At 70.9% G+C, this 57,318-nt stretch carries 45 protein-coding genes (2 of these 45 only partly in view); 28 read left to right on the top strand and 17 right to left on the bottom strand.

The window, feature by feature from the left end:
• From aroB to WFQ05_RS11070, 3 genes are all read right to left on the bottom strand, one after another.
• Positions 1–29: the 5' portion of a 3-dehydroquinate synthase gene (gene aroB / locus WFQ05_RS11080; protein WP_337053860.1), read on the bottom strand. 1,084 nt of this gene lie to the left of the window's left edge; 29 of the gene's 1,113 nt are visible here — the first part of the coding sequence; it begins with the start codon at positions 27–29; its stop codon lies off the left edge, out of view.
• Positions 26–571, bottom strand: coding sequence for a shikimate kinase (locus tag WFQ05_RS11075; RefSeq protein WP_337053859.1), 546 nt, complete (start codon positions 569–571; stop codon positions 26–28). Before WFQ05_RS11075 ends, aroB begins: the two co-directional genes overlap by 4 nt.
• Positions 572–635: 64 nt before the next feature.
• A complete protein-coding gene (locus tag WFQ05_RS11070; protein WP_337053858.1) occupies positions 636–1,445 on the bottom strand; it encodes a kinase in 810 nt (269 codons plus the stop codon).
• A gap of 48 nt (positions 1,446–1,493) precedes the next feature.
• Between WFQ05_RS11070 and pdxH the strand changes: the two genes are divergently transcribed.
• Genes pdxH through WFQ05_RS11055 form a run of 3 tightly spaced genes read left to right on the top strand, consistent with a single transcriptional unit; the run spans position 1,494 to position 3,425 of the window.
• Complete coding sequence (pdxH, locus tag WFQ05_RS11065) at positions 1,494–2,108, top strand: pyridoxamine 5'-phosphate oxidase (protein ID WP_130561537.1); 615 nt, start codon at positions 1,494–1,496, stop codon at positions 2,106–2,108.
• 55 nt (positions 2,109–2,163) lie between these two features.
• Complete coding sequence (gene aac(6') / locus WFQ05_RS11060; protein ID WP_337053857.1) at positions 2,164–2,625, top strand: aminoglycoside 6'-N-acetyltransferase; 462 nt, start codon at positions 2,164–2,166, stop codon at positions 2,623–2,625.
• Between the two features lie 5 nt (positions 2,626–2,630).
• Positions 2,631–3,425 (top strand): ABC transporter substrate-binding protein, encoded by a 795-nt coding sequence (locus WFQ05_RS11055; protein WP_337053953.1) that lies wholly within the window; start codon positions 2,631–2,633, stop codon positions 3,423–3,425.
• 3 nt (positions 3,426–3,428) lie between these two features.
• On the opposite strand, the gene WFQ05_RS11050 is transcribed toward WFQ05_RS11055, so the two are convergent.
• Positions 3,429–4,799, bottom strand: coding sequence for an MFS transporter (locus WFQ05_RS11050; RefSeq protein WP_337053856.1), 1,371 nt, complete (start codon positions 4,797–4,799; stop codon positions 3,429–3,431).
• A gap of 94 nt (positions 4,800–4,893) precedes the next feature.
• Here WFQ05_RS11050 and soxR point away from each other — a divergent pair, with 94 nt between their 5' ends.
• Positions 4,894–5,328 carry a redox-sensitive transcriptional activator SoxR gene (gene soxR, locus WFQ05_RS11045; protein ID WP_337053855.1) on the top strand — a complete coding sequence of 145 codons (435 nt, stop codon included), beginning with the start codon at positions 4,894–4,896 and terminating at the stop codon, positions 5,326–5,328.
• A 19-nt stretch (positions 5,329–5,347) separates the two neighbouring features.
• Here the strand turns inward: soxR and WFQ05_RS11040 are convergent, their stop codons facing one another.
• From WFQ05_RS11040 to WFQ05_RS11030, 3 genes are all read right to left on the bottom strand, one after another.
• Positions 5,348–5,818, bottom strand: a complete 471-nt coding sequence (locus WFQ05_RS11040) for a DUF4426 domain-containing protein (RefSeq protein WP_337053854.1) — start codon at positions 5,816–5,818, stop codon at positions 5,348–5,350.
• 5 nt (positions 5,819–5,823) lie between these two features.
• On the bottom strand, positions 5,824–6,675 hold the full coding sequence (gene proC, locus WFQ05_RS11035; RefSeq protein ID WP_337053853.1) for a pyrroline-5-carboxylate reductase: 852 nt from the start codon (positions 6,673–6,675) through the stop codon (positions 5,824–5,826).
• Positions 6,676–6,908: 233 nt separating this feature from the next.
• Entirely contained in the window at positions 6,909–7,562 is a 654-nt protein-coding gene (locus WFQ05_RS11030) for a YggS family pyridoxal phosphate-dependent enzyme (RefSeq protein ID WP_337053952.1), read from the bottom strand.
• Between the two features lie 128 nt (positions 7,563–7,690).
• Between WFQ05_RS11030 and WFQ05_RS11025 the strand changes: the two genes are divergently transcribed.
• The 4 genes from WFQ05_RS11025 (at position 7,691) to WFQ05_RS11010 (ending at position 11,451) form a co-directional block, all read left to right on the top strand.
• Positions 7,691–8,728 (top strand): type IV pilus twitching motility protein PilT, encoded by a 1,038-nt coding sequence (locus WFQ05_RS11025; RefSeq protein ID WP_130517185.1) that lies wholly within the window; start codon positions 7,691–7,693, stop codon positions 8,726–8,728.
• A 127-nt stretch (positions 8,729–8,855) separates the two neighbouring features.
• Positions 8,856–9,986, top strand: a complete 1,131-nt coding sequence (locus tag WFQ05_RS11020; protein ID WP_130517187.1) for a PilT/PilU family type 4a pilus ATPase — start codon at positions 8,856–8,858, stop codon at positions 9,984–9,986.
• A 62-nt stretch (positions 9,987–10,048) separates the two neighbouring features.
• The gene (locus WFQ05_RS11015) at positions 10,049–10,618 is read left to right on the top strand and encodes a hypothetical protein (RefSeq protein WP_286575161.1); all 570 of its coding nucleotides are present in this window, start codon (positions 10,049–10,051) and stop codon (positions 10,616–10,618) included.
• Between the two features lie 137 nt (positions 10,619–10,755).
• On the top strand, positions 10,756–11,451 hold the full coding sequence (locus WFQ05_RS11010) for a YitT family protein (protein WP_337053951.1): 696 nt from the start codon (positions 10,756–10,758) through the stop codon (positions 11,449–11,451).
• A 554-nt stretch (positions 11,452–12,005) separates the two neighbouring features.
• Here WFQ05_RS11010 and WFQ05_RS11005 read toward each other — a convergent pair.
• The 3 genes from WFQ05_RS11005 to WFQ05_RS10995 all read right to left on the bottom strand — a co-directional run bounded on the left by WFQ05_RS11005 (position 12,006) and on the right by WFQ05_RS10995 (position 15,227).
• Positions 12,006–12,575, bottom strand: coding sequence for a DNA-3-methyladenine glycosylase I (locus WFQ05_RS11005; protein WP_337053852.1), 570 nt, complete (start codon positions 12,573–12,575; stop codon positions 12,006–12,008).
• A 36-nt stretch (positions 12,576–12,611) separates the two neighbouring features.
• Positions 12,612–14,411 (bottom strand): DNA helicase RecQ, encoded by a 1,800-nt coding sequence (gene recQ, locus WFQ05_RS11000; protein ID WP_337053851.1) that lies wholly within the window; start codon positions 14,409–14,411, stop codon positions 12,612–12,614.
• A gap of 267 nt (positions 14,412–14,678) precedes the next feature.
• Positions 14,679–15,227 carry a Dps family protein gene (locus tag WFQ05_RS10995; protein WP_130517195.1) on the bottom strand — a complete coding sequence of 183 codons (549 nt, stop codon included), beginning with the start codon at positions 15,225–15,227 and terminating at the stop codon, positions 14,679–14,681.
• Between the two features lie 84 nt (positions 15,228–15,311).
• On the opposite strand from WFQ05_RS10995, the gene hrpA reads away from it, so the two are divergent.
• A complete protein-coding gene (hrpA, locus tag WFQ05_RS10990; protein ID WP_337053850.1) occupies positions 15,312–19,496 on the top strand; it encodes an ATP-dependent RNA helicase HrpA in 4,185 nt (1,394 codons plus the stop codon).
• 155 nt (positions 19,497–19,651) lie between these two features.
• Here hrpA and WFQ05_RS10985 read toward each other — a convergent pair whose 3' ends face one another.
• A complete protein-coding gene (locus WFQ05_RS10985) occupies positions 19,652–21,451 on the bottom strand; it encodes a chloride channel protein (RefSeq protein WP_337053849.1) in 1,800 nt (599 codons plus the stop codon).
• Between the two features lie 180 nt (positions 21,452–21,631).
• On the opposite strand from WFQ05_RS10985, the gene WFQ05_RS10980 reads away from it, so the two are divergent.
• The 3 genes from WFQ05_RS10980 to WFQ05_RS10970 all read left to right on the top strand — a co-directional run bounded on the left by WFQ05_RS10980 (position 21,632) and on the right by WFQ05_RS10970 (position 26,672).
• On the top strand, positions 21,632–23,803 hold the full coding sequence (locus WFQ05_RS10980; RefSeq protein WP_337053848.1) for a bifunctional (p)ppGpp synthetase/guanosine-3',5'-bis(diphosphate) 3'-pyrophosphohydrolase: 2,172 nt from the start codon (positions 21,632–21,634) through the stop codon (positions 23,801–23,803).
• Positions 23,804–24,234: 431 nt separating this feature from the next.
• Positions 24,235–25,809, top strand: coding sequence for a hypothetical protein (locus WFQ05_RS10975; RefSeq protein ID WP_337053847.1), 1,575 nt, complete (start codon positions 24,235–24,237; stop codon positions 25,807–25,809).
• A gap of 2 nt (positions 25,810–25,811) precedes the next feature.
• Complete coding sequence (locus WFQ05_RS10970) at positions 25,812–26,672, top strand: EcsC family protein (RefSeq protein WP_337053846.1); 861 nt, start codon at positions 25,812–25,814, stop codon at positions 26,670–26,672.
• A gap of 67 nt (positions 26,673–26,739) precedes the next feature.
• On the opposite strand, the gene WFQ05_RS10965 is transcribed toward WFQ05_RS10970, so the two are convergent.
• Entirely contained in the window at positions 26,740–28,845 is a 2,106-nt protein-coding gene (locus tag WFQ05_RS10965; RefSeq protein ID WP_337053845.1) for a glycosyltransferase, read from the bottom strand.
• A 97-nt stretch (positions 28,846–28,942) separates the two neighbouring features.
• Between WFQ05_RS10965 and mrcB the strand changes: the two genes are divergently transcribed.
• The 4 genes from mrcB to WFQ05_RS10945 all read left to right on the top strand — a co-directional run bounded on the left by mrcB (position 28,943) and on the right by WFQ05_RS10945 (position 35,924).
• Positions 28,943–31,372 (top strand): penicillin-binding protein 1B, encoded by a 2,430-nt coding sequence (gene mrcB / locus WFQ05_RS10960; RefSeq protein ID WP_337053844.1) that lies wholly within the window; start codon positions 28,943–28,945, stop codon positions 31,370–31,372.
• Positions 31,369–31,896, top strand: coding sequence for a tetratricopeptide repeat protein (locus tag WFQ05_RS10955; protein ID WP_130517209.1), 528 nt, complete (start codon positions 31,369–31,371; stop codon positions 31,894–31,896). Before mrcB ends, WFQ05_RS10955 begins: the two co-directional genes overlap by 4 nt.
• Before the next feature lie 31 nt (positions 31,897–31,927).
• The gene (locus WFQ05_RS10950; RefSeq protein WP_286575153.1) at positions 31,928–33,940 is read left to right on the top strand and encodes an ATP-dependent DNA helicase; all 2,013 of its coding nucleotides are present in this window, start codon (positions 31,928–31,930) and stop codon (positions 33,938–33,940) included.
• 346 nt (positions 33,941–34,286) lie between these two features.
• Positions 34,287–35,924: an NAD+ synthase gene (locus tag WFQ05_RS10945; RefSeq protein ID WP_286575152.1), complete on the top strand. Its 1,638-nt coding sequence runs from the start codon at positions 34,287–34,289 to the stop codon at positions 35,922–35,924.
• Here WFQ05_RS10945 and WFQ05_RS10940 read toward each other — a convergent pair.
• From WFQ05_RS10940 to WFQ05_RS10930, 3 genes are all read right to left on the bottom strand, one after another.
• Complete coding sequence (locus WFQ05_RS10940; RefSeq protein WP_337053840.1) at positions 35,912–36,772, bottom strand: PhzF family phenazine biosynthesis isomerase; 861 nt, start codon at positions 36,770–36,772, stop codon at positions 35,912–35,914. The genes WFQ05_RS10945 and WFQ05_RS10940 overlap by 13 nt on opposite strands.
• A gap of 236 nt (positions 36,773–37,008) precedes the next feature.
• A complete protein-coding gene (locus WFQ05_RS10935) occupies positions 37,009–38,583 on the bottom strand; it encodes a DUF4034 domain-containing protein (RefSeq protein ID WP_337053839.1) in 1,575 nt (524 codons plus the stop codon).
• A gap of 67 nt (positions 38,584–38,650) precedes the next feature.
• Positions 38,651–39,529, bottom strand: coding sequence for an outer membrane protein assembly factor BamD (locus WFQ05_RS10930; protein WP_337053838.1), 879 nt, complete (start codon positions 39,527–39,529; stop codon positions 38,651–38,653).
• A 106-nt stretch (positions 39,530–39,635) separates the two neighbouring features.
• Here WFQ05_RS10930 and rluD point away from each other — a divergent pair, with 106 nt between their 5' ends.
• From rluD to WFQ05_RS10910, 4 genes are all read left to right on the top strand, one after another.
• A complete protein-coding gene (rluD, locus tag WFQ05_RS10925; protein ID WP_337053837.1) occupies positions 39,636–40,640 on the top strand; it encodes a 23S rRNA pseudouridine(1911/1915/1917) synthase RluD in 1,005 nt (334 codons plus the stop codon).
• A 10-nt stretch (positions 40,641–40,650) separates the two neighbouring features.
• The gene (gene pgeF, locus WFQ05_RS10920) at positions 40,651–41,421 is read left to right on the top strand and encodes a peptidoglycan editing factor PgeF (protein WP_337053836.1); all 771 of its coding nucleotides are present in this window, start codon (positions 40,651–40,653) and stop codon (positions 41,419–41,421) included.
• Positions 41,418–41,858 (top strand): thiol-disulfide oxidoreductase DCC family protein, encoded by a 441-nt coding sequence (locus WFQ05_RS10915; RefSeq protein WP_337053835.1) that lies wholly within the window; start codon positions 41,418–41,420, stop codon positions 41,856–41,858. Before pgeF ends, WFQ05_RS10915 begins: the two co-directional genes overlap by 4 nt.
• A gap of 144 nt (positions 41,859–42,002) precedes the next feature.
• Positions 42,003–42,659: a hypothetical protein gene (locus WFQ05_RS10910; RefSeq protein ID WP_337053834.1), complete on the top strand. Its 657-nt coding sequence runs from the start codon at positions 42,003–42,005 to the stop codon at positions 42,657–42,659.
• 71 nt (positions 42,660–42,730) lie between these two features.
• On the opposite strand, the gene WFQ05_RS10905 is transcribed toward WFQ05_RS10910, so the two are convergent.
• Complete coding sequence (locus WFQ05_RS10905) at positions 42,731–45,166, bottom strand: TonB-dependent receptor (RefSeq protein WP_337053833.1); 2,436 nt, start codon at positions 45,164–45,166, stop codon at positions 42,731–42,733.
• Between the two features lie 249 nt (positions 45,167–45,415).
• Between WFQ05_RS10905 and WFQ05_RS10900 the strand changes: the two genes are divergently transcribed.
• Positions 45,416–45,892: a DUF3574 domain-containing protein gene (locus WFQ05_RS10900; protein WP_130517227.1), complete on the top strand. Its 477-nt coding sequence runs from the start codon at positions 45,416–45,418 to the stop codon at positions 45,890–45,892.
• Entirely contained in the window at positions 45,859–46,359 is a 501-nt protein-coding gene (locus WFQ05_RS10895) for a GNAT family N-acetyltransferase (RefSeq protein ID WP_337053832.1), read from the top strand. Before WFQ05_RS10900 ends, WFQ05_RS10895 begins: the two co-directional genes overlap by 34 nt.
• Positions 46,360–46,410: 51 nt before the next feature.
• On the opposite strand, the gene WFQ05_RS10890 is transcribed toward WFQ05_RS10895, so the two are convergent.
• Positions 46,411–49,434 (bottom strand): TonB-dependent receptor, encoded by a 3,024-nt coding sequence (locus tag WFQ05_RS10890; protein ID WP_337053831.1) that lies wholly within the window; start codon positions 49,432–49,434, stop codon positions 46,411–46,413.
• 680 nt (positions 49,435–50,114) lie between these two features.
• Between WFQ05_RS10890 and WFQ05_RS10885 the strand changes: the two genes are divergently transcribed.
• The 6 genes from WFQ05_RS10885 to WFQ05_RS10860 form a co-directional block, all read left to right on the top strand.
• Positions 50,115–51,836, top strand: a complete 1,722-nt coding sequence (locus tag WFQ05_RS10885) for a thiamine pyrophosphate-dependent enzyme (RefSeq protein WP_337053830.1) — start codon at positions 50,115–50,117, stop codon at positions 51,834–51,836.
• Positions 51,837–52,086: 250 nt separating this feature from the next.
• Positions 52,087–53,679: a hypothetical protein gene (locus WFQ05_RS10880; protein ID WP_306990843.1), complete on the top strand. Its 1,593-nt coding sequence runs from the start codon at positions 52,087–52,089 to the stop codon at positions 53,677–53,679.
• An 85-nt stretch (positions 53,680–53,764) separates the two neighbouring features.
• The gene (locus WFQ05_RS10875) at positions 53,765–54,709 is read left to right on the top strand and encodes an alpha/beta hydrolase (protein ID WP_337053829.1); all 945 of its coding nucleotides are present in this window, start codon (positions 53,765–53,767) and stop codon (positions 54,707–54,709) included.
• Between the two features lie 158 nt (positions 54,710–54,867).
• A complete protein-coding gene (locus tag WFQ05_RS10870; protein WP_337053828.1) occupies positions 54,868–56,199 on the top strand; it encodes a cytochrome c in 1,332 nt (443 codons plus the stop codon).
• Position 56,200: 1 nt separating this feature from the next.
• A complete protein-coding gene (locus WFQ05_RS10865; protein WP_337053826.1) occupies positions 56,201–56,701 on the top strand; it encodes a (2Fe-2S)-binding protein in 501 nt (166 codons plus the stop codon).
• Positions 56,694–57,318, top strand: the beginning of a protein-coding gene (locus WFQ05_RS10860; RefSeq protein WP_337053825.1) for a molybdopterin cofactor-binding domain-containing protein. Its footprint extends 1,673 nt past the window's final position; only the first 625 of its 2,298 coding nucleotides appear in the window; the start codon lies at positions 56,694–56,696; its stop codon lies beyond the right edge, outside the window. The genes WFQ05_RS10865 and WFQ05_RS10860 overlap by 8 nt, the downstream gene beginning before the upstream one ends.

Genomic DNA, 57,318 nt, shown 5'->3' with positions numbered 1-57,318 from the left:
ACGTGGACGGTCTGGGTGGCGGGGGTCATGCGGTGGAAGCTCCGGTGGGTTGCCAGTCGCGCGCCAGCCGCCCGACCAGGGCGGCGGTGGCTTCGCCCGGCGTGAGGCGGTCTGCGTCGAGCACCAGATCGGCGACCTGGCGGTAGAGGGGATCGCGCACGGCGATCAGGTCGGTGAGCACCTGGCGGCGGTCGACGTTCTGCAGCAGCGGGCGGTTGCGGTCGCGGGCCACGCGCCGCAGCTGGGTCTCCACGTCGACGCGCAGGTAGATGACGAAGCCGCGCGCCTGCATCAGCGCGCGGTTGTCCGCATCGAGCACCGCGCCGCCGCCGCTGGCCACGACCTGGCCTTCGCCGGCCAGCAGCTGCGCCAGCGCCGCGCGTTCGCGGGCGCGGAAGCCGGCCTCGCCCTCGCGCTCGAAGATCTCCGGGATGCTCGACCCGGCGGCCTCGACCACGGCGTGGTCGGCATCGACGAAGCGCAGGCCGAAGCGTTCGGCGATGCGGCGGCCGATCGAGGTCTTGCCGGCGCCCATCGGGCCGACCATCACGAGGTTGGGGGCGGGATTCATCGCTCCGGATGATACTGGCGCCTCGCGCGCGCCGGCCACGGCCGTTGCAGGCGAAACTGCGGCCTCAGCCGGCGATCACCCGCCGCTGCGCGTCCACGCGGACCACGTGGTCGGCCAGCGCCGGCAGGGTGCGCAGCGCCTGGCGGCTAACGCGCTCGTAGTGCTGGACGAAGCGCTCCAGCTGCGGGCGGGTCATGGCGGCGCGCTCGGGATGCTCGGCCTGCAGGCCTTCTTCGGCCTGCCAGCGCCAGTTCACGACATGCTCAAAGCCCGGCGGTTGCAGGAACCACAGCGTGTCGCAGGTGCGCCACAGCGCCGGGTAGTCGCGCGCCAGCGCGGCGTTGCAGTGGCTGCGCCAGGTGGCGTCGCGGTCCTCGTCGCGCTCCAGCGCGTTGATCGGCGCCACCAGGGCGGCCTGCGCCTGGGCCGGCGTGCCCAGGCACCAGCCCTCGAAGATCACCAGATCCACCGGCCCGTCCAGCCGCGGCCAGGTCGATTCGGCCGCGCGGTCGTCGGCCAGCTTGTCGAAGCGCGGCAGCGCCACCGGGCGGCCTTCGCGCAGGGCCTGCAGCGTGTGCAAGGCCAGCGGCAGGTCGTGGGTGCCGGGCGGGCCGCGGGTGACCAGCAGCGGGTGCACCTGGCGCGCCAGGGCCTGGCGCGCGGCGCGGGTCAGGTAGAAGTCGTCCAGCGACAGCACCGCGCTGCGCAGGCCTTCGCGCCGCGCCGCCTGCGCCAATTGCGCGGCGAGCGTGGACTTGCCGGTGCCCTGCAGCGCCGACAGGCCCCAGACCGGCACCGCCTGCGGCAGCGCACGCGCGCTGCGCAGCGCCGCGGACACCAGCGAATCGGGGAAGCCGTGCGTGGGATGCGTCATCGGGCGACAATAGCGCACCGCCCGCGGGCCGCTGCCGTATCCAACCAGATGAGCGAAGTGCAAGTCGATCTGTACGCCGAAGCCCTGAATACCTTTTCGGCCCTGTACGAAGAAGCCCGCCAGAGCGGCACCGAGCCCGAGTACAACGCCATGAGCGTGGCCACCGCCACGCTGGACGGCCAGCCCTCGCTGCGCACCGTGCTGCTCAAGGCGCACGACGCGCGCGGCCTGGTGTTCTACAGCCATCTGGACAGCCAGAAGGGCCGCGAGTTGCAGGCCAATCCGCGCGCGGCGCTGCTGCTGCTGTGGCGCACGCTGCGCGAGGCCGGCATCCAGGTGCGCATCGAAGGCGCCGTGCAGCTGGTCACCGACGCCGAGGCCGACGCCTACTTCGCCACGCGTCCGCGCGAGAGCCAGCTCGGCGCCTGGGCCTCGGCGCAGTCGCACACGCTGAAGGACGCGGCCGAATTCCACGATCGCCTGGCCCAGGTCGAGGCTGAGTTCGACGGCGGCCCGGTGCCGCGTCCGGATGGCTGGACCGGGTTTCGCGTGGTGCCGGACAGCTTCGAGTTCTGGTACGGGGCCAGGTTCCGCCTGCACGAGCGCTGGCGCTACGAGCGCGCGCCGGACGGCCACTGGTCCAAGCGGATGCTGTTTCCTTGATCGGCCGCCTGCGGCGCCTGCCGGTGCGTCGGCCGACCGTCCTGTCGCCGCTGTCTTGAGCGCCGCGTTCTCGATCCGCGCGGCCAGCGCGCAGGACCTGCGCGCCTGGGCCAGCCTGCAGGGCGAGCTGTGGCCCGACCAGGACCTGGACGCCCGCGCGCACGTGGCCGAGGCGCTGCAGCGCGCCGATGCCGGCAACTTCCTCGCCTTCGCCGCGGACGGCACGGCGGTCGGCTTTGCCGAGGCCGCGCTGCGCAACGACTACGTCAACGGCACCGACAGCTCGCCGGTGGCCTTCCTGGAGGGCTGGTACGTCAATGCGGGCTGGCGCGGCCAGGGCGTCGGACGCGCGCTGCTGTCGGCGGTGCGGCACTGGGCGCAGGCACAGGGCTGTACCGAGCTGGCCTCCGACACCGCGCTGGACAATGTGGCCGCGCAGCGCGCGCATGCAGCGTGCGGCTTCGCCGAGACCGAGCGCGTGGTGTACTTCCGCATGGCGCTGGACGACGAGGCCTGATGGCGATCGGCCCGCGCCGCATCGTCTGCCTCACCGAGGAGCCCTGCGAGACGCTGTACGCGCTGGGCGAATCGGCGCGCATCGTCGGCATCAGCGGCTTCACCGTGCGCCCCCCGCAGGCGCGGCGCGAGAAGCCCAAGGTCGCCGCCTTCACCAGCGCCAACATCGACAAGATCCTGGCGCTCAAGCCGGACCTGGCGATCGGTTTCTCCGACATCCAGGCCGAGATCGCCGCCGCCCTGGTCAAGGCCGGCGTGGAGGTGTGGATCGCCAATCACCGCAGCGTGGCGGGCATCGTCGATTACGTGCGCCGCCTGGGCGCGCTGGTCGGCTGCGCGGCGCGGGCCGAGGCGTATGCCGACGCGCTCGAGCGCGGCCTCGATGCCATCCAAGCGCAGGCCGCGTCGCTGCCGCGGCGGCCGACGGTGTACTTCGAGGAATGGGACCAGCCCCTGATCACCGGCATCCAGTGGGTGGCCGAGCTGATCGAGATCGCCGGCGGCCGCGACGCCTTCCCCGCGCTGTCGCGCGAGCCGCTGGCCAAGGGCCGCATCCTGGCCGATGGCGCGCCGGTGATCGCCGCGGCGCCGGACATCATCCTGGGCTCTTGGTGCGGCAAGCGCTTCCGCCCCGAGCAGGTGGCCGCGCGGCCGGGCTGGGAGGCGATCCCGGCGGTGCGCGAGGGCCAGCTGCACGAGATCAAGTCGCCGCTGATCCTGCAGCCCGGCCCGGCCGCGCTGACCGACGGCGTGCAGGCGATCGCCGCGATCATCCAGGCCTGGAGCCGCCGAACGCGCTGATGCTCAGGCGGCGCCGGTGCGGCGCGCCAGCCACAGCGCCACGCCCGCGCAGCCCAGCGACAGCGCGAACGGCGCCGCATGCGCCAGCAGCGGCGCGCGCGCCAGCAGGGCGGCGAACACCGCCCCCCCGATGGTCAGCATGGTGGCCACCGTCACCGCTTCGCACAGCTGCAGCGCGGCGCTGTTGCGGCCCTGCTCGGCCGGCGGCGACAGCGCCAGGGTCAGCACCGACAGGCTGGCATAGAGCAGGCCCATGCCCAGTCCGGTGCAGGCCCAGCCGAGGATCGGCACCAGGACCGGCAGCGTCGGCCAGGCCACGGCGAAGGTGGTGGCCACGCCGATCGCCAGCAGCGCGCAGCCAGCGCGCACCAGGGTCTGGCGACGCAGGCGCGTCTGGTGGCCCTGGAACCACGAGCCGCAGAACCAGCCCAGCGCGCCCACGCTCAGCGCGATGCCGGCCCGGCTGGGCGACAGGCCGCGGGCCTGGCCCAGCACCAGCGGCAGGAAGGCCTCGCTACCGAAGAACGCCGCCGCGGCCACGCCGCGCAGGCCGACCACGCTGGCCAGCCCGCGCGCCCCGCGCAGCGTCCCGCGCGGCAGCAGCCGCCAGACGCTGACCAGCAGCAGCGCCAAGGCAGGCAGCAGCGCCAGCGCGGCGCGTGCGCCCGGCAGGTGGGCGGCCACGGACAGCGCGCATACGCCGATCGCCGCGCCGACGGCCCAGCCGATCGCATGTCCGGGCGCGCACGCCTGCGTCGGCGCGGGCAGGGCGGCCAGCGCGGGCCGCAGCAGCCAGGCCGCCGGAAGCGCCAGCACCGGCACCGCCAGGAACACCCAGCGCCAGCCCAGGTGCTCGACCACCAGCCCGCTCAAGGCCGGACCGATCAGCGAGGGCACCACCCAGCCCGCGGAGAACGCCGCGAAGATCTTCGGCCGCAGCGCCTGCGGATACTGCCGGCCGACCAGCACGTACAGCGATACCGACAGCGCGCCGGCGCCCAGGCCCTGCACCAGGCGCCCGGCGATCAGCATCGGCATGCCGATCGCCAACCCGGCCAGCAGCAGGCCCACGACGAAGCAGGCCAGCCCGCCCCACAGCGCACCGGCCGGGCCGCGCCGGTCGCACCAGCGCCCGGCCACGGTCATGCCGACCACGCTGGTGGCCAGCGTGCTGCCGAAGGCGAAGGCATACAGCGGCAGGCCGTTCAGCGCCGTGGCCACCGTCGGCATCGCCGCGGCGATGGCCAGGGCCTCGAAGGCGCTGAGCGAGACCAGCGCGACCATGCCCAGCGTGGTGGCCCGATAGCGCGGCGCCAGGACCGAAGTGACGGCGATGCCCTGCTCGGGCGTGGAAGTCGAAACGGAAGCATTCATGCGAACTTTGCTCTTCAGGCGCCGCGGCGGACACGCTTGCCTGGCGGCGGCGGGGACGGCAGCATGCAACCTCAACTTTGCTTGAGGTCAAGCCATGCAGGAACTGGCGGTTGGCGAGGTGGCCCAGCGCAGCGGCATGGCGGTGTCGGCGCTGCACTTCTACGAGAAGAAGGGATTGATCCGCAGCCTGCGCACCGCCGGCAACCAGCGGCGCTACCGGCGCGATGTGCTGCGGCGTCTGGCGGTGATCCGCGTGGCCCAGCGCGTGGGCGTGCCGCTGGAGGCGGTGCGGCGCGCCTTCGACGCGTTGCCCGAATCGCGCACGCCGACCCGGGCCGAGTGGGCGCGCATGTCGGCCGCCTGGAAGCACGAGCTGGATCAGCGCATCCTCGCCCTGCACCAGCTGCGCGACCAGCTCACCGACTGCATCGGCTGCGGCTGCCTGTCCCTGCGCCGCTGCCGGCTGAGCAATCCGGGCGATGCGCTGGGCGCCCAGGGCGATGGCCCGCAGCGGTGGCAGGTGGAGTAGGCGCGCTTTCGAGGGCGCATCAGAAACTGCGTTCGAAGCGCAGCGGGCCGCCGCCGATGTCGCTGGCCACGTCCAGCTCGAAGCGCAGCGTGTCGCGCGGGCTGATCTCCACGCTGCCGACCTGGTCCACGGCATCGCCGGTCCGCACCGGCTTGAAGGTGATCTGCTGGCGACGGCCGGACAGATCCACCGCCACACCGCGCACGCTGCCCTGGACCGGCACCTCGTCGTCGCCCTGCAGCTGCCGCAGCGCCACGATCACCAGCGCCCGGCCGGCGCCGCGGTCCAGTCCGTAGGCCTGGGCCGCCGATTCGGGCAGCGCCAGGCTGGGCAGCGCGTTGTAGCGCACCTGCAGCGCGCCCAGCGTGCGCACGCTGTCCACCGGCGCCACCGGCTGCACGCGCTGCGGCGCCTGCCCGCCCGAACACGCCGCCAGCGCCAGCAGGCTCGCCAGCGGCAGGACGAAGCGCGAGCGCGGACGCGCGGACACGGCGATCAGTCGTTGGCCGCCGACAGCTCGCCGCCGCGCCGTGCGGCCGCGGCGATGGCCTGCGCGGTCAGCGCCTCGAAGCCACCGGCCTGGAAGGTCTCGATCGCGGCCTGGGTGGTGCCGTTGGGCGAGGTCACGCGCCGACGCAGTTCGGCCGGCGGTTCGCCCGCCTCGGTCAGCATGCGCGCCGCGCCGAGCACGGTCTGCAGCGTCAGCGCACGCGCCGCTTCGGCGGGCAGGCCCTGGGCGATGCCGGCCGCCTCCATCGCCTCGGCCAGCAGGAAGACATAGGCCGGCCCGCTGCCGGACACGGCGGTGACCGCATCCATCTGCGCCTCGGTGTCGATCCACACGGTCGGGCCGGCGCTGGAGAGCAGGGCATCGGTGCGCGCACGTCCGGCGTCGTCGACCTGCGGCGTGGCGAACAGACCGGTCACGCCCGCCCCCAGCATCGCCGGCGTGTTGGGCATGGCGCGCACCACCGCGACCTCGCCACCCAGCCAGCGCGAGAGCTGCGCGGCGGTGATGCCGGCGGCGATCGAGACCACCAGCGGCCTGGCCGACTGCGCCGCAGCGGCCAGGCCTTCGCACACCCCGCGCATCACCTGCGGCTTGACCGCGAACAGCCACAGCGAGGCGCCCTGCACGGCCTCGCCGGCCTCCGCGAACACCTGCACGCCGAACTGCCGGGCCAGGCCCTCGCGCAGCTCGGTCACCGGCTCGGCCACGCGGATGCTGGCCGGCGGCGCCCCGCGCGCGATCAGCCCGCCGATCAGACTGCGCGCCATGTTGCCGCCGCCGATGAAGGCGACCGTGTCGACGGCCGGCGCTGCGGATTCGGAACTCGATACGGTCATGGCGGCCTGATGCCCGGTGCGGTAAAGGATCGCCCGGATTATCGCCGTTCCCGGCGCACCGATGTGGAAGCTTCCTTCAGGAGTCTCTTTCCTCTTTGAAGCCTCTTCCCACCTGTAGAGCGGAGCTTGCTCCGCTGCTCTTCGTTGGGTTCGTGGCAAAGCCCCAGCGGAGCAAGCTCCGCTCTACAGGCAGGCGGCTGCGAGATTTGAGAGACAGTGGCTCCCACCAAGCTTCAAGCCTTGACCGGCCGCGCGCCGAACAGGGCGGTGCCCACCCGCACCATCGTCGCGCCCTCGGCCACGGCCAGCGCACAGTCCTCGCTCATCCCCATCGACAGCGTATCCACGCCGGCATGGCGCGCCGCCAGCGCATCGAACAGCTGCTTCATGCGCACGAACGCGGCCCTGCGCAGCGTCGGATCCTCGTGCGGCGCCGGGATCGCCATCAGCCCGCGCAGCGCCAGCCGCGGCTGCGCGGCGATCGCCTCGGCCAGCGCCTGGACCGCTTCGGGCGCACAGCCATGCTTGCTGGATTCATCGTCGATGTTGACCTGGATCAGCACGTTGAGCGGCCCGCGCTGCGGCGACCGCGCCGCCGCCAGGGCCGCGACCAGCTTGGGCCGGTCCACCGTCTGCACCCAGTCGAACAGCTCGGCCGCCAGGGCCGCCTTGTTGGACTGCAGATGGCCGATCAGATGCCACTCCAGCGCCAGCGCGGACAGCTCGGCCCGCTTGGCCTGCGCCTCCTGCACATAGTTCTCGCCGAACACGCGCTGGCCCGCGGCGGCCAACTCGGCCACCGCCTGCGCCGGATGAAACTTGGACACGGCCACCAGCGTGGGCATGGGCCGCTTGGCCGCGTCGGCTGCGTCCCGCAGCCTGTTCAGGGTGTCGCTCAGACGCTCGGAAAGCACGGTAAACAGGCCCGTTGGCAGTGTCGGGAAGGGCGCTATACTGCCTTTCGGGGATGTAGGGTTCCAGTTCGCAACACTTTCCACAGGGGCAAACCAGACGCATGGATATCGCCGAACTACTGGCCTTCTCGGTCAAGAACAAGGCCTCGGACCTGCATCTGTCCGCCGGGCTGCCGCCGATGATCCGCGTGGATGGCGACGTGCGCCGCATCAACATCCCCGCCCTGGATCACAAGCAGGTCCACGCGCTGGTCTACGACATCATGTCGGACAAGCAGCGCCGCGATTACGAGGAATTCCTCGAGGTCGACTTCTCCTTCGAGATCCCCTCGCTGGCGCGCTTCCGGGTCAACGCCTTCAACCAGAACCGCGGCGCCGGCGCCGTGTTCCGCACCATCCCGTCCGAGGTGCTGACCCTGGAGGACCTGGCCTGCCCGCCGCTGTTCCGTGAGATGGTGCAGCAGCCGCAGGGCCTGATCCTGGTGACCGGGCCGACCGGCTCGGGCAAGTCGACCACGCTGGCGGCGATGATCGACTACATCAACAAGAGCGAATACGGCCACATCCTCACCGTCGAGGACCCGATCGAATTCGTCCACACCTCGCAGAAGTGCCTGATCAACCAGCGCGAGGTGCACCGCGACACGCACGGCTTCAACGAAGCGCTGCGCTCGGCGCTGCGCGAGGACCCCGACTACATCCTGGTCGGCGAGTTGCGCGACCTGGAAACCATCCGCCTGGCGCTGACCGCCGCGGAAACCGGCCACCTGGTGTTCGGCACCCTGCACACCAGCTCGGCGGCCAAGACCATCGACCGCATCATCGACGTGTTCCCCGCCGGCGAAAAGCCGATGGTGCGCTCGATGCTGTCCGAATCGCTGCGCGCGGTGATCAGCCAGGCGCTGCTGAAGAAGGTCGGCGGCGGCCGCACCGCCGCCTGGGAAATCATGGTCGGCACCCCGGCCATCCGCAACCTGATCCGCGAGGACAAGGTCGCGCAGATGTATTCGGCCATCCAGACCGGCCAGCAGTACGGCATGATGACCCTGGACCAGCACCTGCAGGACCTGGTCAAGCGCAGCCAGATCACGCGCCATCAAGCCAAGGAATACGCCAAGGACAAGCGGTTGTTCGAGTAAGGCCGGGAATCGGGAGTAGGGAATCGGGAATGGGGCAGGCCGCCATCCCGCGCTTTCCGCTCCCGAGGTGCCCGCTGCCGCGATTCCCGATTCTCCATTCCCGATTCCCAGCTCCGAAGGAGCACGCATGAGCGCCATCGACTTCACCTCGTTCCTCAAGCTGATGGCGCATCAGAAGGCGTCGGATCTGTTCATCACCTCGGGCATGCCGCCGTCGATCAAGGTGCATGGCAAGCTCACCCCGATCACGCAGACGCCGCTGACGCCGCAGCAGTCGCGCGACCTGGTGCTCAACGTCATGACCCCCGCCCAGCGCGAGGAGTTCGAGAAGACCCACGAGTGCAACTTCGCCATCGGCGTGGCCGGCGTGGGCCGCTTCCGCGTGAGCTGCTTCTACCAGCGCAACCAGGTAGGCATGGTGCTGCGCCGGATCGAGACCAAGATCCCCAGCGTCGATGAGCTCAACCTGCCGCCGGTCATCAAGACCCTGGCGATGACCAAGCGCGGCATCATCATCTTCGTCGGCGCCACCGGCACCGGCAAGTCGACCTCGCTGGCGGCGATGATCGGCTACCGCAATCAGAACTCGACCGGTCACATCATCACCATCGAGGACCCGATCGAGTTCGTGCACAAGCACGAAGGCTGCATCATCACCCAGCGCGAGGTCGGCATCGACACCGACAGCTGGGAGAACGCGCTGAAGAACACGCTGCGCCAGGCGCCGGACGTGATCATGATCGGCGAGGTGCGCACCCGCGAGGGCATGGACCACGCCATCTCCTTCGCCGAGACCGGCCACCTGGTGCTGTGCACCCTGCACGCCAACAACGCCAACCAGGCGATGGACCGCATCATCAACTTCTTCCCCGAGGACCGCCGCAGCCAGCTGCTGATGGACCTCTCGCTCAACCTCAAGGGCGTGGTCGCCCAGCAGCTGGTGCCGACCCCCGACGGCAAGGCGCGCCGGGTGGCGATGGAGATCATGCTGGGCACGCCGCTGATCCAGGACTACATCCGCGACGGCGAGATCCACAAGCTCAAGGAAGTGATGAAGGAGTCCACCAACCTGGGCATGAAGACCTTCGACCAGAGCCTGTTCGAGCTCTACCAGGCCGGCGAGATCTCCTACGAGGACGCCCTGCGCTACGCCGACTCGCAGAACGAGGTGCGCCTGCGCATCAAGCTGGCCCAGGGCGGCGACGCGCGCACCCTGGCCCAGGGCCTGGACGGCGTCGAGGTCGCCGAGGCGCGCTGAGCGCAATGATTCAAGGGACCGCGGTGCCCAAGGGGCACTGCCACTGACGACAGGGGATGTTGATGGAACTACAGGCGGAAAATCCGTATCAGGCGCCTCGGGCGCCGCTCGACAGTGTGTCCGCCGGCCCGTCCAGGACGGTGCCTTTGCTTTACGCGCCGGCGACCTGGAAGTTCCTGCTGCTGTCCTTTGGCACGCTGGGCCTCTATCTCATCATCTGGTTCTACCGCAACTGGGTTGCCTTGCGGCGCGCCCGGCAGGTCGATCTCTGGCCGGTACCGCGCGCGATTTTCTCGGGCATCACCGCCTACTTCTGCTTCGAGCAGATGGAAGATCTGCTCGCCAAGCGGATGGGGCGCCGAGCTCCGCAGCTCAATGGCGGGCTGATGGCGTTCCTGTACTTCATCCTTTGCGTGACCTCGCGCCTGCCGCATCCCATCTGGATGATCTCCCTGCTTGCGCCGCTTCCGGTGCTCTGGGTCAACCTGCGGGTGCGCGCGGCCCACCTGGCCAGCAGCGAAGAGATCTGCGCGGACGATCCCCTGTCCTGGGGGGCCTGGATTCTGGTGGCGTTTGGCCTCCTCTTCTGTGCGCTGGCCCTGGTCGGCTTGCTGCTGCCGGATCCGGGCTAAGCGGTTTCCGGCGTAACGAAAGTCGGGACTTGGCTCGCTAAACTGCACGCGCCCCCTCCCTGCTGCCGCCCGCCGTGACACCTGCCAAGCCGCCTTCCGACGCTTCTGCCCTCGATACGCCCGCGCAGGAGATCGGCCTGGACGATGGCGGCGCCGATCATTCGCCGCCGGGCGTGGTGGTCACCTCGGGGCCGCTGACGCCGCCGCCGGATTCGGAAGGCACGGTGGCCGACGATCGGGCCTTCCACCACTCCGTGGCCGAGGACGTGCAGGGCATGGTGCTGGCCACGCTGACCGCCTCGCTGGGACTGGCGGTGTTCGCCAAGGGCGGGCTGATGATCGGCGGCATGGCGGGCGTGGCCTTCCTGGCGCATTACACCTTCGGTTGGAACTTCGGTCTGATGTTCGTGCTGGTGAACCTGCCGTTCTACTGGCTCTCGGTGCGACGCATGGGCTGGGAGTTCACCCTCAAGACCTTCGTGGCGGTTGGCGCCTGCGGCGTGCTCACCGACCTGCTGCCGCACTGGGCACCGTACGCGCAGATGACGCCGCTGTACTCGGCGCTGGTCGGTGGCGCGCTGGTCGGCATGGGCATCCTGTTCTTCATCCGCCACCACGCCAGCCTGGGCGGCGTGGGCATCCTGGCTGTCTACCTGCAGCGCACGCGCGGCATCAGCGCGGGCAAGGTGCAGATGACCTTCGATGCGGTGCTGATGGGCGTGGCCTGCTTCACGCTGGCGCCGTCGAAGGTGCTGTATTCGGCGCTGGGCGCGGTGGTGCTGAGCCTGGTGCTGATGTTCAACCATCGGCCGCATCGGTATATGGGCGTTTGAGGCAGGCGCCTTGAGCGGACGCGCTGGATGTGCCGCTGAGTAACAGCTTGCCTGAATGCCCAAGTCGTCATTCCCGCGAACGCGGGAATCCAGGGACGTTGCTTTTCGGCTTTGAGTACGTGACTTCGCTGGTCCCCAGGCGTCATACGCTGCCGTTGAGGCGGCTCACCACGTGCCGTGGAATTTGCAGGGATTCATGTCCCTTCCCAGCATACGACGCATTGATGTGTGGGGCCTCGCGTCAGCGACATCGGTCGGCTCTGTGGTTCCCGTCATGTCCCTTCGGCGGTGTTAAAGGGATGGGAGAGCAGCAAAAGCGAAAAGCGCAAAGTCCCTGGATTCCCGCTTTCGCGGGAATGACGGAATGGGGTGAACGAAGAGGTTCAAGTACTCGCGGGAATGGCGGAGTGGCGAGGGCGACGAGGTCCTGCTTTCGTGAGAGCGACGGAGTAGAGCGAACCGCGAGATTCGCGCATTTGCAGGGAGTAGAGCGAACGATGAAGTGCCCGTGTCCGCGGGGAGTGGGGCTAGGGACAAGTGAGGAGGCGCTGGCGCTACTTCTTCGTCTTCGCCGACCTCAGTGGCTTGCTCGCCTGCATCCACGCAGGCTTGTGCCTGGCCGCGGCGGCGAACGCCGGGCAGCCTTCGTGGTGTGCGCCGGGCAGGTAGCCCAGGCTCATCAGGAATTCGCCGGTGATCTCGCCGCCGGTGAAGCGGAAGGTCCGCTTGAACAGCTTCACCCAGTCCGCCTTCTCCAGCGGGTGGTGCGCGTCCAGCCAGGCGGCGAAGCTGCCGTGCGAGGCGCGCAGGGTCTGGATGACCTGGGCGTTGTGGATCGCGGCCAGCACCTTGAGGCGGTTGCGGATGATGCCGGCGTCGGCGAGCAGCCGCGCGATGTCGGCCTCGCCGTAGGCCGCCACCTGGTCCACGTCGAAGCCGCTGTAGGCGGCCCGGAACGCCGCGCGCTTGCGCAGGATGGTCTCCCAGCTCAGGCCGGCCTGGTTGATCTCCAGCAGCAGGCGCTCGAACAGCACCGAGTCCTCGCGCTGCGGAAAGCCGTACTCGGTGTCGTGGTAGTCGCCGTGGATCGGGTGGCCGGGGGCGATGGCGCAGTAGCCGCTCATGGGGGCAGTCCGGGTCGGTGAAGAGAGGGGCGGGCGTCAGCCCGCCTCGCGGACCACGTCGATCAGCGCCGGGCCATAGCGGTCCAGCTTGCTGCCGCCCACGCCGCCCACGCGCGCCAGGGCGCGCAGGTCGGTCGGGCGCTGCTGGGCGATGTTGCGCAGCGTTGCGTCGTGGAAGATGACGTAGGCCGGCACGTTCTGCTCCTTGGCCAGCTGCGCGCGCAGGCGGCGCAGGGCCTGGAACAGCGGCTGGTCGGTCTCGGGGACCTCGGCCGCGGCGGGGCTGGTGCCGCCGCTGCGCTGGCGCAACTTGGGCGAATCCTTGCGCAGCAGCAGGGTCTGCTGGCCTTGCAGGACCGGCTTGGCCGAGGGCGTCAGGCGCAGGCTGCCGTGGCCTTCGGCGTCGACCTCCAGCACGCTGGCGGCCACCAGCTGGCGGAACACGCCACGCCAGGTTGCCGCATCGAGATCGCTGCCGATGCCATAGGTGGTGAGCTGATCGTGGCCGAGCTGGCGGATGCGCTCGGTGTCGGCGCCGCGTAGCACGTCGATCAGATGCGCCGCGCCGAAGCGCTGGCCGGTGCGGTACACGCAGCTCAGCGCCTTGCGCGCGGCCTCGGTGGCGTCCCAGGTCGCGGCCGGGGTCAGGCAGTTGTCGCAGTTGCCGCAGGGTTGCGGATAGGTCTCGCCGAAGCCGGCCAGCAGCACCTGGCGCCGGCACTGCATCGATTCGCAGTAGCCCAGCAGCTGGTCGAGCTTGCGCCGCTCCAGGCGCTTGCGCTCCTCGGAGGCCTCGCCCTGTTCGATCATCTGCTTGAGCAGCACCACATCGCCCAGGCCATAGGCCAGCCACGCCTGGGCGGGCTCGCCGTCGCGGCCGGCGCGGCCGGTTTCCTGGTAGTAGCCCTCCAGCGACTTGGGCAGGTCGGTGTGGGCGACGAAGCGCACGTCCGGCTTGTCGATGCCCATGCCGAAGGCGATGGTCGCGCACATGACGATGCCGTCCTCGCGCAGGAAGCGGCGCTGGTTCTCGGCGCGCAGCCGCGCATCCAGGCCGGCGTGGTAGGGCAGGGCGTCGAAGCCCTTCTCGCGCAGGAACTCGGCGGTCTGCTCGACCTTCTTGCGCGACATGCAGTAGACGATGCCGGCCTGGCCCTTGTGGTCCTCCAGGAAGTCCAGCAGCTGGCGGCGGCCGTTGTCCTTCTGCACCACGGTGTAGCGGATGTTGGGCCGGTCGAAGGAGCTGACGAAGCGGCGCGCGTCCTCCAGCTGCAGGCGCTCGGCGATCTCGGCCTGGGTCGGCGGGTCGGCCGTGGCGGTCAGCGCGATGCGCGGCACCTGCGGCCAGCGCTCGTGCAGCACGGTGAGCTGGCGGTACTCGGGGCGGAAGTCGTGGCCCCACTGCGACACGCAGTGCGCCTCGTCGATGGCGAACAGGCTCACCCGTGCGCGATCGAGCAGCGACAGGAAGCGCGGGGTCAGCAGCCGCTCGGGCGCCACGTACAGCAGATCCAGCTCGCCGGACAGCAGGTCGCGCTCGACCTGCTGGGCGGCCTGGGCCTCGAGCGAGGAGTTGAGGAACTCGGCGCGCACGCCCAGCTGGCGCAGCGCCTCGACCTGATCCTGCATCAGCGCGATCAGCGGCGAGACCACGATCGCCGTGCCCTCGCGCAGCAGCGCCGGCACCTGGTAGCACAGCGACTTACCGCCGCCGGTGGGCATCAGCACCAGGGCGTCGTGGCCGCTGGCCAGGTGCTCGACGATGGCGGCCTGCTCGCCGCGGAAACCAGGGTGTCCGAACACCCGGTGGAGGATTTCTAGCGCACGTTCCTGCATGCGTACAGGATACCGGGCCGCGGTCTCATCCCCCAGATACGCAATGCCCGGCGCAGGGCCGGGCATCGACTACAAATCACGTCGGAAATCTCCGACGCTGCACCCCGCATGCCACCTCCAGCGCCCAGCAAGCCCACTGGTGGAGAGCCCCCTTGAGTCAAGGGGGCGCGCCGAAGGCGCGGGGATCTGGGTGCCAAGGCGCGGGGCCCAGCATCTGCGACGCAGATGCTGGGAGGTCATGCCTGCGCCGCAGGCGGGACCGGACCCTTACTGCAACAGCGACCGCAGCATCCACGCATACTTCTCGTGGGTGTTCAGGCGCTGGGTCATCAGGTCCACGGTCGGGTCGTCGCTGCCGTTCTCGGCGGTCTTCAGCGTCTGGCGCGCGGTGCGGCAGACCGCCTCGTTGCCGACCACCAGCTGGCGCACCATCTCCTTCCAGTCGGCGCTGTCGGACAGGCCGGCCTCCTCGGGGATGGAGCTGAGCGCGACGAACTCGCGGTACGACCCCGGCGCGTTGTAGCCCAGGGCGCGGATGCGCTCGGCGACTTCGTCCAGCGCGCCCCACTGTTCGGTGTACTGGGTCTCGAACATCAGGTGCAGCGAGTTGAACATCGGCCCGGTCACGTTCCAGTGGAAGTTATGGGTCTTCAGGTACAGCGTGTACGCGTCGGCCAGATAGTGCGACAGGGCGGCGGCGATGTCCTTGCGATCGGCCGGACTGATCCCGATATCCACACGCGGGGCGCTCGGCGCGGCGGCGGCCAGCGGCGTGCCCTTCTTCTTGGTGGCGGGCTTGGTCTTGGTCTTGGCCATGTGCAACTCCTCATCAGTGGCGATGCGTCACAATAAACGCCGCAGATGAAGATTGGTAATCAAAAGATTCACGCAGAACGATTCATGGCTTCAATCGCCCCGCTTCCCGCCCAGCCCGACGCCGCGCGGCGCGCCATCGATGGCGCGCTGAGCCGCGACCGTGGCCGCCTGCACGGCCTGTGGTCGCGCTGGAAGGCCGCGCCGGAGGACGCGCAGCTGCGCGCGCGCTTCGGCCAGGCGCTGGCCGAGTCGGTGGCCGCCTGCCAGGCGCGCGCGGCCAACCTGCCGGCGGTGACGCTGGACCAGGCGCTGCCGATCGCGCGCGAGGGCGAGCGGATCGTCGAGCTGATCCGCCAGCACCAGGTCGTGGTGATCGCCGGCGAGACCGGCTCGGGCAAGACCACCCAGCTACCCAAGCTGTGCCTGGCGGCCGGGCGCGGCGCGGCCGGGATGATCGGCTGCACCCAGCCGCGCCGCATCGCCGCGCGCGCGGTGGCCAGGCGCGTGGCCGAGGAGCTGCAGGTGCCCATGGGCGGCGCGGTCGGCTACCAGGTGCGCTTCAACGACAACGTCGGCGACGACACGCGCATCAAGTTCATGACCGACGGCATCCTGCTGGCGGAGATCGCCAGCGACCGCTGGCTGTCGCACTACGACACGATCATCGTCGACGAGGCGCACGAGCGCAGCCTCAACATCGACTTCCTCCTGGGGTATCTGAAGCAGCTGCTGCGCAAGCGCCGCGATCTGAAGGTCATCGTCACCTCCGCCACCATCGACACGGCGCGCTTCGCCGCGCACTTCGACGATGCGCCGGTGGTCAGCGTGGAAGGGCGCACCTTCCCGGTGGAAGTGCGCTATCGGCCCCTGGAGGAGTCGGGAGTGGAGCGTGCGGATTCGGGATTGGATACAGCGGATGCTCGCGAGCGCTCGACATCCCGTGCTTCCGCCAATCCCGATTCCCGAATCCCCAATCCCGACCTCACCGTCAACGAGGCGATCGTCGCGGCGGTCGACGAGATCACCCGCGAAGACGCGCGCGGCGACGTGCTGATCTTCCTGCCTGGCGAGCGCGAGATCCGCGATGCGCACCAGGCGCTGGAACGGCGCAAGTACCGCCACACCGAGGTGCTGCCGCTGTACGCGCGGCTGTCGGCCAAGGACCAGGACGCGGTGTTCAATCCCGGCGCGCAGCGGCGCATCGTGCTGGCCACCAACGTGGCCGAGACCTCGCTGACCGTGCCGCGCATCCGCTACGTGGTCGATCCCGGCCTGGCGCGGGTCAAGCGCTACAGCCCGCGGCAGAAGCTGGACCGCCTGCACATCGAGCCGGTCAGCCAGGCCAGCGCCAACCAGCGCATGGGCCGCTGCGGGCGCGTGGCCGAAGGCATCTGCGTGCGCCTGTACGCGCAGGCCGATTTCGAGGCACGTCCGCGCTATACCGACCCGGAGATCCGGCGTTCCTCGCTGGCCGGCGTGATCCTGCGCATGCTGCAGCTGGGCTTGGGCCGGATCGAGGATTTCCCGTTCCTGGAGGCGCCGGACGAGCGCGCCATCGCCGATGGCTGGCAGCAGCTGGTCGAGCTGGGCGCGGTCACCGAGGCCGACCGCCACGGCCTGCGCAAGCTGACCGAGGTCGGCCGGCGCATGGCGCGCCTGCCGGTGGACGTGAAGCTGGCGCGCATGCTGGTCGCCGCGCAGGCGCACGGCTGCCTGCGGCCGATGCTGGTGATCGCCGCGTTCCTGGGGATCCAGGATCCGCGCGAGCGCCCGCCCGAGGCGCGCGAGGCGGCCGACAACGCGCATGCCAAGTTCGCCGATGCGCGCTCGGAGTTCGTCGGCATCCTGCGGCTGTGGGACAGCTATGCGCAGGCGCACGAGGAGCTGACCCAGTCCAAGCTGCGCGACTGGTGCGGGCGCCACTTCCTGGGCTTCCTGCGCATGCGCGAGTGGCGCGAGCTCCATCGCCAGCTGCGGGTGCTGTGCGAAGAGCTGGGCTGGGCCGAAGAACCGGCCGCCGCCGCGATGGCGCCACTGCTGGCCGGTTCGCCCGCCGCGCCGGTGGGGCAGGACGGCAAGCCCGCTTCGCGGCCCACGCGCGGCGAACTGCATCGCGCCGCGCGCCTGGCGCGCGAAGGCAAGGCCTCGCCGCCGGGCGCAGCGCCGGCCCAGGCCGCGCCTGCGCCTGCGGCGCAGGACGACAGCGCGCCGCGGATCAGCGAGCGCGAGCGCAGCGCGGCCTACCAGTCGCTGCACCGCGCGCTGATCGCCGGCCTGCCGACCCAGGTCGGGCATCGCACCGAGAAGGGCGATTTCCTGGCCCCGCGACAGCGCCGGTTCCATCTGTTCCCCGGCTCGGCCCTGGCCAAGAAGCCGCCGGCCTGGGTGCTCACCGCCACGCTGCTGGACACCCAGCGCGTGTGGGGCCTGACCAACGCGGCGATCGAGCCGGACTGGGTGATCGCAGAGGTGCCGCAGCTGCTGGCGCGCAAGCATTTCGACCCGCACTGGTCTCGCGCGCAGGGGCAGGTGCTGGCCTCCGAGCAGATCAGCCTGTTCGGCCTGGTGCTGGCGCCGAAGAAGCCTGTGCACTACGGCCGCATCGCGCCGCAGGAGGCGCATGAACTGTTCGTGCGCCAGGGCCTGGTGCCGGGCGAGATCAATACGCGCGCCTCGTTCGTCGCCGACAACGGCAAGGTGCTGGCCGCCGCGCACGAGGAAGAGGCCAAGCTGCGCCGGGCCGGCATCGTCGCCGACGAGGACTGGCAGGCGCGCTGGTATCTGGACCGCATCCCGGGCGAACTGCATTCGGCCGCGGGCCTGGACGCCTGGTGGAAGACGCTGCCCGACGACAAGCGCGGCGGCCTGCGCTGGTCGCTGGCCGACCTGCTGCCGGGCGAGGGCAGCGAGGCCGATCGCTATCCGAAGTATTTCGCGCTGGGCGATGCGCGCCTGCCGCTGCACTACATCTTCGAGCCGGGCGCGGAGGACGACGGCGTCACCCTCGAGGTGCCGCTGCACCTGTTGAACGCCCTGGATGCGGCGCGGCTGTCGTGGCTGGCGCCGGGCTTCGTCGCGGAGAAGGCGGCCGCGCTGATCCGCACGCTGCCCAAGGCGCAGCGGCGCAACTTCGTGCCGGCGCCGGACTTCGGCCGTGCGTTCTTCGAGGCGCATCGCAAGCCCTCGGGCGACGATCTGCGCGGCGAGCTGGCGCGCTTCCTGGCCAAGGCCACCGGCGTGGCGGTGAGCGCGCTGGATTTCGACGAGGCCGCGCTGGAGCCGCATCTGCGCATGCACCTGCGGCTGCGCGACGAGCAGGGCAAGGTGCTGGCGTCCTCGCGCGATCTGGAGACGCTGCGCGAGCGCTTCGGCACGCAGGCCGGCCATGCCTTCGCCGCGCGCGCCGGGCGGGCGCTGGCCAGCGAGGGCCTGCACGCCTTCCCGCACGACCCGATCCCGCTGCAGGTGCCCGGCGAAGCCGGCGTGCCGGCGTATCCGGCGCTGGTGGACGAGGGCGACAGCGCCGCGCTGCGCATCTTCGCCGACCGCGTGCAGGCCGCCGCCGCGCATCCGCGCGGCGTGCGGCGCCTGCTGGAGCTGGCGCTGGCCGACAAGGTCAAGCAGGCGCGCAAGCAGCTGCCGGTCTCGCCCAAGACTGGGCTGCTGTATGCGGCGATCGAATCGCAGGAGCGCCTGCGCGGCGATATCGTCGATGCGGCCCTCAATGCGGTGCTGGCCGAGGGCCTGGGCGAGATCCGCGACCCGGGCAGCTTCGCCCAGCGCCGCGATGCGGCCGGCAAGGCGCTGTTCGGCGAGGCGATGGAGCGGCTCAAGCTGGCCGAGGCGATCCTGGCCGGCGTGGCCGAGCTCAAGCCCGAGCTGGAGGCGCCGCTGATGGGCTGGGCGCGCGGCAACCTGGACGATCTGACCGCCCAGCTGGCCGCGCTGGTGCATCCGGGCTTCCTGCGCGACACGCCGGCGCCGGCGCTGGCCCAGTTCCCGCGCTATCTCAAGGCGATGAAGCTGCGCGCCGAGCGGGCCAAGCGCGATCCCACCCGCGACCAGCAGCGCATGCTGGAGCTGGTGCCGTTCATGCAGGCGCTGGAGGATGCCGCTGCGCTGGGCCGCGCCGCCTCGGACGACTGGCAGGCGCTGCGCTGGGATCTGGAGGAACTGCGCGTGTCGCTGTTCGCCCAGGAGCTGGGCGCGCGCAGCGGGGTCAGCCCGAAGAAGCTGGCCCAGCGCGTGGCTGCCCTGCAGGGGCGCTGACTCGCTCCCTCCCTTTCGCGTAGCGAAGGGGAGTGCTGGGGAGGGGTGCTGTTGCTTTGGCTCTTCAGACGCTCCGCGAAAGGCACCCCCTCCCAGCCTCCCCCTGCCTGCTGCGCAGGCAGGGGGAGGGGCAGAGGCGCGGCAGCGCCCAGGGGTCACTCATCTCCGCTGACGCGCTCGCCCATCAGCTCGCGTTGCCGCTTCTCCAGCTCCTCGGCGTAGCGCTTGCGCACGAAGTTTTCGGACAGCACGCCGAGCACCTTGCGCTCGTCGTCGACCACGGCCAGTTCATCGGCCTGGGTGGCGTCGAAGACCTTCATGATCGAGACGATGTCGGTGTCGGCGGTCAGCGCCGTGTCGCGGTGCTGGGCGTATTGCGCCACGGTGGCGTCCTCGCGCACGCGGTCGGCGTAGACCGTCGACAGGGGCACCAGCCCGGCGTAGTGGCCGCGCTCGTCCTCCAGCACCACGCGCTGGGTCGAACCCAGCGGGAAGCGGCGGCGGAACTCGGCCACGCTGGTGTCCTGCAAGGTGTGGTTGGCGTCCTTGCGCATCATCTTGCCGGCCGACAGGTTGCGCACCCAGCCCACGTCGCGCGCGCTGCGGATGCTTTCCCCGCGCAGGTGCAGGCGCCAGGTCGAGAACGAATAGCCGAAGGCCTGGCGCACCACCGTGTTGGCCACCAGCACCGCCACCATCACCGCCGTGGTCAGCACGAAATCGTGGGTGCCCTCCAGGATCAGCATGGCCATGGTCATCGGCGCGCCGACGATGGCCGCGGCCAGGGCCGCCATGCCCACCAGCGCCGCGCCGGTGACGTCCACCACCGAGGCCTGGACCAGCTGGTTCATGCCCACTGCGAAGAACGCGCCGACCAGCGAGCCCATGAACAGCGAGGCGAAGAACAGGCCGCCGCGGAAGCCGAAGCCCAGGCAGATGCCCGAGGCCAGGCACTTGAGCACCAGCAGCGTGGCCAGCAGCTGCAAGGTGTTGTCCCCGCCGATGTCCAGGTGCAGCGCGCCGTGGCCGGAGGACAGCACCTGCGGCGAGACCAGCGCCAGCGGGATCAGCAGCAGGCCGCCGATCACCGGCCGGCCCCAGATCGGCAGCTGGATCTTGCCGACGCCGCGTTCGATCCCGGCCACCAGCCGCATCACCGCGATGCCGATCAGCGCGCAGGTCAGCCCCAGGGCGATGTAGATGGCGTAGTCGCGCGGCTCGAGCTGGTAGGCGGTGGCCGCCGGCAGCGTATAGGCCGACGCGCCCAGCGTGTCGGCCATGAACGCCCCGGCCAGCGCGGCGGCGGCCACCGGCGCCAGCGCCGAGGGCACGTAGGCGCCGATGACGATCTCGAAGGCGTAGAACGCCCCGGCCAGCGGCGCGCCGAAGGCCGCGGCGATCGCCCCGGCCGCGCCGGCGCCGACCAGGGTGCGCATGTCGGTGCGGCGCACGCGCAGGATGCGGCCCAGCTGCGAACCGGCGCCCGAGCCCATCTGGGTGTAGGTGGCCTCCAGCCCGACCGAGGCGCCGAAGCCGTTGGACAGCAGCGTCTGCGCGGCGACGATCAGGTTGTCGCGCATCGACATGCGGCCGCCGTGCAGGGCGTTGGCTTCGACCGAGTCGATCAGCGCGCGCTTGCGCCGCCGCGCGATGAGCGTCACCAGCCCGACCAGCAGGCCGCCCAGCGGCAGCACCAGCAGCTGGCTGAGGCTGACATGGTCGAGCATGCTCAGACGCTGGTCCGGCGCCAGGCCGTACAGCCAGGCCTGCAGGCGATGGGCCATGCCGCTCTGCAGGACGGTCAGCGCCGCGGCGATCAGCCCGACCAGCGCGGCCAGGCCGATGAACCACAGGTCGCTGGCGCGGAACTGGCGGCGCAGCCAGTCCAGCGGACGGTGCGCCTGCACGCCGCACCAGTGCGCCAGCGGCTGCAGCCTATCGGCGAGGCCTTGCATCAGGACGCACGCGAACGGTGGCCCCTGCCCGAGCACGCGCAGGCCGGTGCAGCGCAAGGATGCGCGGTGCGCCGGGGGCGGATCGCACGGTGTGTGCGCGGCATGGGTGTTCTTCAACGAGGGGCAGGCCGTTAGTGTAGTCGTACCCTTCGATCCCCACCGTGTGATGGTGCACGCCTGATGTCCGCTTCACCGACGCTGCCGCTGTCCGCCTCCGACGCCGCCCTGTCCGTGCTGCCCGCCGGCCTGCGCGACCAGGTCGAGCCCGCCCTGGCCCAGCCCGGTGCGCAGGACGGCATGCCCGATCCGTGGCCGGTGCTGGCCAACACCCTGGCCACCCTGGCCGGGCTGTCCGCCGACGCCGAGGTGCTGGGCGCGGCCCTGCTGTTCGGCCTGCCGGGCCTGCAGCCGGCGCTGCTGGGGACGCTGCGCACGCGCCATCCCGGCCTGCCGGCGCTGCTGGATGGCCAGGCCGCCGCCGCGCAGGTCTGGGCGCTGCATGCCGAGCCGGCCTCGGCGCGCAACACCGAAGGCCTGCGCCGGCTGCTGCTGGCCATGGTCCACGACCTGCGCGTGGTGCCGATCCTGCTGGCGCGGCAGCTGGCGCGCATGCGCGCGGCCGCGACGCTGCCGGCCGACCAGCGCCGCGAGCTGGCCCTGCTGACCCGCGACATCCACGCGCCGCTGGCCAACCGGCTCGGCATCTGGCAGCTGAAGTGGGAGCTGGAAGACCTCTCCTTCCGCTACCTGCAGCCGGACACCTACCGCTCCATCGCCGCGCAGCTGGACGACAAGCGCGGCGGGCGCGAGCGCTACATCGAGCAGGTCAAGGCGACCCTGCGTCAGACCCTGGCCGCGCACCACATCGCCGCCGAGGTCAGCGGCCGGCCCAAGCACATCTACAGCATCTGGAAGAAGATGCAGCGCAAGCAGGTGGCGCTGGACGAGCTGTTCGACCTGCGTGCGGTGCGCATCGCGGTGAGCGACGTGGCCCAGTGCTACGCGGCGCTGGGCGTGGTGCACGCGCTGTGGACGCCGATTCCGTCGGAGTTCGACGACTACATCGCCCGGCCCAAGGCCAACGACTACCGCTCGCTGCACACTGCGGTGATCGGCCCGGAAGGGCGCGCGCTGGAGGTGCAGATCCGCACCCACGAGATGCACGCCCAGGCCGAGCTGGGCGTGGCCGCGCACTGGCGCTACAAGGAGGGCGGCGGCGATGCCGCCTTCGACCGCAAGATCGCCTGGATGCGCCGGCTGCTCGAGCACGCCGGCGACAGCGAGGCGGGCGATACGGCCAAGGCGGAGGCCGCGCTGGGCGGGGAGTTCGCCGCCGAGCTGGCCGAGGACCGCATCTACACGCTCACGCCCAAGGGCGAAGTGATCGACCTGCCGCGCGGCGGCACGGTGCTGGATTTCGCCTACCACGTGCACACCATGGTCGGGCACCGCACGCGCGGGGCCAAGGTCAACGGCCGCATCGTGCCGCTGGGCCACGTGCTGCGCAGCGGCGACCGGGTGGAGATCATGACCGCCAAGGCCGGCGAGCCCAAGCGCGACTGGCTGCTGCCGGCCAATGGCTTTCTGGCCAGCGCGCGTTCGCGCGACAAGGTGCGCGCGTATTTCCACAAGCTCGACCGCGCCGGCAACATCGCCGCCGGCAAGGAGCTGCTGGAGCGCGAGCTCAAGCGCCTGCATCTGCACCAGCTGGACCTGGGGCCGGCGCTGCGCAAGTTCCGCGCCGAGACCGCCGAGGAGCTGTACATCCAGGTGGCCCTGGGCGACACCGGCCCCAGCCAGGTCGCCCGCGCGCTGCAGGAAGAGCAGCGCGCGCAGGCCGGCGACGGCCCGCTGCCGCCGCAGAACCCGATCCGCCGCCCCGTGCAGCGCGCCCCCGGCGCGGACAAGTCGCGCTTCACCGTGCAGGGCGTGGGCAACCTGCTGGTGCAGCTGGCCAAGTGCTGCCAACCGGTCGCCGGCGAACCCATCGTCGGCTACCTCACCCGCGGCCGCGGCGTCACCGTGCACCGGCGCGACTGCGCCGCGCTGCGCCGGCTGGCCGCCCAGCATCCGCAGCGCGTGCTGCCGGTGGAGTGGGGCGTGGCCGGCGGCGGCTACGAGGTCGATGCGCTGATCAGCGCCATCGACCGCAAGTGGCTGCTCAAGGACATCACCACGCTGATCGCGCAGGAGGATGCGCACGTGCTGGACATCCACAGCGACAGCGCCGGCGGCGCCGGCAAGATCCGCTTCCGGCTGAGGCTGAAGGTCTCCGACTACGGTCAGCTCTCCACCCTGCTCGGCAAGCTGGACGCGCTGCCCGGCGTGCAGGACGCGCGCCGCGCCGGCTGAGCGCAGCTTTCAAGGCGCGTTCTTCCCACGCAGCAAAGCGCGCCTTCGGTTGTCCGCGCCGCGCAGTGGCCTCCGCCGCAGCTTTTGGCCCCCTCCCTTTCGTGCGCAGCACGAAGGGGAGCTCGAAGTCGCGGCGAGCGACTGAGGGGGAGGGGTGCTGTTGCTTCTGCACTTCAGGCACCACGCGAAAAGCACCCCCTCCCAACCTCCCCCTGCCCGCTGCGCGGACAAGGGGAGGGGCAGATGACCTCTCCGATCGTCGTTCCTGTGGACGTGGGAACCCAACGCCTTCTGCATGCAGGGCGAGAGGCACTGGATCCCCCTTGTTCGCGGGAATGGCGATGGGCTGAAGTGTTTAGCTTCTCCCGCAAATCTGCCGTTCAGCATAGGGAACGGCTTGTCACGTTGGCTGGCGGATACTGCCGCGCGTGATGGAGCCGCACGACCGATTGCCTGACGGCAGGATCGAACCGCGCATCGACTGGCAGGCCGCGCCAGGCGAGCCGGATCGCGTGCGCCCGCTACCGGTGCGGCGCCAAACGCGGCGCTGGCCGTGGATCCTCGGTGCGGCCGTGCTCGCGCTGCTGGTCGCGGCGGTGGCGCTGCGCCAACCGATCGCCGACCGGCTGTGGCAAGGCACGCGCGTGCAGGCCCTGCTCGACCAGGGCGAGGCGGCGCTCAAGCAGGGTCGGCTGAGCGCGCCGGACGGCAGCGGCGCGCGCCAGCGTTTCGAGGCCGCGCTGGCGCTGGACAACGACCGCAGCGAGGCACGCGACGGCCTGGCCCGCGTCGGTCGCGCCGCGATCGGCCAGGCGCGCGCCGCGCTGGCCGCAGGCGATCTGGCCGGCGCGGGCCAGGCACTCGATCTGGCCCGCCAGCTGCAGGTGCCGCGCGCCGACGCCGACGCGATCGCGGCCGAACTGCGCCAGCGCGAGGCCCGCGCCGCCGGCATCGGCACGCTGCTGGCCCAGGCCGTGGCCGCGCGTGCGGCCGGGCGCATCGTCGGCGGCGACGATGCCGCGCTGCCGCTGTTCCAGCGCGTGCTGGCGCTGCAGCCGGACAACACCACCGCGCTGGAGGGCCGCGAGGATCTGCTGTCCGACCAGCTGCAGCAGGCGCGCCGTGAACTGGCGGCCGGGGAACTGGCCCAGGGCGCGCAGCTGATCGAGCAGGTGCGCGGCTTCGACGCCGGTCACTTCGACCTGCCGGCCGCGCGCGCGCAGCTTGCGCGCGCCCTGGACGATCAGCGTCGCCAGGCCGAGGCCGACCTGCGCCGCGGCCGCTTGGACGCGGCGCTGGAGCGCTACCGCGCCGTCCTCGCCGCCGCGCCCAGTGATGCCGCCGCCACGAGCGGCGTGCAGCAGGTCGCCCGGGCCTACGCCGAGGACGCACAGCGCCAGGCAGCCGATTTCGATTTCGAGCAGGCGCGCGCCGCGCTGGCCCAGGCCCGCGCGCTGGCGCCGCAATCGGCGGCCGTGGCCGAGGCCACGCGCGCGATCGAGCGCGCCCAGCGCAGCCAGGCGCGGATGGAGCACGCCGCGCCACCCTCGCCGCAGCGCCAGCGCCGCGTGATCGCCCTGCTGGAAGAGGCCGAGCGCGCCCAGGCCCGCGGCGACTGGGTCGACCCGCCGGGCGAAAGCGCCTACGACAAGCTGCGCGCCGCCCAGGCGCTGGCGCCGGACGACGCAGCCGTGCGCCGCGCCGCGCAACGCCTGCTGCCCAACGTGCAGGGTTGCGTGAGCCGCGCGCTGGCCGCCAACCGCGTGCGCGCCGCGCAGACCTGCCTGGATGCCTGGCAGGCCATGGCGCCGGGCGATGCCAGCCTGGCGGCGGCGCGCCGGCAGCTGGCGATGCGCTGGATCGACATCGGCAGCGAGCGCCTGGGCGCCGGCGAGCTGGGCGTGGCCAGCGAGGCCCTGCAGCGCGCCCGCGGCCTGGACCGCAGCGCGCCGGGGCTGGCCGACTTCGCCGCGCGCATCGCCCACGCCCGCGCCGGAGGCGGCTGAGCATGGCCCGCGCACAGCCGCTGGTCGGCGAACTCATCCCGGCAGGCCAGGCCGGCACGCTCGGCCCGCATGAGCTCGAACAGCTGCGCCAGGCCGTGCGCAGGCTGGAACACCCCAGCTTCGGCGCGCGCGTGGCCAACCTGGTCGGCGCGCCGGTGGAGCGGCTGGTTGGCTTCCTGCCGCGTCGGGCCCATGCGCTGATCGCCGCGGCCACGCGCAAGGCCATCGGCGCGGCCCTGCGCCTGTCGCTGACCACGCTGGACACGCGCGTGCCGGCCGAGGGCGCGCGCAAGTCCTCGGACTGGTGGCATCTGGGGGCGACCTCGGCCACCGGCGCCTTCGGCGGCGCGTTCGGCCTGACCGCGCTGGCGATCGAACTGCCGCTGACCACCACGATCATGCTGCGCTCCATCGCCGATATCGCCCGCAGCGAGGGCGCCGACCTCAACGACCCGGCCGTGCGCCTGGAATGCGTGCGCGTGCTAGCGATGGGCGGCCCGTCCTCGGCCGACGACGCGGCCGAGGTCGGCTATTACGCCGCGCGCGAGGCGATGAGTCGCATGGTCGCCGACGCGGCCACGCACGTGGCCCGCCACGGCCTGCAGAAGGAAGGCGCGCCGGTGCTGGTCGGCCTGGTCAAGGCCATCGCCGAGCGCTATTCGATCCAGGTCAGCGAGAAGGCCGCCGCGCAGTGGATGCCGGTGCTCGGCGCGCTCGGCGGGGCGACGGTCAACGCGGTATTTACCGACCACTTCCAGAGCATGGCCCGCGGCCACTTCGTCGTCCGCCGCCTCGAACGCCTGCACGGCCCGGAGACGGTGCGCGTGGCGTATGAGGCGCTGGCGCGGCTGATGGAGGACTAGGGGAAGAGGAGTGAGCAGAAGCAGGAGCGCCTGCGTTTGCTCTTAGTCGCTCCTCACGCCTCTCCACTCACTCCTGCTCCAAAAACAGCCGTCTCACCGTCGCGCGTGCCGCGTCGAGGGAGAAGTGCCGGCGCACATTGTCCAGGCCGTTGTCCGAGAGCTGGCGCCATAGCGCGGCATCGCCGTCCAGGCGCAGCACGGCGTCGGCGAAGGCCTCGGGCGTGTCGGCCACCAGCACATCCAGCCCGTCGCGCAGGTGCATGCCTTCCACCGCGATCGAGGTCGCCACCACCGGCAGACCGTGGGCCATGGCCTGATTGACCTTGCCCTTGACCCCGGCACCGAAGCGCAGCGGCGCCAGCGCGATGCGGCTGGCGTCCAGCAGCGGCTGCAGGTCGGGCACGTGGCCGTGGACGATGAGATGGGCGCCGGCCAGGCGCCGCACTTGCGGCGGCGGGTCCATGCCCACCACGTGCAGGCGCAGGCGTGGGGCGCGCGCCAGGATCAGCGGCAGCACCTGCTCGCCGAACCACACCACCGCATCGACATTGGGCGGGTGGTGGAAGCCGCCGACGAACAGCAGATCGGCGCGGTCCTCGAACGCACCGCCGGGCGTGGCCGGGCGATGCAGGTTGGACAGGATCTCCACGCGCACCTGCGGCGCCACGCGCGCCAGTTCCTCGGCTTCGACCGGGCTGACCACCACGGTGGTGTCGGCCGCGGCCATCACCGCCAGTTCGCGCGCCTGGGTGGCCTGCGCCTGGCGCAGCATGGCCGCATCGCCGCCGGTCTGCGCGCCGCGCTGCTCGCGCAGGTAGTGCAGGTCCACGGTGTCGAACACCACCTTGGCCTGCGGCGCATGCGTGCGCAGCAGCGGCACCACCGCGTCGGCCACGTAGTGGCGGCAGACCATGGCCGTGGCGAAGCGCGCGCCGTGCTGGCGCAGGAAGCGCGGCAGGGCGGTGGCGAACGGCGCGTACCAGACCTCCACGCCCATGGCCTGCAGCGCCTCGGTATAACCCGGCACATGGGCCAGGTCGGTGGCGACGAACACCACGTGCGCGCCTTCTTCCTGCAGCAGCGCGATCAGGTTGACCAGGCGCAGCGAGGCCGAGTCGCGGTCCGGCCGCGGCGTCATCGAATCGATCAGCAGCACCTGGCGCTGGTGCGCGTGCAGGCTGGCGGGCGAGGGTTCGCTGCGCTGGCTGGGGTGTGCGCTCAGCGCGGTCTGCCACTTGTCGGCGAACACCCGGGCGTTGCGCACCTGGTAGGCCTTGATGCCGCTGCCGGTGTCGTTGCCGGCCGTGGCGCCTTCGCGGTGCACGACCACCGAGGCCGGCTGGTACAGCACGCGTCGGCCGGCCGCGCGCACGGCGAAGGCCAGGTCGGTGTCCTCGTAATAGGCCGGCGCGTAGCGGGTGTCGAAGCCGCCGACCTGTTCGAACAGCGCGCGCGGGATCGCCACCGCGGCGCCGGACAGGTAATCGGCCGCGCGAACATAGTCATAGCGCGGGTCGTCGGGCGAGTCGAAGCGGCCGTAGTTCCAGGCCGAGCCATCGGCGAAGACCACACCGCCGGCCTCCTGCAGGCGGCCGTCCGGGTAGACCAGCTTCGCCCCCGCCAGGCCGGTGCCCGGATGGGTGTCGAAGGTGCCCAGCAGCGCCTCCAGCCAGCCGGGCTGGGGCAGGGTGTCGTTGTTGAGGAAGACCAGGTAGCGCCCGCGCGCCAGCGCCGCGCCGTCGTTGCAGGCGGCGATGAAACCGCCGTTGCGCGGCCGCAGGTGGTAACGCAGGCCCTGCACCTGCGGCAGGCAGGCGGCGGTGTCGTCGGGCGAGCCGTCGTCGACCACGATGATCTCCACCGGCAGCGCCGGCGGCCGGGCAGCCAGCGCGCGCAGGCAGTCCAGGGTCATCTGCAGCTGGCCGTAGACCGGGATGATCAGGCTGGCCAGTGGCGCCGCGGAGGCCGGCACGGCGAAGGGCGAGAACGGCTGCGAGGCCGGCAGCCACAGCGGCCGGGCCGGGGCGGGGCGGTTCAGGGCGCCGGCCAGGCGCTGCCAGGCGCGGCGGGCGGTCGGGGCCAGGCCGCGGCTGCGCGCGCTGGCGATGACGCGCCGCAGGGTGGAGGCCGCGCGCGTCCAGGCAAAGCGCGCCTCATCCCACAACATCCTCATCAGAACTCAACTCCGGCTGATCGGGCGGAAGGCCGCGCGGCCGGCCGCGTGCGGGGCTGCGCTAGACTCTCCTGTCCTTTTCATTGTCGCACCACCTGTGGCCCGCAACGATTACGACGCCGACGAGGCGTACGACGACGAGCACGACGAGGCCACGACGGCCCCCCCGGCCTGGCGCAACCGCCTGATCACCGCCGTTCTGGCGCTGCTGGGGCTGGGGCTGGGCTTCATGATTCCGTACGTGGCCTACCTAAACCACCAGGTCAGCCAGCGCTTCGGCGCGCTGCAGTGGCAGATCCCCACCCGCGTCTACGCCCGCCCGCTGCCGCTGGCCGAGGGCGAGGCGCTGGACGCGGCCACGCTCAAGACCGAGCTGGACGCGGCCTCCTACCAGGACGACGGCAAGGGCCAGCTGCCCGGCACCTATGCGCGCGACGGCAACCGCTTCACCATCGCCAGCCGCGGCTTCACCGACGTGGACTACATCATCCCGGCCACGCGCATCCAGGTGACGCTGTCGGCGGGCGAGGTGCAGGGCCTGCGCGACCTGGCCCGCGGCCGCAACATCCGCTCGGCGCGGCTGGACCCGGCGCGCATCGCCACCCTCTACGGCCAGCAGCAGGAAGAGCGCCGGCTGGTGCGGCTGGAGGACGTGCCCGAACTGCTGGTCACCGGCCTGCAGGCGGTCGAGGACCGCGACTTCGCCACCCACCACGGCATCGACCTGTCCGGCATCGCGCGCGCGGGCTGGGAGTTCGTCAGCAGCGGCGGCCAAGTGCGCCAGGGCGCCAGCACGCTGACCCAGCAGCTGGCACGCAGCGGCCTGCTCGGCATCGGTCGCGAGCAGACCGTGGGCCGCAAGTTCAACGAGATCCTGTACGCGCTGATCCTGGAGGCGCGCTACGACAAGCGCACCATCCTGGAGGCCTACTTCAACCAGGTGTACTGGGGCCAGCGCGGCAGCCAGGCGATCCACGGCGTGTCGGCGGCCTCGGAGTTCTGGTTCGGCCGCGACCTGGACAGCCTGTCCACCGAGCAGATGGCGCTGCTGATCGGCATCGTCAAAGGCCCCTCCTACTACGATCCGCGTCGCCATCCCGAGCGCGCCCGCGAGCGCCGCGACCTGGCCCTGCGCCGCATGCTGGCGACCAGGCTGATCGACCAGAAGGAATTCGACCGCGCGGTGAAGGCCCCGCTGGGCGTGACCACCGACCCGGGCATCACCGCGGCCAACCGCTTCCCGGCCTATGTGGACCTGGTGCGCCGCCAGCTGGCCCACGACTATCCGTCCGACGCGCTGCAAGGCGCCGGCCTGACCGTGATGACCGGCATGTCGCCCTCGGCCCAGGCCTACGCCGAAGGCGCGGTCAAGCGCACCATCGACCAGCTGCAGAAGGGCAAGCGCCCGCCGCTGCAGGCCGGCCTGGTGCTGACCGACACCCACAACGGCGACGTGCTGGCGGTGATCGGTAACCGCGACGTGGCCGTGCCGGGCTTCAACCGCGCGGTCGAGGCCCAGCGTCAGGTCGGCTCGATCATCAAGCCCTTCGTCTACCTGCTGGCGCTGTCGCAGCCGGACACCTGGTCGCTGGCCAGCTGGGTGGACGATGAGCCGATCACCGTGCCGCTGGGCCGTGGCCGGAGCTGGAGCCCGTCCAACTCCGACAATCGCAGCCACGGCCGGGGGCGGCTGATCGATGCGCTGGCCCATTCCTACAATCAGGCGACCGTGCGCGTGGGCCTGAAGGTCGACCCGCAGCGCGTGGCCGACCTGCTCAAGGTGCTGGCCGGCGTCGAGGCCGAGCCCAACCCCTCGCTGATCCTGGGCGCGACCGACCAGAGCCCGTATGCGATGGCGCAGGCCTATCAGTTCCTGGCCTCCGGCGGACAGATCCAGCCGCTGCACGCCGTGCGCGGCGTGATCGACGCCCAGGGCCGGGTGCTCAACCGCTACGACAAGACCCCGGCCAAGGCGCAGGAGGGCGATTCGATCGCCGCCCACCTGGTCACCGTGGCGCTGCAGGCGGTGGTCACCGACGGCACCGGCCGCCAGCTGCTCAGCGACGGCCTGGGCCGGCTGTCGCCGGCCGGCAAGACCGGCACCAGCAACGACGGCCGCGACAGCTGGTTCGCCGGATACACCGGCGATCACCTGGCCGTGGTGTGGATGGGCAACGACCAGAACCTGGAGACCGGCCTGTATGGCGCCACTGGCGCGATGAAGGTCTGGTCGGGCATCTTCTCGCGCCTGCCCAGCGCCCCGCTGCAGGTCTCCAGCCAGGGCCTGGACTGGCAGTGGGTGGCCGATTCGGCCGCCACCGACGCCAGCTGCCCGGGCGCGCGCCGCTTCCCGTTCGTGGCCGGCCACGCGCCGCCGTACCAGGCCTGCCAGCAGTTCTCCACGCCGGAGGAACAGTCCGGCGGCTGGCGGCGCTGGTTCGGCCTGCCGCCCAAGGACGAGCCGGAGACCCCGGCCCGCGAACTGCCGACACCGACCCCGCCGCCGCCGTCCACGAGCCCGCTATGACCCGTCCCTGCCGTCTTGCCTTGGCCTGCGCGCTGCTGCTGCCGCTGGCCGCCTGCGTGACCGAACCGCCGCCGCCGCCGGCCGCCCCGGCGCCGCCGCGCCTGACCCCGACCCAGGCGCTGAACGCCGTGCTGGCCGTGGCCAAGACCGACGACCGCGAGCTGGACGTGCAGCCGATCCGCGACCCGCAGGTCGAGGACCTGCGCGAGGCCTCGGTCGCCGCCCAGCGCCGCCGCGACTGGCAGGCCTCGGCCGAGGCGCTCAACCAGGCCCTGCTGATCAGCCCGGACGACCCGGCCGTGCTGCAGGAGCGGGCCGAGGTCGCCCTGGCACTGGGCGACTGGGAGCGCGCCGAGACCCTGGCGCGCAAGGCCTTGTCGCTGGGCTCGAAGACCGGCCCGCTGTGCCGGCGCCACTGGTCGACCATCGAGCAGTCGCAGATCGCCCGCGGCGAGACGCAGAACGCCGCCTCGGCGCACGCCCAGATCGCGGCCTGCACCGTGGCCGGCTTCGACCGGATGTGAGCGGCGCCGGTCGCCGCCGCGCGGCGCGCTGATGGCGCAGCTGTCGCAGGCCAGCTGCGAGGCGCTGGGCGAGGGCGGCGCCCTGGCCCAGCGCCTCGAGAACTTCGTCCCGCGCCAGGCGCAGCTGGCCCTCACCGGCGCCATCGCCGATGCGCTGGATGCGCGCGAGACCCTGCTGGCCGAGGCCGGCACCGGCACCGGCAAGACCTACGCCTACCTGGTGCCGGTGCTGCTGTCCGGGCTGAAGGCGATCCTGTCCACCGGCACCCGCGCGCTGCAGGACCAGCTGTTCCACCGCGACCTGCCGCGCGTGCGCGCCGCGCTGGGCGTGGGCCACAGCGCGGCGCTGCTCAAGGGGCGCGCCAACTATCTGTGCCGCTACCGGCTGGCGCAGGCGCGCGGCGAGCCGCGCTTCGTCTCGCGCGAACAGGCCGACCAGTTCCAGCGCATCGTGGTGTGGAGCGGGCGCACCCGCTACGGCGACATGGCCGAGCTCGAATCGCTGCCAGAGGATTCGCCGCTGCTGCCCATGGTCACCTCGACCGTGGACAACTGCCTGGGCACCGAGTGCCCGTTCTGGGACGACTGCTTCGTGGTCCAGGCGCGCCAGCGCGCGCAGGCCGCCGACGTGGTAGTGGTCAACCATCACCTGCTGCTGGCCGACCTGGCGCTCAAGCAGGAGGGTTTCGGCGAGATCCTGCCGGGCGCGCAGGTCTTCGTGATCGACGAGGCGCATCAGCTGCCGGAGCTGGCGGCGAACTTCTTCGGCGAAGGCTTCGGCCTGCGCCCGCTGCAGGAACTGCTGCGCGATGTGCTGGTCGAGGCGCGCCAGGCGCCCGGCGCGCTGGCGCCGCTGCAGCCGCCGGTGGCCGCAGCGGAGCAGACCCTGCGCGAGCTGCGTGCGGCGATGGAATTCCTGCCGCCGCGCGGCACGCGCGAGCGTGCGCTCGGCAGCGCGCCGGTGCGCGAGGGCTTCGACGCCCTGGTCGTGGCGCTGGAGGACCTGGCCCGCGCGCTGGCGCCGCTGGCCGACACCACGCCCGGCCTGGACGCCTGCAACGCGCGCTGCCGCGATATCGAGGGGCGGCTGTTGCGCTGGCTCGGCGATCCCTCAGCGAACGGGCCGCAAGCCCTGCTGCGCCATGCCGATGTGCCCCCGGCGGACCTCGACGACCTGCCGCTGGCGCCGGACGACGCGCCGCACGACGCCTCGACCGATGTGTTCTGGTACGAACTGACCCCGCGCGGCTTCCGCTGCCAGCGCACGCCGCTCGATGTGTCAGGGCCCCTGCGCCAGCACCGGCAGGCCTCGCATGCGGCGTGGGTGTTCACCTCGGCCACGCTGACGGTGGGCGGTGGCTTCGACCACATCGCCCAGCGCCTGGGCCTGGACGATCCGCACACGCTGCTGCAGCCCAGCCCGTTCGACTGGCCGCGCCAGGCGCTGTGCTACCAGCCGCCAGGGCTGCCCGATCCCAACGCGCGCGGCTATGGCACGGCGCTGGTCGCCGCGCTGCTGCCGGTGCTGCATGCCTCGGACGGGCGCGCCTTCCTGTTGTTCGCCTCGCACCGCGCGCTGCGCGAGGCCGCCGAGGCGCTGCGCGACGCGCCCTGGCCGCTGTTCGTGCAGGGCCAGGCGCCGCGCGCCACGCTGCTGCAGCGCTTCCGCGAATCGGGCAATGGCGTGCTGCTGGGCTCGGCCAGCTTCCGCGAGGGCGTGGATGTGGTCGGCGAGGCCTTGAGCGTGGTCGCCATCGACAAGCTGCCCTTCGCCGCGCCGGACGATCCGGTGTTCGAGGCGCGGCTGGAGGCGATCCGCAACGCCGGCGGCAACCCCTTCCGCGACGAACAGCTGCCGCAGGCGGTGATCGCGCTCAAGCAGGGCGTGGGCCGGCTGATCCGCAGCGAGACCGACCGCGGCGTGCTGGTGCTGTGCGACCCGCGCCTGTCCGGCAAGGCCTATGGCCGGGTGTTCATGCAGTCGCTGCCGCCGTTCGCGCGGACCCGCGAAGTGGCCGATGTGGCGGCGTTCTTCGGCAAGTGAGCGAAGCGCTGGTTGGGGAGCCGGTGCGGAATTTGAGGGAGGAGGCTCGGGAAAGCCCATCGCCGGCATGCCGGCTCCCACCGAGCAAAGGCACGGCAGTGGATTGATCAAGCCGCCGCCTCCTTGTAGAGCGGAGCTTGCTCCGCTGCGTTTCGATCGGGTCTTCGGGAAAGCCCCAGCGGAGCAAGCTCCGCTCTACACAGCGGGGATCCGCCTGGGCGACGATGAGGCTTGACCGACGAGGTCCGACTTCACCGACGGTCGCACCCAGCGCGTCGTTCGCACAGGCCGACCGGGCGCTTCTGAAATAATGCGCGGGTCCGTCCCGCATCGCATCAGGTGACCCATGCCCGCAACGCTTCGCATCGCCATGGCCCAGTTCGACTATCCGGTCGGCGACGTGGCGGGCAATACCCGGCGCATCATCGAGCAGATCGCCATCGCCCGCGACGAATACGGCGCCGACGTGGTGCTGTTCCCCGAGCTGGCGCTGAGCGGCTATCCGCCGGAGGACCTGTTGATGCGGCCCTCGTTCCTGGCCGACTGCCACCGCGCGCTGGCGCAGGTCGCGCAGGCCGCGACCGGCATCGTCGCGGTGGTGGGCTGGCCCGAGAGCGCCGGCAGCGTGCTCTACAACGCCGCCAGCGTGCTGCGCGACGGCCGCATCGAGGCGACGTATCGCAAGCGCGAGCTGCCCAACTACAACGTCTTCGACGAGCGCCGCTACTTCCACGTCGATCCCGACGGCGGCAGCTGCGTGTTCGAGGTCAAGGGCGTGCCGGTGGGCGTGGTGATCTGCGAGGACCTGTGGTTCGCCGAACCGCTGGCCGACACCGCGCGCGCCGGCGCGCAGCTGGTGCTGGTGCCCAACGCCTCGCCGTTCGAGCACGGCAAGCACGCCCAGCGCGATGCGCTGCTGGCCCAGCGCGTGGCCGAGACCGGCGTGGCGCTGGCCTATCTCAACGTGGTCGGCGGCCAGGACGCGCTGGTGTTCGACGGCGCCTCGGTGGTGGCCAGCGGCAACGGCGAGATCTCGCCGGCGGCGGTGGCCTTCGCCGAGCAGTGGCTGGTGGCCGATTACGACGCCGCCTCTCGCGTGTTCTCGCCGGTGCTGTGGCGCGACGAGGGCGACGAGAGCCGCGATGGGCTGGCCTGGCGCGCGGTGGTGCGCGGCATCGCCGACTACTGCGGCAAGAACGGCTTCAGCAAGGTCTGGGTGGGGCTGTCCGGCGGCATCGACTCGGCGATGGTGCTGGCGCTGGCGGTCGATGCGCTGGGCGCCGGCAACGTCACCGCCGTGCGCATGCCCTCGCGCTACACCGCCGGGCTGTCCAACTCGCTGGCCGAGGAACAGTGCCGCGCGCTGGGCGTGCGCATGGAGACCGTGGCGATCGAGGCGCCGTTCAAGGGCTACCTGGAGGCGCTGGGTCCGTTGTTCGAAGGCCACCCGGTCGATACCACCGAGGAGAACCTGCAGTCGCGCGCGCGCGGGGCGATCATGATGGCCCTGTCCAACAAGTTCGGCGGGCTGCTGCTGACCACCGGCAACAAGAGCGAGTACGCGGTCGGCTACGCCACCATCTACGGCGACATGTGCGGCGGCTATGCGCCGATCAAGGACCTGTACAAGACCGAGGTGTTCGCGCTGTCGCGCTGGCGCAACACCGTAGGCGGCGCGCCGGTGATCCCGCCGGCGGTGATCGACCGCCCGCCCTCGGCCGAGCTGCGCGAGAACCAGCTCGACCAGGACTCGCTGCCGCCCTACGACGTGCTCGACGCGATCCTGCTGCGCTATGTCGATCTGGAGCAGTCGCGCGAGGAGATCATCGCCGCCGGCTTCGACGCCGACACCGTCCACCGCATGCTGCGTCTGGTGCGGGTCAACGAATGGAAGCGCCAGCAGGCCGCCCCTGGCCCGAAGGTCTCCCTGCGCGCCTTCGGCCGCGAGCGCCGCTACCCGATCAGCAACCGCTACCCGGCCTGAGCCGGCGCCGGAATCGGCACGGCGCGGCCGCTCACCCGGATCGGACCCGCCGCCGGGATGTGCACCCGTAGCTGGCTCGGCCGGCCCATGTCCTCGCCCTGCACGATGTGGAGGTCGGTCGGCGCCTGGACCGCGCCGAGCGCGCGCAGATAGGCGCCGAAGGCCGCCGCGGCCGCGCCGGTGGCCGGATCCTCGACCACGCCGCCGGCGGGGAAGGGATTGCGTGCGGCGAATGCGTGCTCCGAGACGCGCCAGACCAGCGCCACCGTGGCCAGCTCGTGCGCCTGCGTCAGCGCCTTGAGCCCGGCGAAGTCGTAGTCCAGCCGCGCCAGCCGCTGGCGCGTGGCGGCGGCCAGGATCAGGTGGCGCGCGCCGGCGTAGGCGATGGCCGGCGGCAGCGCCGGGTCCAACTCGTCGGCGCTCCAGCGCAGCCGGGTCAGGGCCTGGTCGAGCAGGCCCGGCGGCAGCGCGGGCAGCACGTGCGGGGCGACGCTGGTCAGGGTCGCCCCGATGCCGGCATCCTCGCGTGCGGTGACCACCTCGACCAGGCCGGCGCGGGTGCGGAAGCGCAGCGTGCCCGGGCCATCGCGCTGCGCCAGCGCGACCGCGCCGGCGATGGTGGCGTGGCCGCAGAACGGCACTTCGTCCAGCGGACTGAAGTAGCGCACGTCGAACGCGCCCGCCTCGCCCGGCTGGACGAAGATCGATTCGGAATAGCCCAGCCGCGTGGCCAGCGCCTGCATGTCCGCCGTCGCCATGCCCGAGGCATCGAGCACGACACCGGTAGGATTGCCGCCCTCGGGCCGATCGGTGAACGCGCTGTAGTGCAGGACATGAGGTGAGGACACGCACGGACCTTGGGAGCGGGAGAGTCGCCTCAGCTTAGGGCGTGGCGCGCACGCGGCCCAGCGCCGCGGCGCGATGCTGGATTCCACACGCGGCCGTGGCTTCGGCTGCGAGCGCGCATCGTCGCTCCGCCAGAAACCTCCGATCGTCGTTCCCGCGAAGGCGGGAACCCCGTGGCTTTAGCGCAGGGAACCAGTGTGCCGGGTCTGGCACCTTCGCCACTCGCCCCTGGCGCGCCCTATTGCCTCTTCCCCGCGCGAAGCTCCTGAAGCTGCGCGGTCATCTGCGCCTGCCGCGGATCGGTTCCCTGCGGCAGGGAAAAGAAGCGCTGCGCCGCCGCTTCGGCACCGGGATCATGCTGCTGGGTCAGGACCCAGGCCCGCATGAAGTTCGCCATCGGGTCGTCCGGAAGAGCCGCGACCAGCGCCTGCGTACAGGCCAGCGCGCCGGAGGGATCGTGTTCCCGACGCACGACGATGTCGCAGAGGCAGGTCTGTGCCCACTGCCGGTAGCGCGGCTCCTGCAACAGCACCGTGTAGGCCTGCTTCGCGGTGGCGTAGTCGCCGAGCTTTTCCGCGGAGACAGCCAGCTTGGTGTAGGTGCCCGGACTTGCCAGTCCGCGGTCGACGGTGTCCTGCAGGATGCGGACCGCCTGCGCGTGGTCGCCGTGCTTCTGGTACATCTCGGCGAGTTCATTGAGCACAGCGACATTGCGCGGCTCGAACCGGATCGCCTGGGTCATGTAGACCATGGCGTCATCAAACTGCCCGACTTCCTGCAGGCCGCGTGCGGCACCGGCCAGCGCTGCGCCGTGCGGGGCATCGGTGGCGACCGCGATCATCAGCGGCAGGGCCGCTGCGGGCTGCTTGTCGCGCTGTAACGCCATGCCTCGCTCCAAGAGCGTGGTATGACGCATGTAGGCCAATGCCGGATTCTGTTGCGCCGGGGCTTCGATGAAGGCATCGAAGGACGCCAGTGCCTGCCAGCTCCCGCCCCAGCGCGGCATGGCCGCCACACGCACGGAGCTCAGATAACCCGGCAGGTAGGGCTCGGCCTGCGCGCAGCGTTCGACGGTGTCCTGCCCGAGCGGTGGGCCGCTGCCCATCCGCACGATATCCAGCAGGGCCGCGCAGGCATAGCCCTGGTGGGGATCGATCGCCACGGCCTCCTGCAGCACCGGACGGGCCCGGTCCAGCCAGCGTTGCATGGCATCGAGCTGCTGCCGCGAGGTCTCGGAGATGAAGCCACCGCCCCGCTGCCTCCAGGCGTTGTTCAGATAGGCCAGGCCTACCGCCGTCATCGCGTAGACGCTTCGTGGCGACTGCGAAAGCCAGGCCTCCGCGGTCTTGCTGACCTCGGGCAGGTCTCTTGAATCGTTCCCGAAGGCCTCGAAGGCGCGCTCCCACTCCGGATGCTGGCGAGGCGCCCGTACATAGGCGGCCTGTGCGCTGCTGAACGCCTGGTCGAGCTGTTTCCCGCCGTCCGGCCCGCTCAACAGCGCCTCGATGCGGGCAATGGGCCAGGGTCCCTCCAGAAGCGCGTCGCAGCGGGCGCGGGCGGCCCCGGATGGCCAGTGGTTGCCGGGCAGGTCAGGCGCGGCGATGCAGCGCGCGTGCGCATCCGGAATCGCGGCGACCTCGGTGATCTTTGCCAGATAGGCCGCCGCTTCATCCCTGGACCAGGGGGGAACCGACGCGGCGTTGGCTGTCTGAAGAGCGGGTGGGGTGGATGCGGCCTGGCAACCGCCCAACCCGGCGAACGCGGCCCACGACACTGCGGCCCACAGCAAAGACGGCAGCCGGCTTGCTTCCATGCGTCATCCCCGTTGAAAACGAAAAAGGAGCCTTGCGGCTCCTTTTTCGCTTTTCCTCGCAGGAAAGTCAGTGCGCGTCTTCGCGCTCGTTGTCCAGCGCCGACTTCTCGCCGGCGAAGGGGTTGAGCTTGCGCATGGTCGACGGGAAGTCCGGCCACTTGCCGGCCAGCCAGGGGTGCTGCGGGTCGTTCATCTGCAGCACGCGGCGGGCGTCGTCGGCCAGCTGCTTGTTGCCCAGACGGGTGTAGGCCTCGCCCAGCAGGGCGACGGCGTCGTACTGGTACTCGCTCTGCGGCAGGGTCTCCAGGATGTACTTGGCGCGGCCCACGGCGGCGGTGTAGGCGCCGCGGTGCAGGTAGTACAGCGCGGTGTCCATCTCGTGGCGGGCGAAGGTATTGCGCAGCTGGACCATGCGTAGGCGCGCGTCGGCGGCGTAGCGGCTGTTGGGGTAGCGCTCGGAGACGGTGTTGAAGTCGCTATAGCCCTGCAACGGGGTGGACAGGTCGCGGCGGCTGGAGTCCAGGCTCCAGACCTTCTGCAGGAACACCGTGTCGCGGTTGGAGTTGGCCAGGCCGCGCAGGTAGTACATGTAGGGCACGTTGCGCTGGGTCGGGTAGGTGCGCAGGAAACGGTCGATGCTCGACACGGCCTCCTCCAGCTTGCCCGACTTGTACTGCGCGTAGGCCAGTTCCATCTGCGCCTGCTCGGTGTACGGGCCGTACGGGTACTGGGCGATCAGCGACTGGAACTGCTTCTCCGCACCGGACCAGTTGCCGCGGGTCATGTCGGTGTGGGCTTCGGTGTAGATGGCCTCGACCGGGCGCGAGTCGACCGCCTTGTCCTTCTTGTTGCGGCCGCAGCCTGTGGCCGTGAGGGCCACCACCAGGAGCAGGAGCAGGACGCGGACGGTGGCGCGGGCGGACGGGGCTGCGAAACGCTGGGACATGGGCTGGCGGACGGGCCGCATCGGGGAAACGAGGGGGCGATGATAGCCTAGGCGGCTGCCGGGCCATGAATTCCGGCCAACTTCTTCACTGGAACCGCTTGACCGGATGACTGCCGTAGCCGACGACGACGCCCCCCTGGACGCCCCCGCCACACAGGGCCCGCGCAGCGCCCAGGTGCCCACGCACGCGGCCGGGCGCCGGTTCGACGCGGTGCTGACCGAGCTGTTCCCCGAGTTTTCCCGCTCGCGCCTGTCCGAATGGATCAAGTCCGGCGACGCGCGCCTGGATGGGGAGGTGGTGCGCCCGCGCGACCCGGTCACCCCCGGCCAGGTCGCCACGCTGGACGCCGTGCTGGACACCCAGACCCACGCCCAGCCCGAGGACATCCCCCTGCAGGTGCTGTACGAGGACAGCGAGGTCCTGGTGCTGGACAAGCCGGCCGGGCTGGTGGTCCACCCCGGCGCCGGCAACCCGACCGGCACCCTGGTCAACGCCCTGCTGTTCCGCGACCCGGCGCTGTCCGCGCTGCCGCGCGCCGGCATCGTCCATCGCCTGGACAAGGACACCTCCGGGGTCATGGTCGTGGCCAAGACCCTGCCGGCGCACACCTCGCTGGTGGCGCAGCTCTCCGCGCGGCAGGTGCATCGGCAGTACGTGGCGGTGGTGGTCGGCGCGATGGTGTCCGGCGCGACCGTCGATGCGCCGATCGACCGCCATCCGCGCGACCGGCTGAAGATGGCCGTGCGCGAGGACGGGCGCGATGCGGTCACCCACGTGCGCCTGCGCGAGCGCTTCCGCGGCCATACCGCGGTCGAGTGCCGGCTGGAGACCGGCCGCACCCACCAGATCCGTGTGCACATGGCGCATCTGCGCTTTCCCATCGTCGGCGATCCGCTCTACGGCGGCCCGCTGCGCCTGCCGCGCGGGGCGAGCGAGGAACTCAATGCCCAGCTGCGCGGCTTCCGCCGCCAGGCCCTGCACGCCGAGACGCTGGAGTTCAGCCACCCGACCACCGGCGAGCCGGTGCGCACCAGCGCGCCGGTCCCGGCCGACATGCTGGCGCTGATGGCGGCGCTGCGCGACGACGCGGCGATCCACAAGGCCAAGTGAGCCCGCGACGATGAGCGCGCTGCTGCCCGCCGACTGGCCCGCGCCGCCCGGCGTGCGCGCGCTGGTGACGCTGCGCTTCGGCGCCGGCGGCTCGGCTGCGCCATTCGACACCTTCAACCTGGGCAACCGCAGCGCCGCCGCGGGCGACGACCCCGCGCGGGTGGAGGCCAACCGCGCCGAGCTGGTCACCCTGGCCGGCCTGCCGTCGCTGCCGCAGTGGCTGCGTCAGGTGCACGGGACCGGCGTGGTGCGCTTCGAGACACCGCTCGGCGCGCCGCGCGCGCAGGACGATGAACCGGAAGCCGACGCCGCCGTCACCGACACCCCCGGCGTGGTGCTGGCCATCCTCACCGCCGACTGCCTGCCGGTGGTGTTCGCCGCCGCCGACGGCAGCGAAGTGGCCGCTGCCCACGCCGGCTGGCGGGGGCTGGCCGATGGGGTGCTGGAGCGCACCGTCGCCGCGATGCGCACGCCGGCCGCGCACGTGCGCGCCTGGCTGGGACCGGCGGCGGGGCCGGACGCCTATGAAATCGGCCAGGACGTGTTCGACGCGTTCACCGCGAGCGACCCTGGCGCCGCCGCGGCCTTCGTCGCGACCCGCCCCGGCCACTGGCGCGTGGACCTGTACGCGCTGGCGCGCCGGCGCCTGGCCGCGGTCGGCGTGACCGACGTGCACGGCGGCACGCTGTGCACCATCGGCGACCCGCAGCGCTTCTTCTCGCATCGCCGCGACCGCCGCAGCGGTCGCATGGCCACCCTGGTGTGGCGGGCGCCGACATGAGCGCGGCTGTGCCCCCCGGCGGCGATCCCGCCGCCGAGACGCGGGGCGCGGCGATCATCGTGTTCGACGGCGCATGCGCCATGTGCAACGGCTGGGTGCGCTTCCTGCTGCGTCACGATCGCGCCGCGCGCTATCGCTTCGCCGCCATGCAGGGCCGCACCGGCGCGGCCCTGCTGGCCGAGCACGGCCTGGACCCGCACGACCCGTCCTCGTTCCTGCTGGTCGACCGCGACGGCGCCCACGTCGAGACCGACGCCATCGCGCGCGTGCTCGGTGGCCTCGGCGGCGGCTGGCCGGTGCTGGCTACGGCCGCGCGCGCCGTGCCGCGCGGCGCGCGCGACCGCGTCTATCGCTGGGTCGCCCGCAACCGCCGGCGCTGGGCCGGCGCCACCTGCACCGTGCCCAGCCCCGAGCAGCGCGACCGCTTCCTGGACTGACTTGGCGCGGAAGGTGGGCGCAGACTCGCCGCATCGTCAGTGAGATGTCCCATTGCCGCAGCCAAAGGTGGTGAAATCCCCTCCAAGCGCGGTCACTCCCATCCCTGTCCTGCCTTCAGGCGCCTGCATGCCCTTGGAGTCGCGATGAAACGAATCCTGATCATGGTGGTCGTCCTGGTAGCAGCCATGCTTGCGGCTGTAACGCTGCGGAACAGGCCAGAGGGCTCATCGGTCGAGCGGGCGGATCCTGTCGCCAAAACGGTCGAAGAAGAACAAGCGCCTGAGAGCCCGGCGGCGAAGGGCAGCGGTGAACGCTCGGAGGCGCCAGGTCTTTCATCCAGTCAGTCGGTCGAAAGCCGATCCGCGCCCGAGGTCACCAGGAAGACCGGCTTCAAGCCGCTCGACAGCGACGGAGCCAAGCGCATCGACCTCATGGTGCACAAGCTCAGCTACGCAGATCCCGAGTTCATCGATCTTTACACGCTGGCCGAGAAAGAGAAGCAGGACCCGGCCTGGTCCCCCGACCTGGCCGAAAAGATAGAAGTTTCGCTGCGCTCGCATGGCCTGGAATACGACGCCCTGCAGATCGGGACGCCTTCCTGCTCGGCCTCGCTGTGCATGGTCAAGGCCGTGGCCCTCCGCGGGTATGCCGATCAGTTGCCGGCGTCCAATTGGCAGCGCTTGGTCGGCTCGGTTTTCGGGGAGAGCTGGTTTGCCGAGAACTTCATGGATGCCCACACCTATCTGGCGGATGACGACATCGGGACGACGTACATCTCCATCTTCGAGCGCAAGCGGTAGCCTTCCGACCAGGCAGGACCGGGGGACGGCCCGTCCAGGCGACGGGCCGTCCCTTCAGAAGGTCAGCGCATTCAGAAGGTGAAGCGCACCCGCCCGTAGTAGTACGCGCCGTTGCTGCCGATCGGCGAGAGCACGTCGTAGGGCAGGTTGCCGAAGTAGGCGATATCCGGGATCGAGCGGTCCGGATACTGGTCGAGCAGGTTCTGCCCGCCCAGGGCGATGCTCCACTGCGGCGTGATGCGGTATTCGACTTCCGCATCCAGCTGGTACTCGGCGCTGTAGGTCTGGCGCGGAACGAAACCGTCGCCGAAGTCGAACACGCGCGTGGCCTTGCCGTAACGGCTCAGGCGCGAGCTCAGCGACCACGTGTCGTCGGTCCAGCTGGCCGCCAGCGCGGCGCGCGTGCGCGGCGTGGCCTCGGTCAGCGTATTGCTCTCTTCCACGCCGAACAGCACGTAGTCCGGGTCCAGCGCGAGCAGCTGGCCCGGGGTGGCGACCAGATGCTTCAACTCGGTCTTGGCGTAGCTCCAGGTGCCGGTCAGCAGCAACTGGCCATCGCCGACGGACTGGCGCCAGTTGCTGACCAGTTCCGCGCCGCGGGTGCGGGTGTCGGCGGCGTTGACGAAGAAGCTGGCGCTCTGCACGCCGCCCACGCCGAAGCGGTCCTGCACGAAATCGGTCAGCGCATCGCCGGTGATGTCCTCGGACAGCGCGACGCGGTCGTCGATGTCGATCTGGAAGAAGTCCAGCGACACATCGAACTGGCTGCCGATGCGGCTAGTGAAGCCCAGGCTGTAGTTGTGCGACTTCTCCGGCTTGAGCGGCTGCGCGCCCAGCGCCTGGGCGATGGGGTTGTTGACCGACAGCAGCCGGCCCTGCACCAGGCGGCCGGCGGCGTCGTAGCCGGTGGAGGTGGCCTCGTAGCCGATCTGGCTCAGCGAGGGCGCGCGGAAGTTGTTGGACACCGCCGCGCGCACGGCGAAGGCGGGCACGAACTCGTAGCGCGCGGCCAGCTTGCCGGTCCACTGGCCGCCGAAGTCCTGGTAGTGCTCGTAGCGGCCGGCGATGTCGGTGGAGAAGTGCTCGCCGAACTGGCTGGACAGCGTGGCATAGGCGCTGGCGACGTTGCGCGACAGGTCGGCCACGTCCTGCGGAGTCAGGCCGCCGCCGGCCTGCGAGCCGGTCGGGCGGTCGGTGTAGGGGCCGGCCGCGTAGCTGGCCGGGTCGCCGGCGCCGGTCTCGTAGCGCTCGCGGCGGAACTCCACGCCGGTGCCCAGCGTGTGGGTGGCCGTGCCGGCCTCGAACACCCGGCTCAGGTCCAGGTTGGCCACGGTCTGGTCGAAGGCGTAGTCGCCGGTCTTGAAGCGCGTGGGGCTGCCCGGGCCGAGCGAGGCGTTGAGCGAATCCTTCAGCCGGTAGGTGAAGTCGTTGTGCCCGTAGTCCAGGCTGGCGTCGTACGCCCAGTCGCCCCACTGGCCGCGCGCGCCGGCCACGGCCTGCGCGTCGCGGTTTTCGCCCAGCGACACCGGGCGGTAGCCGCGCGGATAGACCTGCTTCCAGTTGGCCACGCTGTCGGGATAGCGGAAGTAGTTGGCGCCCTGCGTGTCGCGCTGGTTGAAGGTGCCGAAGGCATAGAACTCGGAGGTGGCGCCGAACGGCACCGCCGCGTTGATCCAGGCGTTGAGGTCCTTGGACTTGCCGTCGCCCAGCACGTAGTTGCGCTTGCCGGCCAGGGCCAGGTTGTCCGGCGTCTGCTCCTCGAAGAAGGGGATCTGGTCGAAGCCGGCGCGGTTGGTGCCTTCGCGGTTCTTCAGCTCCACGCCCAGCTTGAAGAAGCCGTCCTCGCCGATGCGATCGCCGACCTTGGCGCTGAAGAAGCTGGTCTGGCCGTCGGTGATCTCGCGGTGGATCGGCTCGACATCGGTGTGATTGGCGCCGAAGCTGGCCTCGATCGCGCCGGCGTCCGGATCGTCGTCCAGGATCACGTTGATCACCCCGGCCACCGCATCCGAGCCGTATTGCGCGCCGGCGCCGTCGCGCAGCACCTCGATGCGCTTGATCGCGCTGATCGGGATGGCGTTGAAATCGACCGGCGTGGTGCCCTTGCCGATCTTGCTGTCGGTGTTGACCAGGGCCGAGGTGTGGCGGCGCTTGCCGTTGACCAGCACCAGCACCTGGTCGGGCGAAAGCCCGCGCAGCTGCGCGGCGCGCACGTGGTCGGCGCCGCCGGAGTTGGACTGACGCGGGAAGTTGAACGAGGGCAGCAGCGCCTGCAGCGCGCTGCCCAGTTCGCCATTGACCACGCCGGCCTTGCGGATGTCCTCGGCGGTGAGCACGTCCACCGGCGCGGTGGACTCGAGCACCGTGCGGTTGCTGGCGCGGGTGCCGGTGACGATCACCGTGTCCAGGTTGGTGGCGGTGGCCGGGGCGGCGTCCTGGGCGAAGGCGGGGGCCGACAGGGCCAGGGCGATGGCCAGGCTCAGCGGCCTGACGAACGGGGACGACATGGCGGTTCTCTCCTGAAGCGATAACGGTCGCGACCGGTCGCGCCGGCCGTGGCGGCGACTGGGGTCGGCAAGGATTGCTGCATCCATCCGGATGAAGCGATATATTAACTTGACGTAAAGGCGACGCGCGAGCCGTGTCTCGGTGCCGTGCGGCATGAGCTCATGCCCGGCGGTTATCCGGCGCCGCGCCGAGTCGGCCTTTCGATCGTGTTCTCCTTGCCCGTTTCCGACCCCACCGAGACCTTGCCGATGCTGCTGCGTGCCCCGTTGATCGCCGTTCTGTTCACCTTGAGCGCCTGTGCCAGCGTCGCGCCTTCGCACCCCGCGCCCGCCGCCGTCAGCGCCACCCTGCAGGGCGATGCCTTGCGACCGGCGCAGGCCAGCGGCTGGGTGCGCAGCGAGCTGTACTTCGGCGTGGGCGTGGAGGAAGGGCCGGGCGGGCGGCACGAGGACCAGCCGATCAGCGAGGCGCAGTGGCGCGCCTTCCTGGACAAGGAGGTCACCGCGCGCTTCCCGGATGGCCTGACCGTGCTGGATGGCTACGGCCAGTGGCTGTTCCGCGGCGCCGCGGCGCCGGAGCGGCTGAAGACCAAGGTGCTGGTGATCCTGCACGAAGACACGCCTCAGCGCCGCGCCGACATCGAGGCCATTCGCCTGGCGTGGAAGCAGGCCACCGGCCACCAGTCGGTGCTGTGGTCGCGTCAGCCGGTGGAGGTGTCGTTCTGAGCGCGTCGCCTTTCCAGATCCGCATCGACGATCTGAGCGGCGCACAGATTCGCGCGCTGCTGGAGTACCACCTGCGCCAGATGCACGCCAATTCGCCGCCGGGCAGCGTGTTCGCGCTGGATCTGAGCGGCCTGCAGGCGCCGGGCATGACGGTGTGGAGCGCCTGGCGTGGGCAGGCGCTGGTCGCCATCGGCGCGCTCAAGGACTGGGGCGAGGGCACAGGCGAGCTCAAGTCCATGCGCACCCATCCGGACCATCTGCGCCAGGGCGCGGCGGCCGCCGTGCTGGACCACATCATCGAGGTGGCGAAGGCCCGCGGCCTGCGCCGCCTGAGCCTGGAAACCGGGTCGGGCGAGGCCTTCGACCCGGCGCTGGCGCTGTACCGCAAGCGTGGTTTCAGCAACGGGCCGGCGTTCGGCGACTATGTCGCCAGCGATTTCAACCAGTTCCTGCACTTGCCGCTTTGAAGCATCGATGCAGGCGGGCGAGGAAATCGCCCGCCTGCACCAGGCCCCACGTCAGAAGTCGTAGGACACCGACAGCCGGATCGAGCGCGGCGGCTGGCGGATGGTGACGGTCTGGAACAGCGGGTTGTTGGGACTGGCGTCGGTGCTGGGCGTGGTCTGGGCGAAGGCGTAGCGCTGCAGCGCGACCTGGCTGTCGAGCACGTTGAAGATGCTGCCGGTGAAGGCCAGGCGGTGCTCGCCGAAGTCCGGCGTCCAGGTCACGCCCAGGTCCAGCTGGGTCATCCACGGCATGCGGCCCTGCTTGCCCGGAGGCGAGGGTTCACCGTTGCAGAAGTGGTAGACGCTGCCATAGCCCAGCGGATCGAGCTGCTGCTGACCGTAGAAGCTCAGGCAGTGGCGCGGCGTGCCCGACACGGCCGCGAAGTTGGCCGACACCAGCCACTCCGGCGAGAAGGTGTAGTAGCCGTAGAGCTTGAGCTGATGGGTGTGGTCGTTGTTCTGCGGCCCGTTGGCGTTCTCCATGATCGTCCAGTTGTCCCAGTCGTAGCTGGTGGACGTGCCGCCCTGGCTCGCATCCGAACGCACCTGGCCCTCGGTATTGCCGTAGCTGCGCGAGAACACATAGCTGGCCTTGCCGTACCAGTTGTCGGCGACCGGATGCTCGAGCACCGCCTCCAGGCCGTAGTACTTGCGGATCAGCTTCTGCTTGAAGCCCAGGTCCTGCATGCTCATCGGGAAGTCGAAGTACGAGCCGTCGCCATCGATCATGGTGAAGACGTTGGTGCGGCCGGGATTGATCAGGTAGCAGGTGTTGAAGTTGGCCACATCATGCCCGGCGGCATTGGCCGCGGCGGCGACCTGCGACATCGAGCAGAAGTCGTCGATCGCGTTGCGCAGATTGCGGTAGGTGCTCTTCAGGCCCCACACCCAGGCATCGCCCAGCGTGTGTTCGAAGCCCAGGATGAACTCATCCTGGTATTCCGGCTCCAGCGTGCGCGCGGTGGCGGTCTTGGGATCGGGCGCCTGTCCGAACTGGTTGAGCGCCGAGTACTCGCCGGAGATATCGGTCAGCCCGGTGGGCGAGCCATCGGCGGCGATGCCCGAGTAGGTATACAGGTGGGTGGTGTTGTAGAAGCCGGCGGCGACGATCAGGCCGGGATTGAGCGGCAGGCCCAGGTAGTAGCGTCCGGCGTTGGCGTAGACCTTGAAGCTCGAATCGCCGTGCACGTCCCAGGCCGCGCCCAGGCGCGGCGCCCACTGCGGCTTGGTCTGACGGATGTACGGCACGCCGTCGGAGTTGAAGTTGGTGAACTGGTCGTTGCGCAGGCCGATGCTCAGCAGCAGGTTGTCGGCCACCTGCCACTTGTCTTCGATGTACTGCGCCTTCTGCGAGGAGCTGATGGTGGTGATGCCGCTCCAGGTGTTGCGCTGGACGTAGTAGCCCGCAGCGCCGTTGGGGAAGCCGGCCACCGGGCCGATGCCGTGCGAGGCGTCCAGCGGCAGGCTGGGATCGTCGGCGCGCTGGTAGGACCAGACATAGCCCGGGCCCGGCGCATGGCCACCCTGGTCCAGGGCCTGCGAGCGGATGTTGTCGATACCGGCACTGAGGGTGTGGTTGCCCAGGGTCCAGGCCAGGTCCACGCGCAGGTTGCTGGAATGGTTGCCGCGGTCCGGTTCGCTGAGGTCGCCCTGGATCTGGTTGTTGTAGCGCGGCGTGCCGCCGTTGAGCGCCGGGTTCTGGTAGGTCCAGTTGTCCACGCGCACCAGGGTGGGGTCGTAGTTGGGCGGCTGCGCGTTGTACATCTTGGTGTCCATCTCGCCGTAGGTGGCCGAGAGGGTGAGCGTGTCGGTCAGGTAGCCGGTGTAGCGGGCCACCCACATGTCGCCGCCGTACTGGCTGTCGCCGTTGGCGTACAGAAAGCCGCTGCGCGTCAGGGTCTTGTAGTCGTAGCCGTAGACGTTGCTGGAGCTATCCAGCCGATCACGCACGCCGGTCAGCTCCAGCAGGTTGTTGTCGTTGATGTTCCAGTTGAGCTTGACGTAGGCGCGCGGCATCTTGCTGGTCTGGCTGACGTAGTTGCCGCCGCTGTCCAGCGTGTTGGTGGAATCGGTCCAGTCGCGCTGGAACTCGCCGGCGGCGAAGAAGAACAGCCGGTCGCGGATGATCGGGCCGCCGGCGTAGGCCGAGACGGTATAGCTGTCGGTGCGGTTGGCGCCGTTGTAGTGATACAGGTCGCCGGCCAGCGGCGAATCGGGCAGGCCGTTGGCGTAGTGGGAATTCTTGGCCTCGGCGCGGCCCCAGTCCGGCTGCCACAGCACCTGCGCGCCGTAGTGCCACTGGTTGGTGCCGTGCTTGCCGACCGCGTTGATCACGCCGCCGTCGGAGCGGCCGAACTGCGCGCTGTAGCCGCCGGTGTAGATCTCCTGCTGGTCGATGGCGCCGTAGGGCAGGGTCAGGCCGCCGGCGGTGTTGAGCGGGTCGGTCGTGTTGAAGCCGTTGATGTAGTAGGCGTTCTCGGTCGGCGAGGAGCCGCCGAAGCTCACCAGCTCCTTGCCCGTGTCGCTGTGGAAGCCGCCGCTGTTGGCGACCACGCCCGGCGCCAGCTTGGCGATGTCCTCGGCGTTGCGGGCCAGCGGCAGGCGCGCCAGCTGGCTGGCGGTGATGACCGTGCGCGAGTCCACCGCCGAGGCGTCGATGCTCGGCACCGCCGAGGCCGACACCTTGACGGCGCCCAGATTGGTGGCGCCTGCCGTCGCCGCGGGCGCGGCGAAGGACACTTCCGAGGCCACGCCGACCTTCACCAGCACGTGGGCGTCGGCGCCGAGCGGCTGGCCGTCGCGGACCGCGCTCAGGGTGTATTCGCCCACCGGCAGGGCCGGGCTGCGGTACTGGCCATCGGCACCGACCTGGATCTCGCGGGTGGTGCCGGTGGCGCTCTGGATGCGGATGGTGCTGCCGGCCTCGGCCTGGCCGTACAGCGTGCCGGTCGTGGATTGGGCGAAGGCCGAGGGGCTGGCCGACAGCGCGAGCGCGGCCGCCAGGGCGTGGAACAGGAGGGAGCGGGAAAACGACATGGATCGGGTCTCCGGGGCGTGGTTGAGCGCGTCCGCACCGGCCGGGAGGACCAATGAGACATGCGGATCGCGGATGGCAAGAACTGCGGCCACGGCAACGCGTCCTGTGCGGACGTGGCGAACGGGGCACTGCGACTACGAGGAATCCCCTGGCGGAGCGCGTCCGCCAAGCGTTTTTTACCATTCTGTAATCGGTTTCACAACCCGCTGACAAAACCGACAGAAAGACCGCCCCGTCTACGTTTCAGCGCGATCGAGGGTGGTTGCGGCCGAAACCGTCGGTGCGATGGGTTGAAGCCGTCGGAGGCGGGCCGTGCGTGTCTGACTTTTCGCTTTGGCGCAGGTCTTGTGCATCGTGTGGAGGCGCGGCGTAGCAACGCGGGGCCTGCATGGACGTCCATGGATCCCCGCGTTCGCGGGGATGACGAGCATTGCGTTCGCAGCGCCAAGCCGCGGGAAAACCTTTCCTTGTCGTGCCCGCGAAAGCGGCACAGCAGCGCCTCTCATGCGGAGGGCAAAAGCCCCTGGCGCCTGCATCGATCACCACCGCGCACCAACGCACGCGAGGCGTGCCTTCGCGGCGCGCGACGCCGCGCTGCAATCGAATGTCGCACGAAGCGCACGTGAGCCTCACCGCGCGCTGGCTAGCCTCCAGGACCCCACGTTCGAAGGTCATCCCCATGAGCAAGCGCGTTGCAGAGATCGTCGTCGAGACCCTGGAGGCGGCGGGCGTTCGGCATTGCTACGGCATCGTCGGCGACACCCTCAACCATGTCACCGACGCCATCCACCGCAGTTCGATCCAGTGGGTGCACATGCGCCACGAGGAGGCCGGCGCCTTCGCCGCCGGTGCCGACTCGCTGATCAGCGGCCAGCTGACCGCCTGCGCGGGCTCGTGCGGGCCGGGCAGCCTGCACTTCATCAACGGCGTGTTCGAGAGCAACCGCAACCGCGCGCCGATGGTGCTGATCGCCAGCCAGATCGTCACGCCCGAGCTGGGCATGGAGTTCCCGCAGGAAGTGGACTTCAAGGCGGTCTACAGCAGCTGCAGCGTGTTCTGCGAGCAGGTGCACAGCCCGGAACAGGCGCGGCGCGTGGTCGCGCTGGCCTGCCAGGCGGCGATCAGCCGACGCGGCGTGGCGGTGGTGATCCTGCCGGCCGACATCAGCCAGGCGCAGGTCAAGCACGACGTGCCCTTTGCCGTGCATCACGCCGCGCCGGTGCTGCGGCCCAACGACGGCGAGCTGCAGCGCATGGCCGAGCTGCTCGAACGCGGCACCAAGATCGGCATCTACGCCGGCGCCGGCTGCGAGGGCGCGCACGATGCGCTGGTCGCGCTGGGCGCACGGCTCAAGGCGCCGATTGCGCACACCTCGCGCGCCAAGGACTTCGTCGAATACGACAACCCCTACAACATGGGCATGACCGGCATCTTCGGCATCGAGTCCGGCTACCACACGCTGATGGCCTGCGACACGCTGCTGCTGCTCGGCGCGGACTTCGCCTGGGGCCAGTTCTATCCGGACAAGGCCACGATCGTGCAGGTGGATCGGGACGGCAGCCATCTGGGCCGGCGCCATCCGATCGATCTGGGCGTGGTCGGCGACATCGGCCCGACCCTGGAGGCGCTGCTGCCGCTGCTGGCCCAGCGCGAGGACAGCGGCTTCCTGGACGAGTGCATCGCGCACCGCGACAAGGCCATGGCCAAGCGCGCCGAGGAGGAGCGGCCGGGCGAGGGCGAGCTCATCCATCCCCAGCACCTGACCGCGCTGCTGGACCGGTACGCCGATGACGATGCGCTGTTCACCGCCGACGGCGGCTCGCCGATGGTGTGGGTGCTGCGCCACATCCGCGTCAACGGCCGGCGCCGCACGCTGCCCAGCCTGCTGCACGGCACGATGGCCAATGCGATGCCGCAGGCGCTGGGCCTGCAGAAGGCCTTCCCGCGGCGGCAGGTGATCTCGCTGTCCGGCGATGGCGGGATCGCGATGCTGCTGGGCGATCTGCTCACCGCCATCCAGGAAGACCTGCCGATCAAGGTGGTGGTCTACAACAACAGCTCGCTCAACTTCGTCGAGCTGGAGCAGAAGGTCGAAGGCCTGCTGGACAACTACACCGATCTGAAGAACCCGGACTTCGGCCGGCTGGCCGAGGTGATCGGCTACTACGGCCGCACCGTGACCCGCAGCGCCGACCTGGAGCAGGCGGTGCGCGACTTCCTGGCCCATCCCGGCCCGGCGCTGCTGGACGTGCACACCAGCCCGACCGAGCTGGTCATGCCGCCGCAGATCGAGGCCGGGCAGGTGGCTGGCACGGCGCTGTATGCGGCCAAGGCCGTGCTGAGCGGGCGCCTGGGCGACGTCAAGGAACTGCTGACCACCAACTTCCTCAACAAGAAGTAGTCGCTCCGCACGGGGGCCGACCTGTAGAGCGGAGCTTGCTCCGCTGAGGCTTTCCCCACGAACCGAACGAAGAGCAGCGGAGTCCCCAAGATGGGATTGCCACAAGCTCCGCTCTACAAGGAGGTGGCCACTTGGTCTGGTAGACAGTGGCTCCCACCGACTCGGGCAGGACGCTTTGTGCGTGGCATCGCGCTGTCAGGGGCGCGCGGGCGTCGTACCATCGCGCGGTCCCCACGCTTGGCCCTCCCGCATGTCCTCATCCGCTTCGCCGGCGCCGGTGCGCCCGCGCTGGTTCGTCGCCGGCGACCTCAACGGCTTCTTCGGCCTGGTGGTCGACAACCTGTCGATCCTGGGCTTCATCGCCATGGCGCTGGTGGGGATCTTCCAGTTCCCGGCCGAGGTGGTGTTCGGGCGCATGTTCCCCGGCACTGCGTTCGGCGTGCTGGTCGGCAACCTGGCCTATACGGTGATGGCGCGGCGGCTGGCGCAGCGCACCGGGCGCGAGGACGTCACCGCCATGCCGCTGGGCCTGGACGCGCCGACCAGCATCGGCATGGCGCTGCTGGTGCTGGGCCCGGCCTTCGTCGGCTTCAAGAGCGGTGGCATGGCGCCGGACGCCGCGGCGATCGCCACCTGGCAGCTGGGCATGGGCGCGCTGGTGGTGATGGGGCTGTTCAAGCTGGTGCTGTCCTTCTTCGGCGAGGCGGTCACGCGCGCGCTGCCGCGTGCGGCGCTGCTGGGCTCGATCGCCGGCATCGCGCTGGTGCTGATGGGCCTGCTGCCGCTGCTGGAGACGCTCAAGTCCCCCGTGGTCGGCCTGCTCACGCTCGGCCTGCTGCTGTACGTGCTGATCGCCAAGGGGCGGCTGCCGATCCGCCTGCCCGGGGTGCTGGTGGCCTTCGTCGTCGGCACGGTGCTGTATTACGCGCTCGGCCTGGCGGGGCTGGGGGCGCCGGGCTTCCAGCTGCCGGCGCTGGTGGCGCCGCACATCGCGCTGCCGTGGCCGTCGCTGGGCTTCGTGCAAGGGCTCTCCTACGCGGTGCCGTATCTGCCGCTGCTGCTGCCGTTCGGCCTGCTGATGGTGGTCGGCGGCATCAACGTGTCCGAGAGCGCGCGCGCGGCGGGCGACGACTACCGCACCCGCGACATCCTGCTGGTCGAGGCCATCGCCACACTGGTGGCGGGCGTGTGCGGCGGCGTGGCGCAGACCACGCCCTACATCGGCCAGCCGGCCTACAAGCACATGGGCGCGCGCAGCGGCTACACGCTGCTCACCGGCCTGTTCATCGGCATCGGCGGCATGCTGGGCATCGTCTCGATGCTGGTGCAGTGGCTGCCGCTGGCGGTGCTCTCGCCGATCATCGTCTACGTGGCCATCGACATCACCACCCAGGCCTTCCAGGCCACGCCGCAGCGGCATGCCGGCGCGATGGTGCTGGGCTTCCTGCCGTCGGTGGCCTATCTGCTGCTGATCAAGGCGCATGGCTGGATCGCCCCGGAGGCCTTCGCCGCGATGGCCAGCACGCTCGATGGCCACGGCCTGCCGGAGATGGCGGTGATCGCGGTGCTGGGCAACGGCTTCATCATCACCGCGATGCTGTGGACCGGCGCGGTGGTGGCGATGATCGACGGCGTGCTGCGGCGCGCGGCGGCGTTCTGGCTGGTGGCGGCGCTGTTCACGCTGTTCGGCGTGATCCACTCGGTGATTCCCAGCGGCGGCATCTATGTGCCCTGGCAGCTCGAGGGCCTGGCCGCGACGATCTGCTGGCAGTTCACCGGTGCCTACCTGGCGCTGGCGGCGTTGATGGGCGTGCTGGCGCTGCAGCGGCGTCCGGCGCCCTGAAGGGAAGGGCACGGCGGCGGCCCTTGACGGGCGTTCCCGGCGCCTTCGACCATCGCCGCTTCTCCCACCGTGCCGTGAGCTCCCGATGACGCCCGCCTCCCTGATGGTCCGTTGCCTGCGGCGTGTGACCCTGCTGGCCGTGCTGTGCCTGGTCACCGCCGCGACCGCGCAGGCCGCGCCGCCGGACTCCGCGCCGTGGTGGACCGGCCTGCCGCCGATGAAGCACACCACGGTCTACGGCCAGACCCTCCGCTACTACGACGTGGGCAGCGGCCCGACCCTGGTGCTGCTGCACGGCCTGGGCAGCAACGCCGGCTTCGACTGGGGCGCGGTGATCCCCGAACTGGCCAAGCACTACCGCGTGCTGGCCCCGGATCAGCTCGGCTTCGGCCAGTCGGCCAAGCCGTCGATCGCCTATGGCGTGACCACCTGGGTGGACATGCTGGGCGGGTTCCTGCGCGACCGCGACGTGCAGGAGTTTTCCCTGGCCGGCGAATCGCTCGGCGGCTGGATCGCCGGCCTCTACACCGTGCGCGCCAGCCAGTCCGGCCTGCCCATGCCCACGCGCCTGATCCTGGTCGACGCCGGCGGCCACCCCTCGATGAAGTCCATCCCCGGCAAGTCCGGCGGCCCGGCCTCGTGGCCGCCGCTGTCCATCGCCGGCACGCGCGAGGGCCTGGCGCGGTTCGTCTTCCACGACCCGAACAAGGTCACCGCGCAGATCGCCGAACAGGCCTTCGCCATGCGCCTGGCCGAGGGCAGCCAGTACACCCAGGACAGCTTCCGCCAGGGCCTGGGCGCCGATGCCAGCGTGTTCCTCGACCAGGCCGCGCTGGCGCGGCTCGACCTGCCGGTGCTGGTCGTCTGGGGTGCGCAGGATCGGCTGGTGCCTCCGGCCAACGGCAAGGACTTCGCGGCCTGGATCCCGCATGCGCGCCTGGTGACGATCGATCAGGCCGGCCACGCGCCGGCGGTCGAACAGCCGCAGCGCTTCCTCGAAGCGGCCCTGCCGTTCCTGCAAGGGCGTTGAGCTTCAACAGCCCGGCACTCCTGCCGGGCGGCGTGGGCCGATCCTGACCCGCTCCCACTTCAAGCGGAAGCAGGCTTACACTCCACCCGCTACGGCAGCCGCCGCCACCGTAGCGACCCGGAAGAGGACTGGCGGCCGTCTTCATTGCGGGATCGGCGATGTTGAAGCGACTTGCCCTGGGTGTGCTGGGACTGCTGGTCCTGGCGGTGGTCGGCCTCTGGCTGCTGGCTTGGCGACCTTCCATCGACCCCATCGCGCCGCCGGCCGCGGCCAGCTTCCCGGCCGAGCTGGTGCAGCGTGGCCAGGCGCTCGCCGGCGCCGGCTACTGCGCCACCTGCCATACCGCCAAGGGCGGCGCGCCCTACGCGGGCAACTACCCGATGGAGACCGCGTTCGGCACGCTGTACTCCAGCAACATCACGCCCGATCCGGACAGCGGCATCGGGCGCTGGTCGCAGGCGGCCTTCGTGCGGGCCATGCGCCAAGGCGTGGCCCGGGATGGGGCGCAGCTGTTCCCGGCCTTCCCCTACCAGCATTTCGAGCTGGTCAGCGATGAGGACCTGCATGCGCTGTATGCCTTCCTGATGACCCGCCCGCCGGTGCACCAGGAGAAGCGCGAGAACGAGCTGCCCTTCCCCTTGAACTGGCGCGCGCTGCAAGCCGGCTGGAAGCTGCTGTTCTTCCGCCACGGCCAGTACGGCCCGGTCACCGGCAAGGACGCGCAGTGGAATCGCGGCGCCTACCTGGCCGAGGGGCTGGCGCATTGTTCGGCCTGCCACAGCCCGCGCAACGCACTGGGTGCGGAGAAGACCGGCGCTGCGCGTTACGACGGCGCGCGCATCGACGGCTGGTACGCGCCGCCGCTCAACGCGACCAACCACGCGCCGGTGCCCTGGACGCAGGACGAGCTGTACACCTACCTGCGCACCGGCGCCACCGCGCTGCACGGCAGCGCCGCCGGGCCGATGTCGCCGGTCGTGCATCACGGGCTGTCGGCGCTGTCCGACGAGGACGTGCAGGCCATCGCTGCCTACTATGCCGAGCGCTTCGGCACCCGCGGCCAGACCGCCGCACCGTCCGCCGGCGTGCTGGAGAAGGCCATGGCCGGCGACGCGCTCAGTCCGGCGCATCAGCTCGATCAGGCCGCCAACCTGTACAACGCCGCCTGCGCCTCGTGCCACTACAACACCGCGCCCCATCCGCAGCTGGCGCGGCCCGAGCTGGGCCTCAACAACGCGCTCACCGCCGACGAACCCGACACCTTGATCCAGGTGCTGCTGCATGGCATCGGCACGCAGGAGGGGCAGGCCGGCGTGCTGATGCCCGGCTTCGCGCACAGCTTCAGCGACGCGCAGATCGTCGCGTTGGCGGCGTGGCTGCGCCGCACCCGCACCGACCGTCCGCCGTGGCCGGACCTGGAGCAGCGCGTCGCAGAACTGCATGCCAAGACACCGCCCGGCCCGCAGGCCGGCACCACCGGAGACCAGTGAGATGACCCAGCTCTTCGTCAACGGTGCGCCGGTCGAAGTGGATGCCCAGGACGACACCCCGCTGCTGTGGGTGATCCGCGATCAGCTTCATTTGACTGGTGCCAAGTTCGGCTGCGGCATCGGCATGTGCGGCGCCTGCACGGTGCACGTCAACGGCCGCGCCATCCGCTCGTGCATCACCCCGGTCGGCGCGGTCGCCGGGCAGCAGGTGACCACCATCGAGGGCCTGTCCCCGGACGGCCAGCACGTGCTGCAGCAGGCCTGGGTGGAGGCGCAGGCGCCGCAGTGCGGCTACTGCCAGCCCGGCCAGATCATGCAGGCCGCGACCCTGCTGGCCGACTTCCCCGATCCCACCGACGCGCAGATCAACGCGGTGATGGGCGGCAGCCTGTGCCGGTGCATGGCCTATGTGCGCATCCGCAAGGCGATCAAGCTGGCCGCCGGCCAGCTGCAGGCCGCGCAGGCCCAGACCGCTTCCGCCAGCGAGGCCGGCCATGAATGAAATGACCCCGCCGCGCGGGCTGCGCCTGAGCCGCCGCAGCTTCCTGATCGGCGCGGCCGGCACCGGCTTTGTCATGGCCTTCGCGCGTGCTGCGGTGTTCCTGCCCGAGCAGGCGCAGCAGGTGGTCGCCGAGGGCGGCTACGACCCGGACCTGTGGTTCCACCTGGCGCCCGACGGCACGGTGACGGTGCATGTGATCCGCGCCGAGATGGGGCAGCACGTGGGCACGGCGCTGGCCCGCATCCTGGCCGACGAGCTGGAGGCGGACTGGGCCAAGGTCCAGGTCGAGCACGTGGACAGCGATCCCAAGTGGGGCCTGATGGTCACCGGCGGCAGCTGGTCGGTATGGCAGAGCTTTCCGCAGCTCAGCCAGGCCGGCGCGGCCGGGCGCATCACCCTGATCGAGGAGGCGTCCAAGCTGCTGAACGTGCCCGTCGCGCAGCTGAGCGCACGCAACAGCGTGGTCAGCGGTGGCGGACGATCGATCGGCTATGCCGAGATCGTCCAGCGCGGCGACCTGCGGCGCAGCTGGAGCGCCGAGGCGCTCAAGGCCCTGCCGATCAAGCCGCCGGACCAGCGCCGGCTGGTCGGTGTGGACACTCGGGCGCTGGACATCC

It is taken from the genome of Pseudoxanthomonas sp. USHLN014 (genome assembly GCF_037153335.1).
In the GTDB taxonomy this organism is placed as follows: Bacteria; Pseudomonadota; Gammaproteobacteria; order Xanthomonadales; family Xanthomonadaceae; genus Pseudoxanthomonas_A; species Pseudoxanthomonas_A winnipegensis.
The sequence above is the reverse complement of the archived record's forward strand: the minus strand, read 5'-3'. Positions and strand labels throughout refer to the sequence as shown.

Bases quoted from the DNA above. Each gene is read 5' to 3' on its own strand.
- WFQ05_RS11070 (WP_337053858.1), bottom strand. From the start codon at position 1,445: ATGACGCATCCCACGCACGGCTTCCCCGATTCGCTGGTGTCCGCGGCG.
- WFQ05_RS10965 (WP_337053845.1), bottom strand. From the start codon at position 28,845: ATGAGGATGTTGTGGGATGAGGCGCGCTTTGCCTGGACGCGCGCGGCC.
- WFQ05_RS11005 (WP_337053852.1), bottom strand. From the start codon at position 12,575: ATGAGCGGCTACTGCGCCATCGCCCCCGGCCACCCGATCCACGGCGAC.
- soxR (WP_337053855.1), top strand. From the start codon at position 4,894: ATGCAGGAACTGGCGGTTGGCGAGGTGGCCCAGCGCAGCGGCATGGCG.
- WFQ05_RS10915 (WP_337053835.1), top strand. From the start codon at position 41,418: ATGAGCGCGGCTGTGCCCCCCGGCGGCGATCCCGCCGCCGAGACGCGG.
- pgeF (WP_337053836.1), top strand. From the start codon at position 40,651: ATGAGCGCGCTGCTGCCCGCCGACTGGCCCGCGCCGCCCGGCGTGCGC.
- WFQ05_RS10900 (WP_130517227.1), top strand. From the start codon at position 45,416: ATGCTGCTGCGTGCCCCGTTGATCGCCGTTCTGTTCACCTTGAGCGCC.
- WFQ05_RS10985 (WP_337053849.1), bottom strand. From the start codon at position 21,451: ATGCAAGGCCTCGCCGATAGGCTGCAGCCGCTGGCGCACTGGTGCGGC.
- WFQ05_RS10880 (WP_306990843.1), top strand. From the start codon at position 52,087: ATGTCCTCATCCGCTTCGCCGGCGCCGGTGCGCCCGCGCTGGTTCGTC.
- WFQ05_RS10930 (WP_337053838.1), bottom strand. From the start codon at position 39,529: ATGTCCCAGCGTTTCGCAGCCCCGTCCGCCCGCGCCACCGTCCGCGTC.
- WFQ05_RS10890 (WP_337053831.1), bottom strand. From the start codon at position 49,434: ATGTCGTTTTCCCGCTCCCTCCTGTTCCACGCCCTGGCGGCCGCGCTC.
- WFQ05_RS10935 (WP_337053839.1), bottom strand. From the start codon at position 38,583: ATGGAAGCAAGCCGGCTGCCGTCTTTGCTGTGGGCCGCAGTGTCGTGG.
- pdxH (WP_130561537.1), top strand. From the start codon at position 1,494: ATGAGCGAAGTGCAAGTCGATCTGTACGCCGAAGCCCTGAATACCTTT.
- proC (WP_337053853.1), bottom strand. From the start codon at position 6,675: ATGACCGTATCGAGTTCCGAATCCGCAGCGCCGGCCGTCGACACGGTC.
- WFQ05_RS10980 (WP_337053848.1), top strand. From the start codon at position 21,632: ATGTCCGCTTCACCGACGCTGCCGCTGTCCGCCTCCGACGCCGCCCTG.
- WFQ05_RS10975 (WP_337053847.1), top strand. From the start codon at position 24,235: ATGGAGCCGCACGACCGATTGCCTGACGGCAGGATCGAACCGCGCATC.
- WFQ05_RS10875 (WP_337053829.1), top strand. From the start codon at position 53,765: ATGACGCCCGCCTCCCTGATGGTCCGTTGCCTGCGGCGTGTGACCCTG.
- WFQ05_RS10910 (WP_337053834.1), top strand. From the start codon at position 42,003: ATGAAACGAATCCTGATCATGGTGGTCGTCCTGGTAGCAGCCATGCTT.
- WFQ05_RS10970 (WP_337053846.1), top strand. From the start codon at position 25,812: ATGGCCCGCGCACAGCCGCTGGTCGGCGAACTCATCCCGGCAGGCCAG.
- WFQ05_RS10865 (WP_337053826.1), top strand. From the start codon at position 56,201: ATGACCCAGCTCTTCGTCAACGGTGCGCCGGTCGAAGTGGATGCCCAG.
- WFQ05_RS10885 (WP_337053830.1), top strand. From the start codon at position 50,115: ATGAGCAAGCGCGTTGCAGAGATCGTCGTCGAGACCCTGGAGGCGGCG.
- WFQ05_RS10955 (WP_130517209.1), top strand. From the start codon at position 31,369: ATGACCCGTCCCTGCCGTCTTGCCTTGGCCTGCGCGCTGCTGCTGCCG.
- WFQ05_RS10870 (WP_337053828.1), top strand. From the start codon at position 54,868: ATGTTGAAGCGACTTGCCCTGGGTGTGCTGGGACTGCTGGTCCTGGCG.
- recQ (WP_337053851.1), bottom strand. From the start codon at position 14,411: ATGCAGGAACGTGCGCTAGAAATCCTCCACCGGGTGTTCGGACACCCT.
- WFQ05_RS11015 (WP_286575161.1), top strand. From the start codon at position 10,049: ATGGAACTACAGGCGGAAAATCCGTATCAGGCGCCTCGGGCGCCGCTC.
- WFQ05_RS11025 (WP_130517185.1), top strand. From the start codon at position 7,691: ATGGATATCGCCGAACTACTGGCCTTCTCGGTCAAGAACAAGGCCTCG.
- hrpA (WP_337053850.1), top strand. From the start codon at position 15,312: ATGGCTTCAATCGCCCCGCTTCCCGCCCAGCCCGACGCCGCGCGGCGC.
- WFQ05_RS11050 (WP_337053856.1), bottom strand. From the start codon at position 4,799: ATGAATGCTTCCGTTTCGACTTCCACGCCCGAGCAGGGCATCGCCGTC.
- WFQ05_RS10905 (WP_337053833.1), bottom strand. From the start codon at position 45,166: ATGTCGTCCCCGTTCGTCAGGCCGCTGAGCCTGGCCATCGCCCTGGCC.
- WFQ05_RS10950 (WP_286575153.1), top strand. From the start codon at position 31,928: ATGGCGCAGCTGTCGCAGGCCAGCTGCGAGGCGCTGGGCGAGGGCGGC.
- rluD (WP_337053837.1), top strand. From the start codon at position 39,636: ATGACTGCCGTAGCCGACGACGACGCCCCCCTGGACGCCCCCGCCACA.
- WFQ05_RS10995 (WP_130517195.1), bottom strand. From the start codon at position 15,227: ATGGCCAAGACCAAGACCAAGCCCGCCACCAAGAAGAAGGGCACGCCG.
- WFQ05_RS11020 (WP_130517187.1), top strand. From the start codon at position 8,856: ATGAGCGCCATCGACTTCACCTCGTTCCTCAAGCTGATGGCGCATCAG.
- WFQ05_RS11075 (WP_337053859.1), bottom strand. From the start codon at position 571: ATGAATCCCGCCCCCAACCTCGTGATGGTCGGCCCGATGGGCGCCGGC.
- WFQ05_RS10945 (WP_286575152.1), top strand. From the start codon at position 34,287: ATGCCCGCAACGCTTCGCATCGCCATGGCCCAGTTCGACTATCCGGTC.